Consider the following 53,988-nt stretch of genomic DNA (forward strand, 5'->3'; position numbering starts at 1 on the left):
GACGACCGCGGACTCGCCCTGCTCGGTCCAGCGCGTGTCGGAGATCTTCGATCGGGCGGATTCGACGGCCTCGGTCACGTCGCTGGCGTAGGGGCCGCGCTGGGCTTCGAGGTCGTCGCGGAGGTCCGAGACGCGGGATTCGAGGTCCGCGCGCGGATCCTCGTCGTCCTCGTCGTCCTCGTCAGGCTCGGGCAGGTCCGCCGACTCCAGGTCGGCCTCGACCGCGTCGAGATCGGCCTCGACCGCGTCGAGGTCCGCCTCCGTCTCGGCGGCCTCCAGCGCGTCGGCGACCTCGTCGAGGCGCTCGCTGAGGGTCTCGGGCGTCGCGTCTGTCGACTCGTCCGACGCCGCCGCGTCCGAATCGGCGGTCGTCTCCTCGTCCCCGTCACTCATATGGCGGAATATCCGTCCGTACCCGAAAAGAGCGTTTCCCTTCTGTCGCGGTCGGCTCGCTCCCCTCTTCCGCTCCGAAGCGATTTATCCCGCTCCGCCGCGAACCCCCGCCGATGACTGCGCCGAGCGACGAAAGCGGCAGCGCGAACGCCGACCGCGACGACTGGGACTCCGAGACCTACGACGGCTCGCACTCGTTCGTCTACGAGTACGGCGCCGACGTCGTCGACCTCCTCGACCCCGAGCCCGGCGAACGAATTCTCGATCTCGGCTGCGGCACCGGCCACCTCACCGATCGGATCGCCGACGCGGGCGCGGACGTCGTCGGCGTCGACCAGTCTGAGGAGATGATCGAGACCGCGCGCGAGACGTACGAGCACCGCTTCGTACAGGCGGACGCCCGCGATTTCGGTCGCGCCGATCTCGGAATTGACGCCGGCCCCGCCGACCCGTTCGACGCCGTGTTCTCGAACGCCGCGCTCCACTGGATCGACGATCAGGACGCCGTGCTGGACTCGGTCGTTGACGTGCTCGCCCCGGGCGGTCGGTTCGTCGCGGAGCTCGGCGGCCACGGCAACGTCTCGGCGATCGTCGCAGCCGTCGCGGCCGAACTCGAAGAGCGGGGCTACGAGCCGCCGATCGACCCCTGGTACTTCCCGACCGTCGGCGAGCACGCGACGACGCTCGAAGCCCACGGTTTCGAGGTGCGGTACGCGCGGCTGTTCGATCGGCCGACCGAACTGGACGAGGGCGACGACGGGCTGGCCGCGTGGCTCGGGATGTTCGGCGACCGGCTGTTCGGATCGGTCCCGGAAGCGGAGCGTCCGGACGTCGTCGCGGGCGTCGAAGACCGGCTCCGGGACGAACTCTACGACGCGGACGCGAACGCCTGGACCGCCGACTACCGCCGCCTCCGGTTCGTGGCGGTGCTGGAGTAGCCGCCCGTCGGCCGTTCAGACGGTATCGAGGTACGTCTCCGCGAGCGCGTCCAGCGCCTCGTGGTGCTCGGTCGTGTGGGGCGCGGTCAGCGGCGACACCGACACCTTGCCGTCGACGACCGCGCGGCGGTCGGTCCCCTCGGGGTCGGGGATGTCGTCGGCGCGCATCCGGTCCCAGACGCGGTCGTGGAGCGTGATCGTGCCGTTTCCGTCGTGCTCGGCGGTCATCTCGTACAGCGTCGAGGGTCGGGTGATCTCGATCGGTGCCGGACCGTCACCCTCGGCCATCGGCGCGTTGACGTTCAGGTACTCGGCCTGCTCGAAGACGCCCGCGCCGAGGGCGTGCTCGACGAGGAATTTCGTCGCCGCCGTCGCGTTCCGGAAGTCCTCGGGGTCGGACGCCTGCTCCTGCCAGGGCGTGTCGCCGCCGCCGGGGACGTACAGCGACACGGCGATGGCCGGCACGTCGAAGAACGCCGACTCGACGGCCGCGCTGACCGTTCCCGAGCGGCCGAGGACGTAGGCGCCGAGGTTCGCCCCCTTGTTGCAGCCCGCGACGACCGCGTCGACGTCGGGACGGAGCGCTTCGAGGCCGGCGACGACGCAGTCGGCGGGCGTCCCCTCGATGGCGTAGCCCAGGTCGTGCTCGCGCACCGAGACGTCGTTCGAGAGCTTGCGGCCGACGGCGCTCTGGTCGTCCGCCGGCGCGACGGCGGTCACGTCGGCGACCTCCGAGAGCGTCTCGTAGAGCGCCCGGAACCCGACCGCGTCGATCCCGTCGTCGTTGGTGAGTAAAAGCGAGAGCGAATCGCTCATACCGCTTCCTTCGGCGGGCGGGGGAAATGTGTACCGCCCGCCGGTGCCTACGCGACGAACTCGACGAACGTGCCGTCGTCGACGACGAGGTTGTACGCGCCCTCGTCGTCGTTCCACAGACAGAGGACGTTCTCGAACGCGAGCACGTCGCCGTAGTCGGCGGCCAGCAGATCCTCGTTCAGCGGATCGGTCGCCGTCGCGACCGCGTAGTGTTCGGTCGACTCGCTCCCGTCGCCGACCTTGAACAGCGGATTGGTCCCGTCGTCGCCGTCGTCGGTCAGGTCCCGGCTCAGTTTCACCGCGAGGAGGTCGATCCGGTTCGTGACGTGCCGCTCCATCTCGGCCATCTTGGCGTGCCGGTCGGGATCCGCGCGGACCTCGGTCCGGCGCGCGCCGTCCGGCCGGAGCACCGCGTAGGAGAACTGGACCGTCTCGTTGCGGAAGGTGCCGTCGCCGGGCGTCCGCCGGCTCGCGGGGCCGTCGGCGCCGTCGGGTTCTTCCGGATCCGCCTCTCCGGCCTCGTCGAGTCGGCGCTGGAACGGCGGCGCCTCGATCTCCGGGCGGCGGTCGAACGACCAGCCGCGGTCCGAGGGCGCCTCCCCGGGCCACAGCCGGAGCGTCGGCGCGTAGACGGCGACGTCGCCGCCGGCGGGCGCCAGCGCGCGCTCGACTTCCCGGAGCCCGACGCTGGTGTTGCGGTCGGCGGGCGCCAGCGCGACGAACGAGCCGTCGGCGGCGACCGCATCGAGGTAGCGCGCCGCGACCGACGCCGGCTCGTCGAGTTCGCTCAGGACGTTCGCGAACAGGACGAGGTCGAAGCCCGACTCGGCGCCGGTCACCGATTCGGGGTCGAACGCCTCGGCGGTCTCGCGGTGGATCGTCGGCCGGAAGTTCCGGCCGGTCTCGGCGAGCAGTCGGTCGAGGACGTCCGCCGACGCCGAGGGCTCGACCGCGTGGTAATCGACGGCGGCGTCGTCGGGCAGGTAGTCGTGGAGGCCGAGCGCCGGCCCGCCGGTCCCCGCGCCGACGTCGAGGACGCGGAGCGTCCGCGGGAGCCGCTCGCGCTCGGCCAGATCGTCGAGGACGTAGCCGATCGCGGCGTAGTAGTCGGGGAGGTGGTAGATCGCATAGGCCAGCGCGGCCACGTCGTCGTACTCCACGGGGTGCTGCCGGTAGTAGTCCTCCTTCAGCCGCCTGATCGTCGCGCGCAGTTCGGCGCCGCTCTCGCCGCGGTGCCAGTTCGCGCCGTAGCGCTCGACGAGCAGGTCTTCGAGCGCGAAGGCGTAGTCCTCGGGGAAGGACTCGGGCCGCCATCCGGACTGTGGCGCGGGCTCGTCGCTGACGGGGACGAACGTCCCGTCGTCGCGCTCTCTCAGTCCGAGGTCGAAGGCCTCCTCGCGGAGCGCCTCGCGGACGACCGCGGGGTGGGGCGTCCCCTCGATGTACTCGCAGATCTCCTCGGGGTCGATGGGTCGGACGTGCTTCAGGTACTTCGCGTTCGCGCGGACGGCCTCGCGGTCGATCACGCGTCGTCGCCCCGCTCGCGGCGCTCGTCCGGCTCCCGGTCCGACTCCCCTGTCCCGCGCCACGCCCCCGCTTCGGCGTACAGTTCCTCGAACGCCTCGCCGTCGGCGTCGGCGATCCGGCGGGCCGCGGCCGCGACGTCGTCGGCGCCGTCGAAGGATTCCTGGATCTCGCGGTAGACCTGCGGCGTGCCGCCGGTCACGGTCTCGACCAGGTCCGAAAGCGCCTCCGAGACCGGCGTCGCGAACTCCTCGCGGACGTCCTCCGCGGCCAGCGCGTACGCGAGCACGGCCGTGTGGGCGCCGGCCTGGACCGTCTCCATCGCCGCGTCGTGTTCGGCGGGATCGGTCTCGAAGACGTCGTTGCCGGCGGCCTCGATCGCTCCGATCGCCCGCTCGGTCACCGGCCCCGAGGCGTCGACGACGGCCGCGACGTTCCCCGGCGCGTTCTCGGGCGCGAAGAGTGGATGCAGACTCACCCGTTCGCGGTCCGGCAGCCGCTCGCGCATCGCCGTCACCGGCTCGGCCATCACGCCGGTCACGTCGAGCATCGCCCGCGACGCGCGGTCGGCGTGGGCCTCGATCGCCTCGTCGGCGGCGCTGATCGGCACGGCCAGACAGACCGCTGCGAACGTCTCTCCGGTGTCGAGAGCGACGGCGCGGGCGTCGGCGTCGATCGCCTCGGCCGCCGCCCTCGCGACGGCGGGGTCGCGGTCGGCGAACGCGACGCTGAACGCCGACCCGAGCGTTCGGCCGGCCCAGCGGCCCATTCCGCCGGCTCCGACGACGAGTACCTCCATCGCCGCCGACTACGCGCCGCGGTCGTCAAAAGGGGTTCGGTGCCGTCGCCGCCGAGCCTCTGCTAATGTCTATTGTCAGTCGTTGCCGCTGGTTCGCCGAAACGGGGTGACGAACCAGCGGTAAACAGTGACAGTAGACATTATGGATCGGCCACCCTCAGTATTCCACACCAGGTTATCAGAACTGATACTCTAGTCCGTACGTTTATTGCGATCGTCGGAAGATACGTATCGGGGGAAACGGACCTGCACCGTCGCCAGACCGACCGGTCGATCGCATCGAGCCGCACCCACATACACGCGTGTGACGGCCGTACGCCGCCGGAGCCGACCTCGATCGGCTCCGAACCGGACATCCGTGCGGCCACCTTCAACGAATGAAATTCCCAACGACCTCGGGCACCGACACGCACGGCCGCCGCGTGACGCTGCCCGACGACCTCGACGGCGACCAGACGCTGCTCGTCGTCAGTTTTCACCTCCGACAGCGGTCGCTCGTCGCCCCGTGGCGGGAGTTCGCGACGGAACTCCGCGAGGAGTTCGATCACTTCGCGTACTACGAACTCGTCGTCGGAAGCAACGGCGGGATGCTCCCGCCGACCTCCAAGGGCGGCCTCTCGCCGACGAACGCGCGACACCGCCTCCACGAGGACACGATCTTCCTCTCGGTGAACAAGCGCGCCTTCCGCCGCCGCCTCGGGATCCTCGGCGAACAGACGATCTACGCGTTCCTCGTCGAAGACGACTACGTCGTCCGACAGGCCGCGGGCGTCCTCACGCCGAACACCGCCGACGCGCTGGAGTCGCTGCTCCGGGAGTACCGCGACCAACAGAACCGCTCTTCGAACGGCGCGGGGAGCGCGGGCGAGTCGTCGTCCTGATCGGCGACCCCCCGTCGACCCGCTTCAGACCCGCAGTTCGATCGGATGCTCGGTCAGGTTCTCGTGACCGTCCTCGGTGACGACCACCAGGTCTTCGAGCCGCATCCCGCCGATCTCGGGGTCGTACAGCCCCGGCTCGACGGTGATCACGTGGCCCGGTTCGAGCTCGCCGCCGTCGGGCGAGACCCGCGGGAGTTCGTGGACGTCCAGGCCGACGCCGTGGCCGGTCGAGTGGATGAACCCCGTCTCGGTCGTGGGGTCAGAGCGGAGCGTCGGCAGCCCGGCGTCCTCGTAGACGTCGCAGACGGCGTCGTGGACGGCCTCGCCCGTCACCCCGGGCTCGATGGCATCGAAGGCGGCGTCCATCGCCTCCCGCGTGAGGTCGAACCACTCTCGGATCTCCGCGCCGGGGTCGCCCTTCACGAAGGTCCGGGTCATATCGGCGTGGTACTTCGTCGCCTTCGACTGCGGGAAGATGTCGACGATGATCGGCTCGTGGGGCCGGAGCGGGCCGCTGCCCCTGTCGTGGGGATCGGCGGCGTCGGCGCCGCAGGCGACGATGGTCTCGTCGAGGGCACAGCCCCGTTCGAGGAGCGTCGTCTCGATCTCCCGCTTGACGCGCTCGCTCGTCAGGACCTCGCCCTCGTAGCGGAGCACGTCGCCGTCGCCGTCGTCGCCGATCGTGGCCGCGTCGAGCAGGTCGTTCGTCGCCCGCATCGCGGCCTCGTTCGCGCGTTGCGCCTCGCGGATCCACTCGATCTCCTCGTCGGTCTTGCGCGCGCGGATCTCGGTCACGACGTCCTCGGTCTCGGCTTCGACGGCGATGCCGCGCTCGCGGAGCCGGTCGGCGGGCCCGAGCGGGAAGCGGTCGGGCGCCGCGATCGAGCCGACGGCGTGGTCTTCGAGCCAGGCCGCGACGACACGCGCTCGTGCCTCGTCGGTGCCGTGCTCGGCGGCCAGCGAGCGGTATTCGTAGTCCGCCAGCCGCGAGACGTCGTCGGCGCGGCTCTCCTTCTTCGCGCGGCCGAACTCCAGCGAGGAGACGAGGATCGCAGTCGTCTCGGGCGTGAACAGCGTCACGAACGGGTCGGGCGCGTCGAAGCCCGAGAGGTACCGCTGGGTCGAGTTCGACCCGTCGGCATCGACGAGGTAGCCGTCGAGCCCCGCCGACGCGAGGTAGTCCTCCAGCTGCGAGAGGTCGGGTTCCATACCCGGACTGGGTGACGCTGTCGGATAAAGGCCACCGCTCGCGGGACCGGCCTCCCCGCCCTGCGAGTCCCCGTGGCTCGCTCCCGACGCGGACCACAACCGTATTACGGGCGCGTCGCGGTCGTTGGACTATGGCTGTGGAGAACGTCATCTGGCCGCGCTACCTCGACGCCTCGGTCTCCCGGGACGACGGCCGGCGCGTCCCCCTCGACGACGCGATCGAGGACCCGACGGTCGACGAGATCGCGAAGGCCGTCCAGCAGATCGGCTACGACGCCGTCATCGAGCGCGACGTGACGCACCCCCGCGAGTGGGACGCCCGCGGGCGCGTCCTCGTGAAGGGCGCCGAGGACTCGACGAAGAACGACCTCGTCCAGGCGGTCGCCGCCTACGTCGGCATCCTGCGGGACTGATATGCAGCGGCTCGGCACCGTCTCCCGGACGGCCCAGAATCTCCTCGTTGTCCGCTGCGACGACGCCGACCACCCCGGAATCGGCACCGAGGCCGTCGACGAGTCGCTCTCGACGGTCGGCCGCGTCGTCGACGTCTTCGGTCCGGTGGACCGCCCATACGTCGCCGTCGCGCCCGAGTCGAGCGTCCGCCCGGCATCGGTCGTCGGCCAGCGGCTCTACGCGCGCTGAGTCGGCCTGCGGCTCTCCCGCCGCCGCCGAAGCGCAATCCCCATAGTGGGCCGCCCGCAACCGTGGCCGTATGCGAAGACGCGTCGCCGCCGCGGTCGGATTCGCCGCCCTCCTGTTCTTGCTCGTGCAGCTCGGCGCGCTGGCGCTCGTGCCGACCTTCTACGAGGCGGGCTACCAGACCGTCGAGGACCCGAGCGACCCGACCAACAGCCTGGTGTACATCGGCGCGATCCTCGTCGCGACGGCGCTGATGCTCGCGGCGTTCAAGTTCGACCTCGACTGGGTCGTCCAGGGATTCGTCGTCCTCGCGGCCGGGTCGCTGGCGTGGTACGTCTTTTCGGTCTTCCTCGCGCCGATCCCCGCGCTGGTCGCGTCGGCGGCGATCGCGGTCCTCCTCTTCGTCCACCCGGAGTGGTACGTCATCGACGCCGCCGGGGTGCTGATGGGCGCCGGCGCCGCGGGGCTGTTCGGTATCAGTTTCGGCCTCCTGCCCGCGATCGTCCTCCTCGCGGTGCTGGCCATCTACGACGCGATCAGCGTCTACGGCACCGAACATATGCTCGATCTGGCCTCGGGCGTGATGGACCTGAATCTCCCGGTCGTGCTCGTCGTTCCGACGACGCTCTCGTACTCGCTCCGGGACTCGACGCCCGACGCGGTCGAGCGGGATGGCGACGAGGAAAGTGACGCTGACGCCGATGCCGACGACGATGACGACGTCCGCGACGCGTTCTTCATCGGCCTCGGCGACGCCGTGATGCCGACGGTGATGATCGCCAGCGCGGCGTTCTTCGTCCCGACGTCGCTCGCGCCGCCGCTCGGCGTCCCCGGCCTGCCGGCATTGAACCTCCCCGCGCTGACCGCGATGGTCGGCACCTTCGCGGGCCTGTTCGCGCTGCTGTGGATGGTGCTGAAGGGTCGCGCCCACGCCGGACTGCCGCTGCTCAACGGCGGCGCCATCGGCGGCTATCTGGTCGGCGCGCTCGTCTCGGGCGTGCCGATCCTGACGGCGCTCGGGCTCTGAGACCGAACCGACGACCTACTCCTCGTCGCCTTCGCCGCCGGCGCCCTCGCGGATGCTGACAGCCATCCCCGTCTCGAAGTCGCCCATCGCGTCCGCGGAGAGCTCCGCGCGTCCCACCCCGAGGACGGTGTCGTCGTCGAGGACGACGGCGACCTCGTCGCCCGGCCGGACCGCCGGGTCGACCTCGCGGACGAACTTCGCGAAGGCGTTCTTCCCGTCCCTGACGAACGGCGCGCTCTCGTCGCCGACGACGACCCGCGCCTTCGGCCGCTCCAGCCCCGCGACGAGGCGCCGACCGCCGACGACGCCTAGGGTGAATCGGCCGTCGGTCCCGTAGGAGACGACGCGGCCCTCGGTCGCGACGACCTGCCGCGGGCGACCGCTCGTCGATCGATGGATCGTCAGGCGCTCGGTCTCGGGTTCGTCGCCACCGGCCCGGGGGAACAGCGCCGCGCCGGCGCCGGCGCCGAACTGGTAGTCCGCGATCGTCCGGAGTTCGGCGAGGTCCTCGCCGCTCGCGTCGCTCATACGCGCCGTACCGTCCGGAGCGTCAAGACACCCCCGGTCCGGCGCGGGGAGTGCTAGTCCGTCTCACGCCGCGACGACTCGAAAATTCATATATACCGCCGCGGATTCGGGAGCGTATATGATCGTCAACGCGCGCCTCGTCGCGCTCGGTGTCTTCCTCCTCGCTCTCAGCAGCGGCCTCTTCTTCGAGACGGGCGTCAGCGACGCCCTCGCCCTGTCCGTCGCCGGCGTCGCCATCGCCGGCACGGCGCTCGCGGCGCTCGTCGCAGTTCGGACCGACGCGGGCGAGTCACGCCCGGCCTGAAGTCCGACCTGAATCGGCCCCGGCCTCCCCGGCACTCTGTCCTTACAGCAGGAACGTCTCCTGGCGCTCCGAGAGGTCGAGGAACGTGTCTGCGGCGTCGATCAGTTCCTCGGCGGTCGACTCCTCGAAGGCCATCACTTCGACGCGGACCCCCTCGTGGCGGAGGTGCGAGCACAGCCTGGAAAAGTCGCCGTCGCCGGTGCAGAGCACGACCGTGTCGACGTGGTTCGCGAGCGTGACCGCGTCGAGGCTCATCCCGACGTCCCAGTCGGCCTTCTTCGAGCCGTCGCCGAAGGTCTTGATCTCCTTGATCTTCGGCTCGAAGCCGATGTCGACCAGGGCGTCGAAGAACGATTCCTCCTCGGGGCTGTCCGCGCGGACGACGTACGCGATCGCCCGCGTGAGGCTCCGTCCCGAGACGCCCTTCTCCAGGAGCGCGGAGTAGTCGATGTTCCTGGAATAGAGGCTCTGGGCCGTGTGATAGAGGTTCTGGGCGTCGGCGAGCATCGCCACCCGCTGATCCGGGTGAATTTCGGTCATACAGTACCTGGGGGCGGCTTGGTACATGAATGTCCGGTCCCGTCGGAACGATTTTACGTACATCCAACGGATGTACGCACGTATGTCGGAAGCCGACTCGAACGGATCGGACCCCGAGATCGACCGGATCAATCTCCGGATCTCCCGATCGTTCCTGGAAGTCGTCGACGAGACGTGGCGCGAACGCGGCTTCAACAGCCGGAGCGAGTTCATCCGGTACGCCCTCCGCGACTCGGTGAACCACCCGGAGGGAGCGGGCCTCTGGAAGGACATCGCGATCAGCGAGGCGCAATTCGGCGAGACGGACGGCGTTCCCAGCGACGAGATCAGGGACGAATACGGCACGAATGGGGAGTGACGACGAGTGGGAGTGGGTGTTTTCGCCGCGAGCGGAGTCCCAACTCTCGCAGATCGACGCCGAGTCACAGCAGCGCATCATCGACAAACTGGACGAGGCGGTCACCTCTCCGTGGCGGTCCTCCGCGTCGAGGGTGTCCGAAAGCGCGACGGGGCATACAAGGGCGACGACTGACCGTTCCGCTCGCTCCGCGCCACTGCGAAACGTATATAATTTTGGAGGATCATCTCTCGGGTGTGACACACGCCACGCCGTCCGCGACGGACTCGCCCCGTCGGCCAGCGGCGGGTGGCGCTCTTTTCCGCGGGAAAAAACGCGCGGCGTAAACGCTCTGGGCGGGAGTGGCGACCCCGTCCTTGGCGACCCCCGGACCGCGCGTACCGGATGACGACAGAGACAAACCCCACCCGACAGTACACACCCCAACGATGACAGATATCGACTTCACCGGCGTGTTCCCCGCGATGACCACGCCGTTCGACGCGGACGAGGAGATCGACCACGAACAGCTCGCCGAGGACGCCCAGCGGCTCGAAGCCGCCGGCGTCGCGGGCCTCGTGCCCGCCGGCTCGACCGGCGAGAGCGCGACGCTGACCCACGACGAACACATCGAGGTCGTCGAGACGGTCGTCGAGGCCGTCGACGACGTGCCCGTGATCGCGGGCTCGGGCTCGAACTCGACCCACGAGGCGCTGGACCTCTCCCAGCGCGCGGCCGACGCCGGCGCCGACGGCCTCCTCCTGATCTCGCCGTACTACAACAAGCCCGAACAGGCGGGCCTCCGCCAGCACTTCGAGGCCATCGCCGACGCGGTCGACCTCCCGCAGATCGTCTACAACGTCCCGAGCCGAACGGGTCGTAACATCGAGCCCGAGACGGTCGGCGAACTGGCCGCTCACGAGAACATCCGGGCGTACAAGGCCGCCAGCGGCGACATCGCACAGATCTCGGAAGTGATCGAGTACACCCGCGGCGAGGATCTTTCGGTTCTGTCCGGCGACGACGCGCTGACGCTCCCGATCTGCTCGCTCGGCGGTCGCGGCGTCATCTCCGTCGCGGGCAACGTCGAGCCCGAGCGGATGGTCGAGCTCGTCGACGCCGCCGTCGGCGACGACCTCGAACGGGCCCGCGAGCTCCACTACGAGCTGTCGCCGCTGTTCCGGCACCTGTTCGTCGAGACGAACCCGATCCCGGTCAAGGCCGCGATGGAGATCCGCGGCTACGGCCCCGCCCGGCTCCGCTCGCCGCTTACGGACCTCGAAGACGACAACCACGCCGAGATGGAGCGGATCCTCGCGGAACTGGAGACGGAACGAGAGGCGACGGAGGCCGTCTGATGGGCGGGCTCCGCGTCGCGATCACGGGCGCAAGCGGTCGGATGGGCGGCGAACTCCTCACGGCCGCCGCCGACCACGACGACGTCGACTACGTCCTCGCGGCGACCCGGACGCCCGAGGCGGTCCCGAGCGGCGACGCGCCGGACGCACCCGACGCGGTCGTCGCCGACAGCGACCTCGGCGACGCGCTCGAATCCCACGATATCGACGTCCTCGTGGACTTCACCGTCCCCGAGGCGAGCGTCGACTACCTCCGGGCCGCCGCCGACAGCGGCGTCGCCGCCGTCGTCGGGACGACCGGCTACGACGACGACCACCTGGAGACCCTCGATTCGGTCGCCGAGTCGGTCCCGTTCCTGCGCGCCTCGAACTTCTCCCGCGGCGTCGCGGCGCTCCGCCGGGCGGTCGAGGCCGCCGCCGGGGCGCTCTCGGGCTACGACGTCGAAGTGACCGAGACCCACCACAACGGCAAGCGCGACGCCCCCTCGGGGACGGCGCTCACGATCCTCGACGACATCGACGAGGCCCGCGGCGAAGCGGCAGAGCGCGTCCACGGGCGCGAGGGCGACCAGCCTCGCGAAGGGACTGAGATCGGCGTCCACGCGCGCCGCGCGGGCGACGTCACGGGCGAGCACGAGGTCCTCTTCGCCGGCAACGAGGAGGTCGTCGAACTGACTCACCGCGCCGGCTCCCGCGGCATCTTCGCGGTCGGCGCGCTCGACGCCGCGGCCTGGCTCGCCGGCCGCTCTCCCGGACGGTACGATTTCGGTGAAGTCTTGGACGCCGGCGGCGAGAACGAAGACGACGGAGCTTCCCGATCCCAATGAGCCTCGAATCCGACATCGACGACCTGTGGCAGCGCTACCAGGACGACGACCTCTCCGCGGAGACCGCCGGCTCCGGCGTGGAGTCGACGCTCAATGCCTTCCTCGAAGCCCTGGAGACCGGCGAGGTGCGGGCGGCCGAGCAAGTGGGCGACAGCGGCCCGGACGGCTGGGTCGTCAACGAGTGGGTAAAGCGCGGCATCCTGCTCAACTTCGGCCTGCGCGAGACGCTCCCCCGCGAGTACGGCGACGTCACCTACTACGACGTCCTGCCGCTCCGTTCGACGACCGACCTCGGCGGGCGCGGCACCCGCAACACCCCCGACGGGACCGCGATCCGCCGCGGCGCCTACCTCGGCTCGGACTGCATTATGATGTCGCCGTCGTTCGTCAACATCGGCGCCCACGTCGGCGACGGGACCCTCGTCGACTCGTGTGACACCGTCGGCTCCTGCGCCCAGTTAGGAGAGAACGTCAAGCTCGGCGCCAACACGCTGATCGGCGGCGTCCTCGAACCCGTCGAGGACGCGCCGGTGATCATCGAAGACGGCGTCTCGCTCGGCGCGGGCTGTCGAGTCACCTCCGGCTTCCACGTCGGCGAGAACACGGTCGTCGGCGAGAACACCCTTCTGAGCCCCCGGATTCCAGTCTACGACCTCGTCGAGGAGGAGGTCATCTACGGGCACCTGCCGTCCGAGCGCCGCGCGTTCACGCGGTACGTCGAGTCCTCGCTCGGCGACCACGACCTCTTCGAGTCCGGCGCGTACAAGCCCGCGGTCGTCGCGCTCGACATCGAAGACGACACCCTCGACAAGACCCGTCGCGAGGAGGCGCTCCGGGAATGAGCCACTCCGGCGGCGGAGGGCCGGCGGTCAGGCGCCTCGCCGACTGGGACGGCGAGGCCCTCCTCGCGCTCGCCGGGGAGCACGAGACGCCGCTCTACGTCGTCGACCTCGATCGGGTGGAGGAGAACTGCGCACGACTCCAGTCAGCGTTCCCCGACGCCGACGTCCGCTACGCGATGAAAGCCCACTCGGGCGCCCAGGTCCTGCGGACCGTCCGCGAGGCGGGGCTGGACGCCGAGTGCGCCTCCGCGGGCGAGGTGATGCGCGCGCTCGACGCCGGCTTCCCGGGCGACCGGGTCCAGTACACGGCGGTCAATCCACCCGCCCGCGACCTCGACTACGTCGTCGAGCGCTGGCGCGAGCACCCCGGCCTCACGGTCACGGTCGGCGCGGCCGACACGGTCGACCGCCTGCGGGACCGCGGCTTCGACGGTCGGCTCTGCATCCGCGCGAATCCGGGCGTCGGCGCCGGCCACCACGAGAAGGTCCAGACGGGCGCGAACGCGAAGTTCGGCATCCCGATCGAGCGCGTGCCCGACCTCGCCGAGCAGTGGGCCGCCGAGTTCGACCTCGTCGGCGTCCACGCCCACGCGGGCAGCGGCATCTCGGGCGAGGACCTCTCGGCCCACCGCGAACTGGTCAGTCGGATGGGCGACCTCGCGCGCGAGGTCGAATCCGCGGTCGTCTCCCTGGAGTTCGTCGACGTCGGCGGCGGCTTCGGCGTCCCCTACGAGGAGGACGAGCCGCCGCTGGACCTCGACGCCGTCGCCGAGGCGACGCGCGAGGCGCTGGGCGAGGTCGACGCGACGCTCGCGGTCGAGCCCGGACGGTACGTCGTCGCCGACGCCGGCGTGCTCCTCACGACCGTGAACACGGTCAAGCAGGCCCGCGACGCCACCGTCGTGGGCGTCGACGCCGGGATGACGACGCTCCTCCGGCCGGCGATGTACGACGCCTACCACGCGATCCGGAATCTCTCGGCGCCCGACGCCGAATCGACCCCCGTCACGGTAGCGGGACCTATATGTGAGTCGGCGGACGTACTGTGTGAGCACAGGTCGCTCTCGCGGCCCCGACGCGGGCACGTCCTCGCCATTGGGAACGCGGGCGCGTACGGATACGAGATGTCGAGCACCTACAACTCCCGACCGCGGCCGGCCGAAGTCGTCCTCTCGGAGGCGACGGTCCGTCCGTCCCGTCGGCGCGAGACCCTGACTGACCTCACCACCCTAGACCAATGAGCGTACAGCACGACAGAGTACCAGTCGAGAAGTACCACGGCACCGGCAACGACTTCATCGTCGTCGACGCCGTCGAATCGATCCCCGACCGCCCCGCGTTCGCGACCGCCCACTGCGACCGCGAGACCGGCGTCGAACACGACGCCTCGCCGCGCACCGGCGCCGACGGCGTCCTCTTCTTGCATCTGGAAGAGCGCTACTCGCCGCCGCGCGTCGTGATGACGCTCGTCCAGCCGGACGGGTCGGTCGCCGCGATGTGCGGCAACGGCGCGCGCGTCGCCGCCGCCTGGGCCGCAGAGCGTACGGGATCGGACGAACTGATGATCGACACGCCCGCGGGCACGCGCCACGCGGTCGTCGAGGGCGACGAGGTGACGATCGAGATGGGCGAACCGAGCTTCCGTCCGCGCGACGTCCCGCTGGCCCGCGAGGCCGAACGCAGTGAGGCCTCGGAAGAGCGAGCGGGAGCGGAGCGACACGCGAGCCGCGAAGCCGAACTCATCGAAGAGGACGTCGAGGGACTCACCGTCACCGCAGTCAACACGGGCGTCCCTCACGCCGTCGCGGTCGTCGACGACGTCGACGCGGTCGACCTCGAATCGGTCGCGCCCGCGGTCCGCTACGCCGACGTCTTCCCCGAGGGCGCGAACGTCACGCTCGCCTCGCGGGACGGCGAGGACCGCGAGGGCAACCCCCAGTTCCGCCAGCGCACCTACGAGCGCGGCGTCGAGGGCGAGACCCGCTCGTGCGGGACCGGTGCGGTCGCGGTCGCCGCGGTCGCCAAGCGGCTCGGCCTCGTCGACGGCTCCGACTCGATGACGGTCAGCCCGCCCGGGGGCGACCTCCGGATCACGGTGCCCGACGACGGGCCCGCGACGCTCGCCGGCCCCGCCGAACGCGAGTTCGCGGGCGAACTCGACGTCGTGGTGCGATCGACGTAGATGGCGGGCGCGGATTCCGACGCTGACCCCGACGCGGATTCGCATCAGGGATTCGACCCCGTCTCCTTCCTCGAATCCGCGGTCCCGATCACCTCGAACGAGAACGTCGATGAGATGCGGGAGTTCCTCGTGGAGACGGTCGAGTCTCGGGGCATCGACGTCCGCGTCGACGACGCGGGCAACATCATCGCGACGAAAGCCGGCGCGGACGCCGGCGACGACCCCGAGACGCACCTCGTCTTCAACACCCACATCGACACCGTCTCGCCGCACGTCGCCTTCGAGCGCGAGCAGGTCGACGGGGAACTCGTCCGGATCCACGGCCGCGGCGCCTGCGACGCCAAGGGCCCGCTCGCGGCGATCCTCTCGGCGTTCTTCGCCGTCGAGCCCCGAGCGGACGCCCGCGTGACGCTCGCGGTGACGCCCGACGAGGAGGCGCTGTCGACCGGCGCGGCGGCGCTCGACCTCGACGGCGATTGCTACGTCGTGGGCGAGCCTACCGATCTGGACGTCTGCACCGCCGCGAAGGGCCGCTTCCAGGGCACGCTCACGCTCTCGGGCGTCGCGGCCCACGCCGCCGAGCCCGACTCCGGCGCGAACGCCATCGCGGGCCTGGAGGGCGCGCTCGGAGCGATCCGGACCTTCGACGAGGGGCGGGCGGCTCACCCGCAGCTCGGCCGCGCGACGCTGACGCCGACGACCGTGGTCGGCGGCGACGCGACCAATCAGGTGCCCGCCAACTGCGAGCTCGTCCTCGACCGGAGGAGCGTCCCGCCGGAGACGGCAGAAGGTTTCCGGTCCGAGCTCGAAACCGCGGTCCGCGAGGCCGTCCCCGACGACGTCGGCGTCGACTTCGCGCTCACGGACCGGCCGACGCCGTTCCTGGAGGCGTTCGCGACCGACGCGGACCACGACCTCGTGCGGACGCTCGCCGCCGCGAGCGAGCGCGCGGGCGGCTCCGGCGCGGTGCGGCCCTTCACCGCCGCGACGGAGGCGTCGTACTTCTCGCCCGCGCCGGTGGTCGTCTTCGGTCCGGGGGTCCTCGCCGACGACCGGGGTGCCGTGGCCCACGCCGAGCGCGAGTACGTCGACGTCGCGGACGTGCGCCGCGCCGCCGAGGCGCTGACCGACGCCGCGCGACGGCTGGTCGGCTGACTCCCCGCTCGGCCGCCCGTCGCCCGACCGCAACTCCCATACTCGCCCGCCCTGTCTCCTCCCGTATGTACGAGGCGGTCCACGCCCACCCCGACGGCGAGAGCACGGCCTCGCGCCTCGCGCTGACGGCCGAGCGCCACGGCTACGCGGGCGTGGTCGTCCGCGCCGACGACGCCGATCCCGACTACGAGACGCTCCGGGAGGCCGCGAACGTCGACGTCGCCGACGGCGTCGAGATCGTCGCCCCCGATCCCCAGCACGCCAGCGGCGCGGTCGGGAACGCCCGGCCGAAACACGAGGTGGTGATCGTCGCCGGCGGGACCGACGGGCTGAACCGCTTCGCGGTCGAGCAGGCCCGCGTCGACGTGCTCGCGCGGCCGTTCGAGGGCACCCGGGACGACGATGGAACCGACGGGATCGGCGGCGACGGCGACGTCAACCACGTGCTCGCGAAGGCCGCCCGCGACAACGACGTCCGGATCGAGGTGAACCTCGCGCCCGTCCTCCGGGACCGCGGCGGCGGCCGCGTCCGCCACCTCGACAAGCTCCGTCGCCTGAAGCGCCTCCTCGATCACTACGACGCGCCGTACGTCGTCAGCGCCAACGCCGAATCGCACCTCCAGGTCCGCGCGCCGCGCGAGCTGGCCGCCCTCGGGGAGGAGATCGGCCTCGGCGCCGAGTGGACTCGCGACGGACTCACGGAGTGGGAGCGGCTCGTCGAGCACAATCGGACGCGGCTGTCCGAGTCGTTCATCACCCCGGGCGTCGAACGTGGCCGGTATGAAGAAGACGATTGAGGAACACGCCGAGCGCTTCTCGGAGGCGGCGGCGTCCTACGACGACGACCAGGACAGCGCGGAGTACCTCGCCTGTGCGGATCTCGTCGTCGAACACGCCGACCCCGGTCCCGACGACGTCGTCCTCGATCTGGGGACCGGCACGGGCGCCATCGCGCTCGCGCTGGCACCGGCCGCAAAGCGCGTCGTCGGCCGCGACATCAGCGAGGGGATGCTCGATCAGGCGCACGAGAAAGCGGCCGAAATGGGCATCGAGAACGTCGAGTTCGGCGAGGGGCGCTTCCGCGCGCCGAACTATGACGGGCCCGTCGATGTCGTCACCTCGAACTTCGCGATGCATCACCTCTCCGACGACGAAAAGCGCGAGGCGATCGGAGTGATCGCGGACCTGGACCCGAAGCGGTTCGTCCTCGGCGACGTGATGTTCTTCGGCACGCCCGATCCCGACGAACCGTTCTACAGCCCGGAGGTCGACGACCCCGCGACGGTGGGCACGCTCGTCGACGCGCTGACCGACGAGGGGTTCGTCCTCACCGCGGTCGAGCGCGTCCACGACCAGGTCGGCGTCCTCGTCGCCGAGCGCTTCGGCGAGTCGAGCGAGCGCGTCGCGGTCGACGGCGACCCGAACGAAGCCGGCGCAGGCGAGGAGTAGCCCGATGAAACACCTCCCGAAGCACCTCCAGCCGCGCTGGCGCTACCTCGCGGTCGGGATCGAGACCTGGCCCGACGCGGACTTCTCGCGGGGGGCCTTCCAGCGGGACCTCTGGTACGCCGCCCAGAACCTCTACGGCGACGTCGGCAGCGCCGAGACCGACCTGACGGTGCTCGGTTTCGCGCTCTCGGACGGGGACGGCGAGACGATCGTCCGCGCCCACCGAGGCACAGAGGACCGCGCGCGGGCCGCCCTGGCGACGCTCGACCGCGTCGACGGCCACGAGGTCGGCCTCCGCGTCCGGGGGATCTCGGGGACCGTTCGTGCCTGTGAGGAAAGGTATTTGAACGGCCGGACCGGACGTGGCAAACAGAGAGACGTCGTGTTCGAGAACGAGCCTCACGCCGCCGTCGTCCGCGACAGTCGCGTCGACGTCGAGCGGGCGGAGGGGTTCGCGGGCGCGACGCGGCTCGATTTCGAGTGATACTATGCAGGGACAAGCCCAACAGCAGGCATACGACCGTGGGATCACGATCTTCTCGCCCGACGGTCGTCTCTATCAGGTAGAGTACGCGCGCGAGGCCGTAAAGCGAGGGACCGCGAGCGTCGGCGTCCGCACGGCGGAGGGCGTCGTGCTGGCGGCCGACAAGCGTTCGCGCTCCCCGCTGATGGAGCCGACGAGCGTCGAGAAGATCCACAAGGCCGACGACCACGCCGGCATCGCCTCGGCGGGGCACGTCGCCGACGCCCGCCAGCTGATCGACTTCGCGCGGCGTCAGGCCCAGGTCAACCGCCTCCGCTACGGCGAGGCCGTCGGGATCGAGACGCTCACGAAGAACGTCACAGACCACATCCAGCAGTACACCCAGGTCGGCGGCGCGCGCCCCTTCGGGGTGGCGCTGCTCATCGGCGGCATCGAGAACGGCGAGCCCCGACTCTACGAGACGGACCCCTCGGGGACGCCCTACGAGTGGAAGGCCGTCTCGATCGGCGCCGACCGCAGCGACATCCAGGAGCACCTCGAAGAGAACTACGCCGAAGGCCTCTCCCTCGACGAGGGCGTCGGCCTCGCGCTGCGGGCGATCGCCTCGGCCAACGAGGACGAACTCGAAGCCGACGGCGTCGACGTCGCGACGGTCTCGACCGACACCGAGGCGTTCGTCGAACTCTCGAACGACGAGATCGCCGAGTACATCGCCGACAACGACCTCGAACCGGCCGACGACGAGGAAGACGAAGAGTAGCCCGCGGGCCGCTGCTGCCCGGCCTTCTCGCTGCGAGCCGTTCGCGACGCGTCGCCGTTCGGACCGCCGATCGCGTACCGAATCCCGCTACGGCCGACGCTCGCGCCGAGTGTAAATCACGCGGAGCCTAACAGCCGAAACCGCGACGTCGAGGCTCAGTACTCCTCGTAGGCGAGGTTCATCAGCCACTGCGAGAAGGCGTCGCTGTTGTGGTTCACCTCTTCCTCGCCGATGAACGGCGAGAGCATGTCGCCCGCCATAAGCAGCGAGAAGTCGAGATCGCGCGCGGCGGGTTCGAGGTGGTAGGTGTTGTGGCCGTCGTAGACGGTGTCCTCGCGCTCGATGAGCCCCTGGGACGCGAGGCTCTCGGCGATCCGGCTACCCTTCCGCGAGGAGATATCGAGTTCCTTCCAGAAGTCGCTCTGGTGGATCCCACCGGTCTCTCGGATGAGTTCCAGCCCGCGACGTTCGTCCTCCGAGAGGTCGGCTTCGGGGTCGCCTGCGCTCATAGGGGGTTCGACGCCCGCGACTCGTTTAAACCTGACTTTCGACCCGTTCGAACGACGTCTCACAGGGCGGCCCGTCCGCGAAGCGGAACCCGACGTCGCCGTCGGCCGAGAACGTGAGGACCGACGACGAGCGCGTCCCGAAGTCGCGGTCGGGTTCGTGGATACAGACGCCGTACTCGTGGTCTCCGAGGATCTCCATCGCGCGGTCCCGCCAGGCGACCGGGCCGTCGAAGTCGGTGGGGTCGAGCGCCGCGAGAATCCGCTCTGCGTTGTGTGCCTGCTCGATCCCGCGTTCGGGGTCGCCGTCGAGGTCGAAGCGCTCGCCGTCGATCCCGACGTTGACGACGACGTGGACGCCGGGATCCAGTCGTCGCACCCGCAGGTCGCCGTCCCACTCGAAGAGGTAGGCCGCGGGCTCGCCGTCGCGTCCCCGACCGCGGCCGTCGGCGACGACGAGGTTGAAGCCGTTGTACGTGTCTGATTCGACCGCGGGTTCGACGACCGCCCGAGCGCCGTCGGCGCTCTCGGTCCGGAGGACGTCGCGGACGAGCTGGCCCCGGGAGCGCTCGCCGCCGTCCTCGATACGGACCCAGCGGTTCGTCAGGCCCGCGAAGACGCCGCGCTCGTTGTAGCCGATCCAGGTCCCGCCGGCGACGGCGTCACGCGGGGCGAGAAACGCCGGGTCGCCCTCGGCGACGGCCGGCGGCTCGGATGCCCGATCCAGCCGTTCGTCGCGGTTCGCGGCCACGACGAGCGGCGCGTCGGCGAACGCGCGCCAGGCGAAGGTCAGCGTACACACACCCGCGATACGTGCGGCGGACCAATAGGTGTGCTGTTCGAGTCGGGCGGGAATCGGGGGACCGTTCAAGGCCCCGCCGGCCGAAGACGAACCCGAGATGTACGACCGCATCCTCGTTCCCACCGACGGAAGCGACGGCACGCTCCAGGCGCTCGAACACGCACTCGACATCGCGGCCACGCGCGAGGCGACGGTCCACGCGCTGTCCGTGGTCGACCGACGCCTCTATTTAGCTGCCGGCGAGGAACAGAAGCCCGAACTCAAGGCGTCGCTGGAGGACGACGCCCGCGGGGCCGTCGACCGAGTCGCCGACGCCGCGGCCGACGCCGGCGTCGACTGCGAGACGACCGTCCGCGACGGGATTCCCTACCGGGCGATCCTCGACTACGCCGAGGACTCGGACGTCGATCTGATCGTGATGGGCACCCACGGGCGGTCGGGGCGGGACAAGCTCGCGAACCTCGGCAGCGTCACCGAACGCGTCGTCGAGAACACCGACAAGCCCATCCTGGTCGTGCGGATGATCGACGACGAGTAGGGTCGGCCGCCGCCAGCCGGGTCCGCGCGATCGGCGATTCCGGCGGGGATTTATATACGATCGCGGGGCCAGACGCCCCGTGACGTAGAATTCACCCCGCGTCGGGTCGCGGTTGCTCGGCACGTCGACGCGGGCGCAGCCGTGCCGACTGTTCGCCTTTTCGCCGCAGCGCTCTCTGTCGGCTACTCGGCCTCTACTTCCGGCGCTCCTTCGCCCCGCTCAGTCGTGTCTAAAGCACCGCCGCCCGGTGAACACCATCGGCACGTCGTGGGCGTCGCAGGCGGCGATGACATCCTCGTCGTTGACCGAGCCGCCGGGCTGGATCACCGCCTCGACGCCGGCGTCGATCGCCTCCTCGACGCCGTCGGGGAACGGGAAGAAGGCGTCGGAGGCCATCACCGCGCCCTCGGGGCTCTTGCCCTCGGCGTGTTCGTCGGCCTTCATCGCCGCGAGCCGGACGGCGTCGACCCGCGAGACCTGGCCCATTCCGACGCCGACGGTCTCGGTCCCGTCGGCGAAGACGATGCCGTTGGACTTCACGTGCTTGAGCACCTTCCAGGCGAACAGCATCGTCTCCAGCTGCTCGTCGGTCGGCTGGGTGTCGGTGGCGATCTCGACGTCCTCGCGGTCGGGCGCCCAGCGGTCGCGCTCCTGGACGAGTCGGCCGCCGACGAGCCGCTTCTCGGTGAGCGCGTCGGTCCGCTCGCCGAGCGACCCGACGTCGAGGACGCGGAGGTCGTCCTTCGCACGGAGGACGTCGAGCGCCGCGTCCGTGTAGCCCGGCGCGACCACGACCTCCTTGAACGAGTCGACGATCTCCTCGGCGGTCGCCGCGTCGCACTCGCGGTTCAGCGCGACAATTCCTCCAAAGGCGCTCATCGGGTCCGTCGCGAGCGCGTCGGCGTAGGCGTCCGCGAGCGTGTCGGCCGTCGCACAGCCCGCGGGGTTGGTGTGTTTGATCACCGCCGCCGCCGGCTCGTCGTCGGCGAACTCCTTGATCAGGTTCAGGGCCGCGTCGGCGTCGTTGTAGTTGTTGTACGAGAGGCCCTTCGCGCCCTCGTTCAGCTGCGGCGCGCCGACGACGCTCGCTTCCGTGTCGGCGGCGTCGGCGTAGACCGCGGCGTCCTGGTGGGGGTTCTCGCCGTAGCGCAGTTCGGCCACGCGGTCGTTCGAGACGACGCGTCGCTCGGGGAAGTCGCCGCCGTCGTCGCCCTCGACCGAGACGGTGAGCTCGCCGTCCCGCTCCGAGACGTCGAGACGCCCTTGGGCGAACCACCGCACGGCGCGCGGGTACGCCGTGAACTCGGCGTCGTAGAGGACGCGCGACTTCAGCGACTCAGCGTTGTCGTCGCCGTAGACCGGCACCGACTCCTGGGTGACGACCGGCCCGGCGTCGACCTCCTCGGTGACGACGTGGACGGTGCAGCCGGTCACGCTGACGCCGGCGTCGAGCACCTGCTCGTGGGCGTCGTCGCCGGGGAACGACGGCAGCAGCGACGGGTGAACGTTGAGGACCGTCGGCGTCGCTTCCAGGAACGTGTCGGTGAGGATCCGCATATAGCCGTCCAGACAGATCAGGTCGAAGTCGTAGCTCGACAGCGCATCGAGGATCCGCCGCTCGTGGTCCGCGCGCGACTCGTCCTCGCCGCGCTCGACGACTTCCGTGGGAATGCCGCGCTCGGCGGCGGCGTCGAGGACGGGCGCGCCCTCGTGGTTCGCGAGGACGACGCCAAGCTCGGCGCCGCCGGGCGCTCGCTCGTCGATGTGCAGGAGGTTTCGGCCGCGGTTGCTCGCTAGGCCGGCGATCGTGGTCATACCTGAGCCCCCTCGCGCGGGTAGTAAGTCAGTTGCGGTCTCCCCGAGGTGAGTATGCACGGACGCGGATAGCGTACTCGGAAAACGGGCTGAAACACACCGGATCTATGCACGGGAATGGGATACCCACCGCCACCGCTTCGACACGCTTTTTTAGCGGACGGCGGAGTCTCTCCGTATGCAGGACCTCTCCCGTTCCGACCCGCTCGCGGCCGTGTCGCCGCTCGACGGACGGTACGCGGGCCGCACCGAACCGCTCGTCCCGTACGCCAGCGAGGCGGCGCTGATGCGGGCCCGACTCCGTGTCGAAGTCGAGTACCTGATCGCGCTCGCGGACCTCGATGCGACGCCCCTGTCGCTTTCGGACGCCGAGCGCGCGGACCTCCGCGCCGTCGTCGACGGCTTCGACGGCGAGGACGCGCGGCTGATCAAGCGGCTGGAGACCGAGGGCGCCGAGGGGTACAGCGCGACCAACCACGACGTGAAGGCCGTCGAGTACTTCCTGCGGACCCGAGTCGAGGAGGCGGTCCACCCGTGGATCCACTTCGGGCTCACCTCCGAGGACGTCAACAACCTCGCGCACCGACTGCTCGCCAAGCCGGCCGTCGAGGAGGTGCTCTTGCCCGCGCTCGCGTCCGTCCGCGACGAACTGGAGTCGCTGGCGCGCGAGTACCGCGACACGCCGATGCTCGCGCGGACGCACGGCCAGCCCGCGACGCCGACCACCTTCGGCAAGGAGATGGCCGTCTACGCCGCCCGGCTCGGACGGGCGATGGGCCGCGTCGCCGACGCCGCGTCCGGCCTCTCGGGCAAGCTCGCCGGCGCCTCGGGGACGTACGCGGCCCACGTCGCCGCCTACCCGGACGTCGACTGGCGCGCGTTCTCCCGCGATTTCGTGACCGGGCTGGGGCTGGAACACACCGCTCTCTCGACGCAGGTGAACCCCTGCGACGACCTCGCGGCGCTGTTCGACGCGCTCCGCGGCGTCAACAACGTCCTCCTGGACCTCGACCGCGACGTCTGGCTCTACGTCTCCGACCGGTACCTCGGCCAGGAGGCCGAGGAGGGCGAGACCGGCTCGTCGACGATGCCGCACAAGGTGAACCCGATCGACTTCGAGAATTCGGAGGGAAACCTCTCGAAGGCGAATTCGGACCTCCAGTTCCTCGCGGACTACGTCACCACCTCGCGGCTCCAGCGCGACCTCTCCGACTCGACGGTGAAGCGCAACGTCGGCGCGGCGTTCGCCCACTGCCTGATCGGCTACGGAAAGACAGAGACCGGGTTAGGAAAGGTCGTCCCCAACGAGCGGGTGATGCGCGAGGACCTCGACGCCCACCCGGAACTCATCGGCGAGGCGGTCCAGACCATCCTCCGGCGCGAGGGCGACACCGAGGCCTACGAGCGCGTCAAGGAACTCACCCGCGGCCGCGAGGTGACCCTGGCGGACTTCCGCGACCTCTTCGAGGACCTCGACGTCGACGAGTCGGTCCGGGAGGAACTCCGCGCGCTCTCGCCGGCCGAGTACGTCGGCGTCGCCGACGCGCTCGTCGACGAACTCGACTGATGCCGGGCTCTTGCGATCGCCCCTTTATCTTAACTCGAAAAGGAATAAATCTTTTATCGGCTCGGGAGAGAGGAGCCTGTATGAACGCGATCGCGGTCGAACGCGGGGGGGAGAGACCGGTCGTCGTCGACACCGCACGGCCGACGCCCGCGCCCGGCGAGGCGCTCGTCCGGACGCTCCGGGTCGGGGTCGACGGGACCGACCAGGAGGTCATCGCCGGCGGCCACGGCGGCTTCCCGGCGGACGCCGACCACCTGATTCTGGGTCACGAGGCCGTCGGCGTCGTCGAGGACGCCGGCGACACGCGGTTTTCCCCCGGTGACGTCGTGGTGCCGACCGTCCGGCGGCCGCCAGGCGAGTCCAACGAGTACTTCGACCGCGGCGAGCCCGATATGGCGCCCTCGGGCGAGTACTACGAGCGCGGGATCGAGGGCGCACACGGATTTATGTCCGAGTACTTCACGAGCCCCGGCGAGTACCTGGTGTCGCTGCCGCGCGAGCTCGCCGACGTCGGGTTTCTCGTCGAACCGCTCTCGGTCGCGGAGAAGGCGATCGAGCTCGCCGCCGCCGCCCGCTCGTCGTTCGATTGGGCGCCCGAGTCCGCGCTCGTCCTGGGCAACGGGAGCCTCGGGCTCCTCACGCTGGCGCTCCTCCGGGACCGCCACGACTACGAGCGGCTCTACTGCCTCGGTCGCCGCGACCGCCCCGATCCCACGATCGACATCATCGAGGAACTGGGCGCGACCTACGTCGACTCCCGGGAGACGCCGGTGGAGGCGGTTGCCGACGCCCACGAGCCGATGGACCTCGTCTACGAGGCCACCGGGTACGCGAAACACGCCTTCGCGACGGTCGAGGCGCTCGCGCCGAACGGGGTCGGCGCGCTCCTCGGCGTCCCCGAGCCTTGGGAGTTCGAGATCGACGGCGGCCGCCTCCACCGCGAGATGGTCCTGGAGAACAAGGCGCTCGTCGGGAGCGTCAACTCGAACGTGCGGCACTTCGAGGCGGCCGTCGAGGCGCTCGGGACGCTCCCGGAGTGGTTCTGCGACGCGCTCGTCACCGGCGTCTACGGTCTCGGGGACTTCGAGTCGGCGTTCGTCGACGACGACACCACTATAAAAACCGCCGTCCAATTCAGCGCGTATGAAGAACGTTGACGATCTCATCGCCAGCGCGGCCGAACTCGCCGAGCGTGGGCTCTCGAAGGGCGAGATCGCGGACGAACTGAACGTCTCCAGGGAGACCGCGAGCTGGCTCGTCGAGCGGAGCGGCTCGACGGGATACGAAGAGCCGGACCAGCCCGACGCGGAGACGACCGGCGCGAGCGGGCCGCACGACATCCACGTCGACTGGAGCGCCGTCGGCCGGGACTCGACCCGCCTCACCCAGATCGGGCGCGCGATGGCCGACCTCCTGTTGAAGGAGGGCGAGGAGGTCGATCTCACCATCGGCATCGAGAAGGCGGGCGCGCCGCTGGCGACGGTCGTCGCGAGCGAACTCGATACGGATCTCGGCTCCTACGCGCCGGCGAAACACCAGTGGGAGGAAGGCGATATCGAGGAGCTCGGCGGGTCGTTCTCCCGGAACTTCGCGCAGATCCGCGACCGCGAGTGCTACGTCGTCGACGACACGATCACCTCCGGGACGACGATGCGCGAGACGGTCGAGTCGATCCGCGAGGAGGGTGGCGACCCGGTCGCCTGCGTCGTGATCGTCGACAAGCAGGGCATCGACGAGATCGAGGGGGTCCCCGTCTACTCGCTCATCGACGTCGTGCGCGTCGGCGAGGAGTGACCCGCCTTCCCCGGCCTCCCCGTCCCCGACGGTCGCCGACGCAACCCATTTGACTGCGGACCGCCTACGGGTCGGTATGACGTTCCAGCCCGATTCGGACCTGTCCGACGACGAAGTGCAGTCCCGGGTCGACGAGGCCATCGAGTCCAACGACGTGGTCCTGTTTATGAAGGGGAACCGACTGATGCCCCAGTGCGGCTACTCCCAGCGCGCGGTGAACCTCATCTCCCAGTACGAAGAGGAGTTCGAGACGATCGACGTCCTCCCCGCGCTCGATCAGTACCGGGCGGCGCTCGAATCCCACAGCGGCTGGGAGACGATCCCGCAGACGTACGTCGACGGGGAGTTCATCGGCGGCAGCGACATCCTCGCGGAACTCGACGAGCGCGGCGAGCTCGAAGCGACGCTCCAGGCGTAGGGGAGGCGTCCGACCGGAGCGGTCCGTCCCGCCCAGTTACCAGATAGCAGAGACCCTATAAGCCCCCGGCCCGTACCATCACGCAGGTACCGACGTCGCGTCGCGTCCGTCTCGTACGGGTACCATCCAACCACCATAACTATGTCAGGCCGCGTATTCCGACTTCACTCGACACTTGAACTGCCCCTCGAAGAGGTCGAAGAGTACCTGAACGGTGACCCGGACCTGCCCCCCGAGGTCGACGACGTCGAGGTGACCCGTCGCAACAACACGCTCATTCTCAAGGCCGTCGCCGCCGAGGACGACCTGAGCAAGTACACGCCGACGGCACAGCTGAAAGCCAGCATCACGGAAAACCGCGTCTACGAGGAGGAGCCGCCGCGCGCCGGCGCGCCCCGCTGGGAGGAAGAAGAAGAGGAGATCCCCTCAGAGCTCGTCGAGTTCGCCTGCTTCAAGGGCGACCGCGAGACCGTCCTCCAGAACACCGCCCTCCAGTATCCGATGTTCCTCGTCCTCCGCGAGATCGCGCTCCTCGCCGAGAAGGGGACGCTCACGGCGATCACTGAGGTCGACGACGAACTCGAAGCCCACCGGATCGTCGAGGGCGAAGAGCGCCCGGCGAGCATCGAAGTCGTCGAGAATCCGTCCCAGAGCGAGGGCGGCTCGAACGGCGTGAACTGGCGCGACAACAAATTCATCTCGGACTGATTCTGCGGCGACTCGACGCCCCGTTCGCGCGAGCGACGTGCGGAACGCGAGCGCAGAACCGCAGAGCCGCAGGACCCTTCAGCGCCGATCGGCCTTGTACGGGGCCTTCGCGACGGTCGCGGAGATCTCCGTTTCGACGTGGCGCTCGACGCTCTTGTTCCCGGAGCCGTCGGCCTCGCCCCAGGTGAGCGTGACCTCAGTACCGGGTTCGGCGTACTCGGTGTCGAGGAGGGCCAGCGAGAGCATCTCCCGGTGGTTGTAGATGTAGCTCATCCACTTCGAGACGCCGACGTGCTCGCCGTCCTTCGTCACTTCGTCGTAGTGGCACGCCGACGAGCGCGGCGCCGGCATATCCATAAATTTGTGCGTCTCGCCCTCGCGGAAGAGCGACGCGAAGACGTCGACGACGTCGTCGTCGTCCCACACCAGCGTGACCTTCTTCCGGTCGGGATCGTCGATCTCCTCTTCGAGGGCCGCCTTGCCGACGAAGTCGTGGTCGAAGTCGACGATGTGGTCGTAGCCGACCTCGATCGGCGTGACGTAGTAGTCCTCGATGTCCTCGGAGTCGAAGCTCCCGCCGATGGAGATGAGCCCGCGCCGGAGGTCGAGCCACTCGCGGAAGTCCCGCATCTCCTCGCCGGTGTAGATCGCCGGCACCGGCAGCGGGAGCCACCCCAGGACGGTGTTGGCGCTCTGGTAGCTCTTCGAGCCGAGCCGGCGGATTCCGTACTCCTCGCCGGCGTCGAGGATCGTTTCCCGGACCGCGTCGCCGTCGTCGTAGTCGCCCCAGAACTCGAAGCCGGCCTCGCCGGCCATCCCGTGGCGGAGGAGGTAGGCGTCGACGCCGTCGATCGAGACCTCCGCGAAGCGGAAGAAGCCGAGGTCGGGGATGTCGCCGTCGAGCGCTTCCTCCATCACGGCGACCGCGTCGGGGCCCTGGACCTGGAACCGGAAGTTCTCGGGGTCGTCGCCGGTCGCGACCGGCCGCGGCTGCATCTCGACGTCGACGTCGTAGTCGCCTGTTTCTGCCTGGTAGTCGAGCCAGTTGTGAGCGGCTGCGGCGCCGACGCTGAGGAAGCGGTCTTCGGCCTCGCGGAAGAGGATGGCGTCGCCGATGAGGTAGCCGTCGGGGTTGGGGACGACGAGCTGTTTCGCCTGCCCGACGTCGAACTGACTGAAGTCGTTGACGGCGTATTCGGCGTAGAGGTCGACGGCCTCGCGGCCCTGGATCCGCAGGTCCGTCATGTGGTACGACTGGTCGGCGAACGCGACGCTCTCCTGCCAGGCGCGCTGTTCTTCGATCCAGTGGGTGAACTCGTCCGGGAGGTCTGTGAACTGCGCCAGTCCGAGGTCCCGGAGGAGACTCACGGGGCTCTCTGCGGACTGGATCGCGTCCTCTAGCGTGCGGTCTGACATCGGAACTCACGCGGTACTCGGTAGATATTCACATAATAGTTTACGATACTGGTGCGAGAGTCCCGAAGGCGTCGGATATCCGTGGCTTCGTTTACTCGCGGCCGAATACGGACGGCGGCAGTATACTTATTTCGACCCCACGGTTTGATTGGGACTGCCAATGACTCGCACGACGGGGTGGGACGCCGATGAGTGACGCACAGTCGGACATCCGGGCGTACACCCTCAGACTGGAGCTGATCGACGAGCCGGGCGAACTCCTCCGGTCGCTCCGGCCGATCGCGGACAACGGCGGGAACCTCCTGTCGATCTTCCACGAGCGGGGCAACGTCACCCCGCGCGGGCACATCCCCGTCGAGGTCGACGTCGAGGCGACGCCGGACCGCTTCGAGAAGATCATCGACGACCTCCGCGACGCCGGGATCAACGTGATCCAGGCCGGCACCGAGCGGTACAGCGAGGGCCTCACGGTGATCCTCTCGGGGCACGTCATCGACACCGACCTCTCGGACACGCTCTCGCGCATCCAGGAGTCGGCGAACGCGTCGGTGACGGATCTCTCGATCTCCGCGCCCGAAGGCACGAGCGACGTCTCCAGCGCCCGCATTCGCATCGGCGCCGAGCGCGGCGCGACCGAGGACGTCCTCACCAAGATCCGCCGGATCGCCGACGAGAAGGACCTCCGGCTGGTAGAGCCGCTCAAAACAGTGTAACAGCGCAAAAAGCGAAAATCGACGACTGACGCCGTCGCGGCCGCCTTCTCAGTTCGGGAGCGTCAGCTCGGAGGGAACGGTGACGTCGTCCTCGACGGCCTCGATCCGTTCGAGGTTCGTCCCGGCGATCCGCGTCGACTCGACGAGCGCCCGGAGCTTGCCCAGCGGGATCTGTCCCGGGGCGTACTCGCTGTCGTCGTCGAGGAGCGGCGCGTAGCCGAGCTTAGAGCCGTAGACGTGTCCGATGGCGCGGGTGTGGCTGCCGATCTCGCCCATCGCGATGCCGGCGGCGTCGATACCCGCCTCGGTGGCCTCCCGGAGCACGTCAAGCAGCGTCAGCGTGTCCGAGAGGTCCTTCGGGTAGACCGCGACCTTCGCGATGTCGCCGTAGCCCGCGCACTGGTCGATGATCGCGGTGAGGACGTCCTCGTCCGGCGTCGTCTCGAAGTCGTGGTGTGAGATGATCAGGCGGACGTCGTTCTCGCGGAACTCCTCGAGGATCCACTCCTTCGCCCGCGCGGTTTCGAGCTCGATGTCGACGTACGCGACGTCGTCGAACCGAGAAGCCGCGAAAAGCGTGTCCAATCGCCCTTGGTCCCGCGCCTTGCCGCCGAACCACTGATTGCGGTTCGTCGCGATGATCGGAAGCTCGCCGTCGTAGGATTCCAGTTGTTCGATCGGATTTTCCGCCTTGTCCATACGAAATTCGACGATGTCTGCTTTCCCTCGGGCGTCTTTCTCCCGTGTGAGGTCGTTTGTTGTGGCCGCGAGGGCGAAGCCGTCGATCTTCATTGTCACGCCGTAGCATCCAGGTGCATATAAATTTGGCCATCAGGCCGTTCACGGCACGTTCTGGCGAATTCGACGCGGCCGCTATGCTGACAAAATACCAGAATTAAATTTGTAACAGATAAGAAACCTAAAAATAGTTTGAAAAGATAGAAAGGGCTTAATAGAGTACTAAATGCAGTAGAAACTAAAATAGAATACTCAGATTACTGTTTTGTACACTAAAATACTGTTTAAATTACTGAAACGGGTGCCGCCTCACTTCGTCGTCATACAGCCACGGCCCGGCCGGCTCACGAGTAGGTGAGCGACCACTCGCGATTGAGCAGCCAGTCGTCGAGCTTTCCGAGCGGGTCGTCGTAGACGTGGCTCCCGTGACTCACGAGGACGGTCTCGATGTCGTACTCGAACAAGCGGCCCAGATTCCGTTCGGCGGCCGCGTGGCCAGCGTCGGCGAACTCCGCGGCCGGGGGGACGAGATACCCCGCGGGGAGTCCGCGCCGATCGGACCCCTCCAGGACGTCGCCGGCGATCAGAACCCCCTCGTCTTCGAGGAGGAAACTGCTGTTCGCGGCGGTGTGTCCCGGGACCTGGATCACGCGAACTCCGCCGTCGAGGCGCTCGTCGTGGCTGAAGTGGTGGTCGGCGTCGTAGTCGAGCGCGTCGTAGAATCCCTTGCAGCCGCCCGGCACGAGGAGTTCGGGATCGAACGCCTCCATCAGCGCGGGCACGCCGCCGAAGTGTCCCTCGTCGCCGTGGGAGACGATCAGCCGATCGACCCCGCCGTACTCGGATTCGAGGGTGGAGACGACGTCCTCGCCGTCGTCGGGGAATCCGGCGTCGATGACGGTGACGTCGCCGGCGGGCCGGTCTTCGAGCACGAACACGCGGACGTGATCTAACTGCACGACACCCACGCCGTCTGCTGGACTCTCGACTGACATACACCGTTCCGTCGTCGGCTTGTATATATAAACCCACCCTCCGGTTTTCATCTGCTGGTAGTGACGTGGGAAGACGGCGCTCCAGCGTTTCAACATCGTTGAATCTGAGATCGCACAGTCCTTGCTTTGAATAACATACGTACATATGTTATTGAATCCGAGACGCCCGCCTGTTCGCCGACAGTATTTCGACATTGTTGAAACACGCATCAAAACCCCCGGAATTCGGATCTCGACAGCGTGGGGCGCGACGGGACGGCGAACGAACGATCGGTCTCCGTCAAAATTATGTAGTAGATCGACCCAGTTTCAGGCGAGATGACCGTCAGCAACGTCGTCGAGGACATCGACCAGATTCAGTTCGAACACGTCCGCGTGTTCGTCCTGCAGAACCAACCCGAGGACGGCCAAGTCACGCTCGTCGACACCGCGTTCGAGGAGAACGGGGCCGAACTCGTCGAGACGCTCGAATCCGAGTACGGCCGCGTCGACCGCGTCATCCTCACCCACGGCGACCACGGACACCACGGGGGGCTGGAGCACGTCGTCGAGGCGTTCGACCCCGAGATCGCGATGCCCGCGGACGAGACGAAGCTCTACGAGCACTTCGACGAACTCGGCATCGAGATCGAGCCCGACGTCGCCTACGAGGACGGCGACCTCCTCGATGGCAACATCCGCGTGATTCAGGTGCCCGGCCACACCGAGGCGACCTCCGCGCTCCTCTTAGAGGACCGTAACATCCTGATCTCGGGCGACGTGCTCGACGGCGCCGACCGCGGCGGGCTCCCGGCGGGCTACCTCCTGCCGCCGCCGGCGCTGTTCAACGCGAACCACGAGGACGCCGAGCTGAACCTCTATAACCTCCTGCAGTACGACTTCGAGACGCTGCTCGTCTTCCACGGCTCGCACGTCTTCGAGGACCCGAAGGGCAAGCTCGACGACTTCCTCGTCGAGCGCGAGTGGAACGAGTGGGACCCGCGGACCGACTGAAGCGGCCTCTCGGACAACCGAAGTCGGGCCGAGAATACGATCGAGCGTTCGGTGGGCCTGCGGAACTGCTGCGGGCTCGATGCCGCCTTATTCTTCGCGCAGTACGGAGACGTCGAAGACGGGCTTGCACGTCTCGCCCGCCAGGAACGACTCGAAGGCGGACTCGGCGTCGAGGAGGTCGAACCGGTCGTCGAGGAAGGTCTCGTGGTCCACGTCGCCGGAGGCGCTCAGGCGGAACGCCCGCTCGAAGTCCTCGTAGAGCGCGCTGTAAGAACACTGGAGGTCGACCTCGGCGCGGACGAGCGGCGTGTAGGAGATCGTCGCCTCGCCGGGCTGGCCGACCAACACGATCTGGCCGCCCTTCCTGACCTCGTCGGCGGCCAACTGGAGCCCCGACGGGTGGCCGGTCGTGTCGAAGACGACGTCGTAGCCGATGCCGTCGGTGAACTCTTCGCGATAGGTCTCAAGGTCCGTCTCTTCGATGTTGACGGCCTCGAAGCCCAGTTTCTCCGCGAGCGGGAGTCGGTACTCGGTGTCCGAACTCACGCCCGCGACGGTGACGACGGCACCCTGGGCGCGCGCGACCTGCGCGGTGAGCAGTCCGATCGGGCCCGGTCCCGCGACGAGGACCCGATCGCCGGCGCCGACCCGGGAGTTCTCGATGACGGCGCGCGTGCTCACGGCGGTCGGCTCCGCCAGCGCGGCGTGCCGCGGATCGACGTCGTCGGGGACCGACTGGAGAGTGTCGGCGGGCGCGACGATGTACTCGGCGTACGCGCCGTCGTGGTCGATCCCGGTCAGTTCGATGTCCTGACAGAGGTTCTCCAGGCCGGTCTGACACTGGTAACACTCGCCACAGCCTCTGATCGGCCGTTCGACCACGCGCTCGCCGACGGAAAACGACGTGACGTCCGCGCCGAGTTCGACGATCCGCCCCGTGTACTCGTGGCCGATCACCGTCGGCGGATCCATCCGCTCGAACGCCGGCTTGAACGCGTAGATCCCCGCGTCGCTCCCGCAGAGTCCCGCGTAGTCGACCTCGATGAGCACCTCGTCCGCGGACGGGGCGGGTCGATCGAGGTCGAGGAGTTCCATCCCGCCGAACTCTCGGGTGGTCTTCGCTAATCCGCGCATACGTGAGGGTGACGATTATCGTATTATAATCTTTTGGAACGAAACTGATCGATAGCGACGGCGACGCATCGGGGGCGGTCGCCGGGCGCCGTTCCGCGGTGATGGCTCCTCCGCGGCGAGGTCGACAGTGGCGCTCTGCGGTCGGGGACATCGAGACGCGATCCGGGGCGCTAGCCGCTCTCGCCAGAGATCCCAGAGTTTATAATCATTGGTAAACGTCCACGATAGTATGGGAACAGACTGGTTCGATAGGATCACCGTCGCGATCGGCGTACTACTGTTGCACGTGATGTTGGTGGTGGGCGTCGTTCAGGTTCTCAGCCGGTACGTGTCGTTTCCGATCGACCTGTACTGGACCTACGAAGTCGCCAGGACGACCCTCGCGCTCTTGTCGATCCTCGCGATTCCGTATCTCTTCAAGAACAACGCGGACATCTCCTTCCTGCCGGTCCTCCGGCGGATCACCGATCGAACGGACCAGCTCTTGCTCGTCCGCAACGTCCTGATGGGGGGGCTGTCGGTCGTCCTCGTCTGGTCGGCCTACGTCGCCGCACAGACCGCCGGCGACACGGGGCTACCCCTCATCAGTTGGTTCAAGGTGGGGTGGGGCTACCTGTTCTTCGGCGTCAGCGCGGCGGTCCTCTTGGTGGCCGTCCTCGACGACACGCGGCGTCGGCTCGGTGAGATCCGGGAGGGGATCTGATGTCCGAAGTCGTCCTCGCCGCGTTCATCGGCATCCTGATGCTCCTGTACGGGATCGGCGTCCCCGCGGCCTACTCGCTGGGCCTCACCGTGGTGGCGATTATGATGCTCCCGATCGGGCCCGAACTGAACTACATCGTCATCACCCAGCGGTTCTGGGCCGGGATGAACTCCTGGGTCCTGCTGGCGGTGCCGTTCTTCCTGATGGCCGGGCGGATTATGAACATCACCGGGATCACCGACGATATGTTCAACTTTGCCACCGAACTCGTCGGCCCCGTCCGCGGCGGGCTCGCGCAGGTGAACGTCGTCGTGAGCCTGATCTTCTCGGGGATGAGCGGCTCCGCGGTCGCCGACGCGGCCGGCATCGGCAGCGTCGAGTACGAGGCGATGACCTCGAACGGCTACGCCGGCGACGACGCCGTCGGGATCACGGGCGCCTCCTCGATCATCGGGCCGATCATCCCGCCGAGCATCCCGATCGTCGTCTACGCCGTCCTCGCCCAGGAGTCGATCGGGACGCTGTTCATCGCCGGCGTCGTCCCCGGGGTCCTGATGGCGCTCGCGATGGCGGCGACCGTCTACTACCTGGCCCGCACCGGCGACTGGCCCCAGGAGGGCTCCTACGACCTCTCGGCGCTCCTGGAGTCGTTCGTCAAGGCCGTGCCGGGGCTCATCACGCCGCTCATCATCGTCGGTGGCATCCTCGCCGGCATCTTCACCGCGACGGAGGCCGCGCTGGTCGCCGTCGTGTACGCGATCTTCCTGGGCTTCGTCTACTACCGGTCGATCACGCTCTCGGACCTCTTCGAGGTGAGCAAGGACACCTTTGAGGACACCGCGAGCATCGTGGTCATCTTCGGGTTCGCGAACCTCTATGCCTACTGGCTGACGCTCGCCGGCATCCCGGATCTCATCGGGGGCATCATCACCGGGATCGGCGCGGGGCCGACCGTGACGATGCTGCTCTTGGCGCTCGTCCTCCTGGTCCTCGGGACGTTTATGGAGGGGACGGCGGTGCTCCTGATTATGGTCCCGATGCTGGTCCCGCTGTACCCCGAACTCGGGATCGACCCGATCCACTTCGGGATCGTGATGGTGGTCACGCTGATGTACGGGCTCATCACGCCGCCGTTCGGCCTCATCCTGTTCGTCCTCGAACGGGTGACAGACGAGTCCCTCGACGAGGTGATGCGGTCGATGCTCCCGTACTACCTCCCGCTTGCCTTCGTGCTTCTCCTCCTCATCCTCCTGCCGGAGCTCGCGCTCGCGCTCCCGCGGGCGTTCGGCCTGCTCTGATCGGTCGCTGATCGATCGCCCTTTCGGATTCACCCCTGCCGCGGACGCGTCGACGTCGCCCTCGCGTCGCGTTTTCTTCCCTCGGCTTCAGATCACGATCCCGGATTTCAACAGCGCGATGACGACCGTCACGATCGGAATCGACGCCAGCGTCGTCACGAAGACGCTCGCCGAGACGAACTCCGGCAGCCGCACGCCGCCGACCGTCGTGTCGCCGGCGAACTCCACGACGAAGATGACCGGCGCGACCGCGACCGGCATCGCCGTCAGCAGGACGAACACCTCCGCGACCACCGCGTTCTGAAATCCGAGCGCGACGGCGACGACGAGGCCGACGAGCGGGGAGACGCCGAAGCGGAACAGCGTGGGCGTCACCGTCATCGAGAGCGCGCCCCGGTACTCCGTCTCCGAGAGTTGGATGCCCAAGATCAGGAGCATCACCGGAATCGACGCCTCGCCGACGAGGCCGAGGGTCTCCATCAGCGCCGAATCGGCCGGCGGGACCACGCCGGCGGCCCGCGCTACGATCGCCAGCCCCACGGCGTAGACGAGCGGATAGCGGAGCACTCGCTTGAGGACGGTGGCGCCGGCCTCGTCGTCCGAGTTCAGCGCGATGAACAGCCCGAGGGTGAACACCAGCGCGCCGTGGACGGCGGCGAAGAGGACCGCCGTCTGTCGGCCGAGATCGCCGTACGCGAAGTCGGCCAGGGGAATCCCGAGCGCGCCGGTGTTGCCGAAGACGGCGACGAGCAGGAAGGTGTTCAACACCGCGTCCTCCTTGCCCGTCGCCCGCCCGTAGAGCCAACTCACCGCGAGGAGTCCGAAGATGAACGCGCCGACGCCCGCGGTGATCCGCAGCAGCGTGCCGGCACCCAGATCGGTGAGGGTGATGCTGTGGATCACGAGCGCCGGCGTCAGGACGAACAGCGAGAGCGTGTTCAGCGGCCCGGGATCGATGTCCTGGGCCCGGTCGAGCGCGAATCCGGCGGCGAGAATCAGCAGGATCGGGACGATAGCGGAGACGATGATGCCGAGCGGCGATGCCATCACACGCGGGTCGACCACCGACGATAAAAGGCCTGTCCCTCGCGGCGCCCGGCGGGTATCTCACGATAAAAATATAAGAAGGATGGGGTCGAACGGCGAATATGGTTATCGTAGCCGCAGTCGACAGCGGTGGTCAAGCACAGGCCGTCCTCAGCGAGGCCGACACGCTGGCCCGGCAGTTCGACGAGCCCATCCACGTGCTCCACGTGATGACGCGCTCGGAGGCGATCCAGGAGGAAGAAGACAGCTACACCCACACCGACGAGGCCGTCTCGGTCGACACCCTGCGGGACCGAGCGGCGAGCGTCGCGTCGGACCTGATCGAGGAACACGCCCCGAGCGCCGAGACGGAAGCCATCGGACGGATCGGTGACCCGGCAGACGAGATCGTCGCCTACGCCGACGACGTCGAGGCGCGGTACATCGTCGTCAGCCCCCAACAGCGGAGTCAGACCGGCAAGATCCTCTTCGGCAGCGTGGCCCAGTCGGTCCTGCTGAACGCCGGCTGTCCCGTCGTCTCGCTCCGCTCGGAGTCGGTGTAGTCCCGGCGGACCGTCTCGTTTTTTGGACCAGCCTCCCGCTGGCGGCGACACGCCCGACCGTCGATTTCCTTCCGTCGACCGTTTCGGGAGCGCAGACGCGACTCCTCCGATAGAAGCGACTGCGGGATCGTCGGAGCAAAAAAGACGCGTCGAACGGAGAGACGGACTCAGCCCGCGATCAGGCCAGGTCCTGGACGTCGCTGATGCTCACGGCCCAGCGGGACTCCGAGAGCTCTTCGAGCGCGGGCTGGCCGGCCTCGACGAAGGCGTCGCGGTCGACGTCCTCGGCGGGGACGACCGTGGTGCCTTCCTCTTCGGCCTGGGCGTACAGCTCCTCCTCGCGGGACTTGATGTCGCTCGTCATCCCCTCGACGGCGTCGGCGGCGGTCGAGGTGATGAGCTCCTGGTCGTCGTCGCTCAGGCCCTGGAAGAACTCCTCGTTGTAGAGGAAGTGCTTCGTGTCGAGCAGGTGGTTGGTGACGCTGAAGTGGGACTGGACCTCATAGAGGCTGACGGCCAGGAACTGCGAGATCGGCCCCTCGGAGGCGTCGACGACGCCGGTCTGGAGGGCGGAGTAGAGCTCGTCGTAGGCGACCGGCGTGACGTCGGCGCCGATCTCGTCCCAGACGGTCGTCCAGGTCTCGTACTGGGGCAGTCGGAGCTTCATTCCCTGGACGTCCTCGGGGCTCGTGACCGGCGAGTTGCTGGTGTAACAGCGGTTCCCGACGTAGAAGGCGTCGCCGAGTCGAATGCCGTTGTCCAGGAGGATGCCGTTCAGGCCGTCCTCGGGCTTGAGGAACTCCTCGGTCACGGCGTGGTAGTGCTCCATGTCCTCGATGACGAACGGGTCGCCCGCGAAGGAGTACTCCGTGGCGAACCGCTGGGAGAGCGCCGTCGGGCTCTCGTGGAGGATGTCGACGGTGCCCGCTTCGAGCGCGTCGAGGTTGTCCTCGGTCCCGCCGAGCGTCGCCGCCTGGAGGTCGACCGTGATGCGACCGTCGGTCTCTTCTTCGATGACGTCGATGAAGTGCTCCTGGGCCGCCTGGACGGAGACGTTCTCCGGCGGCTGGGTGGTCGCGAAGGTGATCTCGAACTCCTCGGCGCTGCTCCCGCTCGTCGTCGTGGCGCCGCCGGTGTCGCCGCCGTCGGTAGTCTCGTCACCGCCGTCGTCACCGCCGCCGCTGTTGCCCCCGCTGGAACAGCCGGCGAGTCCGACGCCGACGCTCAGCGCGATCCCGCCGTTTTTCAGTACACTCCGCCGTGTGGTTGGCTTCGACTCTCGAGCCATACACGAACGCAACCGACTAACACCTAATAAAGATTGTGTTAATTATCCGTTCGGCTCCGGTTCGGTACGGTGAGTAACCATCTCATACGGACCCCGTTCGGCCGGCTCGCGGCGGCGACCCCCACACCGACAGCGTTTATGTGGATCTCGCTCCGAACGCCGGTATGACCGACGCACGCGACCGGGACGGGGCGACGCCCGCCGAGACGGCACGCGAGGCCGTCCGCGCCGGTATCGCCGCGGCGCGCCCCGAGACGGTACTGGGCGAGGCCGTCGACGTGACCGACGGGCGGCTCCGAGTCGCCGACGAGACGTACGACCTCGACGACTACGAGGAACTGTTCGTCCTCGGGGGCGGCAACGCCGCCGGACGGGCCGCGAGCCACCTCGCCGAATCCCTCGGCGAGGCGCTGGACGGCGGTATCGTCGTCACCGACGACCCCGCGCCGGCCGGGCCGATCGACGTCGTCGCGGGGACGCATCCGGTCCCCGACGAAGCCAACGTCGCTGGCGCGCGCCGGATCCTCGACGCCGCGGCTGACGCCGACGAGGACACGCTCGTTCTGGCGCCGATCACCGGCGGGGGCAGCGCGCTCCTGGCGGCGCCCGTCGACGGCGTCTCGCTCGCCGAACTCCGCGCGCTCACCGAGGCGCTGGTCCGCTCGGGCGCGCCGATCGACCGGATCAACGCCGTCCGCAAGCACGTCTCCGAGGTCAAAGGCGGACGTTTGGCACGCGCGCTCGCGCCGGCGACGACGGTCGGCCTCGTGTTCAGCGACGTCACCTCCGGCGACCCATCGGTCGTCGCCAGCGGGCCGCTCTCGCCCGATCAGACGACTTACGCGGATGCGCTCGCGACGCTCTCGGAGTTCGGCGTCGACGCGCCCGACGCGGTCCTGGCGCATCTCCGCGCCGGCGCCGCCGGCGAGATCGACGAGACGCCCGGCGCCGACGACCCGGCGTTCGATCACGCCTCGGTCCACGTCCTCGCCGACAACTTCACCGCGCTCGCGGCCGCCCGCGACGCCTGCCGCAAGGCGGGGTACGGGACGCTCGTGCTCTCGTCGTCCGTGCGCGGCGAGGCGCGCGAGGCCGCGAAGACCCACGCCGCGATCGCCGAGGAGGTCCGGCGGACCGGCAATCCGGCCGAGCCCCCGCTGGCGGTCCTCTCCGGCGGGGAGGCGACGGTGACCGTCCGGGGCGACGGACGGGGCGGGCCGAACCAGGAGTTCGCGCTCGCCGCCGCGATCGAGTTCGCCGCTGGAGACGCGGGCGAGGCGGTCCTCTGTGCGGTCGACACCGACGGGATCGACGGCCCGACCGACGCGGCCGGCGCCCTCGTCTCCCGCGAGACCGTCGACGACGTCCGGCGCGCCCGCTCGCTGCTCGCCGACAACGACGTCGCCGAGTACCTCGACGAGCGGGACGCGCTCGTCCGGACGGGCCCGACGGGCACCAACGTCAACGACCTGCGCGTGCTGTTGCTTCCGGAATGAGGTAGCGGCACTTCCGAGGGCTATTCGAGGCCCGCGTCCGACAGCGCCGAGTTCGGGAGCGGTTCGCCCTCGATGCCCGCCTCGACGTTCGCGGCGGCCATCTCGGCCATCCGGCCCCGCGTCGCGACGCTCGAACTCCCGATGTGCGGCGTCACGACGAGCTTCTCGGGCGCGTGTCGCAGCAGCCGGTGGTCGGCCGGGAGCGGCTCGGGGTCGGTGACGTCCAGTCCGGCCCGGCCGATCTCCCCCGCGTCGAGCGCGGCGTCGAGGGCGTCGGTGTCGACGACCTCGCCGCGGGCGGTGTTGACCAGGACGGCGTCTTCGGCCATCGTTTCCAGCTCGGCCTCGCCGATGAGGCCCTCGGTCTCCTCGGTCAGGGGGACGTGAAGCGAGACGAAGTCGCTCTCCGTCAGGAGGTCCTCGAGATCGACGTACGTCGCGTCGACGCCGTGCTCGACGAGCTCCGTCTCGCGGTCGGGCTTGCGGCTCCGCCCGGTGTACAGGACGTCCATATCGAAGCCCGCGGCGCGCCGCGCCGTGGCGGCGCCGATGTCCCCGAGGCCGACGATCCCGAGGGTGGCGCCGTGGACGTCCGCGCCCATCAGGAGCGTCGGCACCCAGGCCTCCCACTCGTCGGCCGCGACGTAGTCGTGGCCCTCGACGGTCCGCCGAGCGCAGGCCATCAGGAGCGACCACGCGAGGTCGGCCGTCGTCTCGGTCAGGACGCCCGGCGTGTGGCCGACGGCGATGTCCCGCTCGGCGGCGGCCGCGAGGTCGACGTGGTCGTAGCCGACCGAGTACGTGCTGACGACCGCCAGATCGGGCGAGGCGTTCAACACGTCGTCGTCGATCTCGTCGGAGAGCAGACAGAGCAGCCCCTCCGCGTCGTGCTCGCGGAGTTGGGACTCGATGTGGGACTTCCCTGGCGGGAGCTTCTCCTCCCAGACGACGACCTCGTACCGCTCGCGGAGTCGGTCGAGCCCCGCGTCCGGGATCGCCCGCGTCACGTACACCGTCGGTCTGTCTGTCATATCTCCCCCTCCGACCCGGACCGTCAAAGTATCTTGGAGTCGCGGCGACGCGCGCCCGGTGAACGGTCGCCGCGACGCCTCCGATGGTTTGATATGCCGTATCCGTCTCTTCGCGCGTATGCACACGATCGAACACGACATCGAGCGACCCGACCGCGACGTCGTCGCGGCCTTCGAGGAGATCCCGAGCACCATCGTCTCCGACGTCACCGGGAACGTCGGCATCACGATGGATCCCGGGATCCGCCCCGCCTCCGACGGCATCGAGATGGCGGGGACCGCGATCACCGTCAAGGCCGCTCCGGGCGACAATCTGATCATTCACAAGGCGATCACGATGGCCGAGCCGGGCGACGTCCTCGTGATCGACTGCGACGGCTACGTCGGCACCGGCCACGTGGGCGAACTGATGTGTACCTCCTGCAAGGCGAACGACCTGGCGGGGCTCGTCATCGACGGCGGCTACCGGGACAGCCGCGAGATCGCCGAGATGGCGTTCCCCGTCTACGGCCGCGGCGTGAACCCCCAGGGGCCGCTGAAGCAGGACCCCGGCTCGGTCAACGTCACGGTCTCCTGCGGCGGCGTCAGCGTCGATCCGGGCGACATCGTCGTCGGCGACGACGACGGGCTGGCCGTCATCCCCGGCGACGGCGCCGAGCGCGTCCTCGAACTCGCCCGCGAGAAGCTCGACGCCGAAGACACGACCCGCGAAGAGATCGAAGACGGCACGTACCTCTTCGACCTGAAGGGCTACGACGAGCTGTTCGAGGAACTGGAAGTCGTCGGGCCCGAGGACTCGATCCAGTAGGCGCGACTGATCGCTCCCCGTTCGCAGTTCGCAGTTCGCAGTTCGCTGTCCGCGGTTCGCAATTCTTCATCCGTGGCCCTCCCATCGCCGTCGAGCGCCCACCCCGCTTCATCTCTCCGAACTTCAACATCGTTGGAATCTCTCACAGCGCTTAAGACCCCGGAGATTCACGGATCGAGTATGACTGACCCGGACGAATCGGACGCACGCGGACTGAAGAGCGTCGAGCGGGCTTTCGACGTGATTGAATTTCTCCGGGACTCCGGCGGGGCGACGCTCTCGGAGACGGCCGACGCGCTCGACCTGGCGGTGAGCACGGCCCACATCCACCTCTCGACGCTCGTCGACACGGGCTATCTCGTCCGCGACGGCGACGAGTATCGCTGTAGCTTCGAGTTCCTGCGGACCGGCGGCGACCGGCGGGACGGGATGGCGCTCTACCGGGCGGCGAAGCCCGAACTCGACGAACTCCGCGACGAGACCGGCGAGCACACGAACGTGATGGTCGAAGAGCGGGGCTACTCGGTGCAGCTCTACAAGTCCGAGAGCCCGGAATCCATCGACGACGATGCCTCGCTCGGCGACCACTTCTATCTCCACCTGACCGCCACCGGGAAAGCGATCCTCGCGGAGTTCGACGACGAGCGGGTCTCCGAAGTGCTCGACCGGCGCGGGATGCCGGCCAACACGGAGGATACGATCACCGACGAGGCGGTCCTCCGGGAGGAACTGGAGACGATCCGCGAGCGGGGCTACTCGATCAACCGCGGCGAGCACTTCCCCGGCGTCTGTGCCATCGGGACGGCGATCGTCTCCGAGCCCGACGGCGCCATCGGCGCCATCAGCATCAGCGGCCCGCGGAGTCGGCTCACGAGCGAACGGATCGAGACGGAGCTCGCGCCGGCGCTCCTCAACAAGAAGAACATCATCGAGCTGAAAATCCGTCAGTACGAGTAGCGGACCCTCGGACGCTCAGGCTACGCCGCGGGGATTCGTGCCGGTCGGGTCACTCCGGCGGGCTGTCCCACTCGCCGCCGTTGTCCTTCGGCTCGTAGCCGAGGACGGCCTGGGCGTGCTCGATGTCGAACCACCGCGCGTCGTTGCCGCTGACCGCGTAGAACGCGTCGTAGGTGACGTCGTCGTCTTCGAGACAGCACTCCAGCAGGTGCGCGAAGTCCCGCTGGGAGGTCCAGGAGGCCTTAAGCCGCTTTACCATCTCCTCGTACTCCTCGCTGCCGCGCTCCCACGAGCCGGTCTGGGACTGGTCCCACACCTCGTCCTCGTCGACCTTGTGCTCGTCGCCGCGGTCGACCCCGCGCTCGGCGTCGCCGTAGGGGTGGTCGTACTCGGCGGTCCGCACGCTCGAAATCCGCAGCGAGTAGACCTGCTCGGGGGCGCCGTCGCGGCGCGCGTGCGTCCGGCAGATGTGCTCGCCGAACATCTTGGAGGCGCCGTAGTAGCCGTCGGGCTTCGGCAGCGACTCGTGTGTGAGACGGAACGGATCGTGCTCGCTCGGGTAGTCCTCGTCGTAGAGGTCGGGAGCGTGGTCCTCCTCGTAGAGGCCCATCACACGCTGTGAGGACGCGTAGATGAGCTTCGGGACGTCGGCGTCCTTCATCGCCTGGAGGACGTTGTAGGTCCCCACGATGTTCGGCTCGATGATGTCCTCGAAGTCGGCACCCGCGTCGGACTGCGCGGCGAGGTGGATCACCGCGTCCTGTCCGTCGAACGCCGGCCGGATCGCCTCGTAGTCGGCGATGTCCGCGACGTGCGTCTCGTAGTCGGGGTGGTCGCTCCGGTTCAGGTAGGTGAAGTCGTACTGTTCCTTCTCGGCCAGGTGATTGAGGATGGCCTCTCCCGCCTCGCCGAACGGACCCGTCACAAGGACGTTCTGGGCTTCCATCACTGGAGCAATCTTCCCAGCCAACCGTATTTAAAATTATGCATCCGAGGACGATCGCGGCCGGGATTCGACCCCCTCAGCCGTTCGAGGGTGTTTCAACAATATTGAAATAAGATCGTATGGAAGTCCATCGATTCTCACGCCTGTACGAGTGTTATTTTCGACCTCGGCCGGAGCGTCTCGACCGGAACCGACCGCGAACAGGCGGTTCAAAATAATGGAAAATAATGGGTGACTCCCGCGTTCGGTTCCGGGTCGGTGCCGGATCGCGTCGGGATCTCTGATGCACTTCGCCTACGCCGTCGCGATCGGCGCCCCGTGTTCTGGACCGGGACCCCGACGTCCCTGATCGCGAGGCGGGCGACCGTCTCGGATAGCGGAGATCCATCGGAAATCGAAATATGTCTTCTAAATAAAAAGACAGCAAACAATGAAATACTGTTATCCATAAATTAGATAATAGTAATTCAAAAGCTTATCAGATGGTAATTCACACTGAATCCTAAAAATATAGAATTATATAACATTTGAAAATACATAACAGAAATACTATGAAAATCTCTTTCTTCCGCGTCGAGAGCACTCACGTCGAAGCCTCATCGAATCCCAAAAGGCATTTATCGGACTGTAATTAGATGTAATTACGAGATGTCAGACGAGTTCCCCGATTACCTCGACGTCGACTACACGGACGGCGAAGGCGAGACGCCCGAGGATTACCCGACGATCCAGGACAAGATCGAGAAGGCGATCGAGGTCACGAAGCGCGGCCTCGAAGAGTACCGCAACCCCGCGGTGATGTGGACCGGTGGGAAAGACTCGACGCTCACGCTGTACTTCATCAAGGAGGTCGCCGAGAAGTACGACCTGGAGACCCCGCCCGCGGTCTTCATCGACCACTACCAGCACTTCGACGAGATCCACGACTTCGTCGACCACTGGGCCGAGGAGTGGGATCTCGACGTCGTCTACGCCCGCAACGAGGACGTCGGCGCCTACGTCGACGAACACGACCTCGAACCCGGCGACGACATCCCCGTCTCGGAGCTCTCCGAGCACAATCAACACCACGTACGGAACCTCCTCGAATACGAGGAGGATACCTTCCCGTTCCTGCTGGACACCTACGTCGGCAACCACCTGCTGAAGACGGTCGCGCTGAACGACGTCCTCGAATCCGAGGACATCGACGGCGTCATCTCCGGCGTCCGCTGGGACGAACAGGAGGCCCGCGCCGACGAGACGTTCTTCTCGCCGCGGCACGACCCCGACATCTACCCGCCGCACGACCGCATCCAGCCCATCCTCCAGTTCGACGAGGCGTCGGTCTGGGAGGCCTTCTGGCACTTCGTGGTCCCGGACACCGTCGAGGACTACCCCGACGACGGCTACGTCCCGCAGGGCGCCGACGACCTGCCGAACGGGCTCGCGATGGACGACATCCCCGTCTCGCCGAAGTACTTCGCCGGCTTCCGCTCGCTCGGAAGCGAGGTCTCGACCGACAAGACCACAGAAGAGCCGGCGTGGCTGCAGGATATGGAGAACACGACCGAGCGCGCGGGCCGCGCCCAGGACAAGGAGGACCTGATGGAGCGCCTGCGCGACCTCGGCTACATGTAAGCTCGGTCCGAAAACAGCCTACTGCGCGGGCGCGTCGGACTCGACGTCGACGCGCTCGTGGATCGGCCCCTCGCGTTCTTTGAGGTGCCGCGGCTCCCGCCCGTTCGAGACCGCCAGCGCCTCGCCCACGATGCTGTGGGCGATCTGGTAGGGCGACCCGCCGCCGAGGTCGAGTCCGACCGGCGTGTACAGCGACGCCAGTTGGGACTCCGTGTAGGTCTCGTCGAAGGCCTCGCGCATCTCCTCGAAGCGCTCGCGCGGCCCCATCAGGCCGACGTACGGCACGCCGGCGTCGAGCAACGACTCGACCGTGAGTTGATCGTCGACGAAGTTGTGCGTCATCACGACCGCGTAGGTCCGGTCGTCGAGGTCGAGGTCGTCCGGGACGGTCGCGGGCGAGGTGGTGACGATCCGGTCCGCCGCGGGGAAGCGCTCGTCGAGGTCGACCGCGCCGCGGAAGCCGACGACCGTGACCCGGAAGTCGTTCTTCGCGGCGAACTCCGTGACGGGGCCGACGTCGTGGCCGGTCCCGAACACGACCAGGTCGGCCGGCGCGGCCAGCCCGTCGATGAAGACCTCGATTTCCGTCCCGTCGTGATCGACGGTGACGGTGTCGGCCTTTCCGTCCGCGGCCAGTTCGCCGGCCGGCCCCGCGAGCCCCGCCGGCCAGTCCGCCGCGTCGTCGCCGTCGGGCGTCCGCAGGGCGTCGCGCTCGGGGTGGTAGTACGCGCGGTCGCCCTGCTCGAACGCCGAGTCGCCGCCGTCGAGGACGGTGAGCACGCCGACGTCTCTCCCCTCCGAGAACGCCTCGACGGCCGGGCGGTAGGTCTCCGAGAGGGGTTCGAGGAGGACCTCGATGACGCCGTTACAGCCGACGCCGAGTCCCCAGACGTCCTCGTCGTCGTCCTCCATCAGGTCGTAGGTGACGAGCTCGGGCCGACCGCGCTCGCGGACCCGGGCGCCGACTTTCACGAGTTCGTCTTCGAGACAGCCGGCGGTGATGCTGCCGACGCCCGCGCCCCCCTCGTCGAGGAGCATCTTCGCGCCGGGCCGCCGGTAGGCGTTGCCGTCGACGTCGACGATGGTCGCCAGGACGTCGGTGCCGCCGGCGTCGAGTCGGTCGCGGATGCGCTGTACTACCTCCGTCTCGGGAACGCTCCAGTTTCGCTGTGTCATGGATTCGTGGATTCGTCGTGGCTCTCGGTCGTCTCCGGCTGTGCTCGCTCGCCGCCCCTCCCGTCCGCCCGTTCGCCGAGCGCGACGCCCGCGGGGCGTGCCCCGGCGACGTACACCTTCTCGACGCCGGCGTCGTGGAGGTCGGTGCCGCACGCCCCCGCCGCGACAGCCTCGCGAGCCCGCGAGCGGTCCGTGACCGACGCGCCGGCGACGACGTCGACGCCCGCCTCGAACAGCGGCCCGGGGAGGAACGACGCGGTCGCCCCGATCACGATCACCGTCGCCTCGGCGGGCGCCGCCGCGAGGTACCGGTCGATGCCGCCGTAGATGAGCGCCGATCCGGTGACGAAGACGACCGCCGCGTCCGAGAGCGCCGCGTCGGCCCCGGCGGGCGTGTGGGTCCGCACCGCGATGCCGTCGGGGTCGGGCACGTCGTCGATCGGCTCGCGCTCGATCACCCTGACCTCGACGCCGTCGAACTTCCGGAACGCGGGGCCGAACAGTCCGACCGTCGCGATGCGCTCGACGTCGGCGTCGAGCAGCGCCATCGGATCCCCCGTCTGCCAGTCGACGAGCGGCGCCGAGAGCGCGTTCGCGGTCGCGATCCCGAGCGCCCGCTCGGCTCGTGTCGCGTCGTCGCACGCCCCGTCCAGCAGCGCTTCGACGTCGCGTTCGGCGGTCGCAGCCCCGCCGTCGACCCACTCGGACGGCCGGTGTGCCAGCCCGGCGTCGACCGCGCCCGTGTTCGTCTCCCGTATCTCGACGAGGACGACCCGCTCGCCGACCGTGATCCGCTCGATTTCGGTACTCCCGACGTCCCGCGCCTCGCGGATTCGATCGACCACGGCCCGAAGGATCCCGCTCATCCGTCACTCCCCGCGTCGGCCGCGCGTTCGGTCCTGCGTCGGGCGTCGAACTCGTAGCCGACGCGCCGACCGAGCCCGCGCTGTTCGATCTGCCTCGCGGCTTCGGCGAGGTCCGCCGGCTCCGCGAAGCCGAAGAGGGCGTCGAGGTACGGCTCGACGGTCGCCATCCCCCGCGCCCGCGGCTCGTACTCGGGCGAGACGGCCAGGGGATTCAGCCAGATCACCGCGCCCGCGCGCTTCGCGAGCCAGGTGATCCCCCGCGCCAACACGTCGGGATCGCCCACGTCGAGGCCGTCGCTCACGACGACTACTACGGTACGCCGGTCGACGGCGTAGGGATGTTGCCGCCGGAGCGTCTCGAACGCGGCGCCGATCTGCGTCCCGCCGCCCCACTCGACTTCGGCCTCGCGGAGCGCCCGCGCGGGGTCGCCGCCGGCCCGCTCGAACTGCGGCGTGACGTCGACCAGGTCGGTGTCGAACAGGAAGACGTCCGCCGAGCGCGCGCTCGCGTGCAGCCGCTCGGCGACGGCGAGCAGGACGCTCCGATCGATCGTGTCGAGGACCGAGCCGCTCACGTCCACGAGCAGACAGCACCGCAGTTCGCTCGGGACCGGCTCCAGGCTCGGCAGGTCGATCGGCGCGCCGCCGGTGGCGAGGCTCGCCCGGAGCGCCCGCCGCGCCGCGACCTGCTCGCCCGCCGCGGCGTGGCGTCGGCGCCGCCCGGGCACCGTCGAGAGGGCGTCGACGAAGCGCTCGATGGCGCCGACCTCCGCGCTCGTCAACTGCGCGGGGTCGACGTCGACGCGCTCGCGCCCGCCGACCGCGCTGTACCGCCGGGCGTCGCCCTCGCCCGTCGTCGCCGGGCGCTCGCCGGTCGCGTGCCGCCGCTCTGTGGGGATCCGGACGTCGGCGTCGCCCTCTCCTTCCCCGCTCATCTCCGGCGGCTCGGCGTCTTCGAGGATCCCTGCTTCGTCGCTCGCGGCCGACGCCGACTCGGGCGTGGGTACCGATCGGTCGTCGCCGCCGTCGCCGTCGTCGCCGGCGGTCGGGCCGTCGTGGTCGGTCCCGATGGCGCTCAGTCCCGAGCGGAGCCGGTGCCAGAACGTCTCGAAGGCGGACTCGAAGGCTTCGGTGTCGGTGGCCTCGGAGAGCATCGTCGCCCGCAGCGCGTGCTCCGCGCGAGTCTGGTCGTCCAAGCCGACGATCGCGAGCGCCCGCGCCGACTCCATCGTCGCGCTCGGCGGGACCGCCACGCCCTCGCTTCGGAGCCGCGCCGCGAGGCGGAGCAGCTCGATCAGGACGTGGCGCCGCGCCGCCCGGAAGTCGGGGACGCCGTCGTCGCTCTCGCCGACGCCCGGGCTCCCGCCGTCCGTCCGTCCGTCGCCGTCACCATCGTTGTCGCCGGGACCGGGCGGGCGTTCGGATGCGCGCTCGGCGTCGGCCTCCCTCTCGGTCATCTTCTGGATCAGGCTTCGAGGCGTTCGTCGGCGGCCGCCGCGGCCGCCTGCAACTGTTCCAGCAGTTCGGTGTCCACGCGGTCGAGGTCCTCGGCCTCCTTGAGCAGACAGCCGAGCGTCCGCTCGATCTCGTCGGTCGAGAGCGGGCCGTCGTCCTCGTCGTGGCGGAGCTGCGCCACCGCCCGCGCCCAGTCCAGCGTCTCGGCGACGCCGGGCTGCTTGAGGAACGCCTCCTCCCGGAGCCGGTCGACGACGGCGCACACCTCGGCGGCGATCGCGACGTCGAGTTCGGGCACCTTCCGGCGCACGATCTCGTACTCGTCCTCGAAGGACGGCGGCTCGACGTGGAGGTACAGACACCGACGCTTGAGCGCATCAGAGAGCCCGCGCGTGCGGTTCGAGGTCAGCACGACCACGGGCGGCTGGTCGGCGGAGACGGTGCCGAACTCCGGGATCGACACCTGGAAGTCCGACAGCAGCTCCAGGAGGAACGCCTCGAACTCCTCGTCGGCGCGGTCGATCTCGTCGACGAGCAGGACGGGCGGCACCTCGCCGTCGGCGGTCAGCGCGCGCAGGAGCGGCCGTTCGAGGAGGTACTCCTCGTCGAATACCGAGCGGTCCCGCCGCGGGTCCCCGTCCCGTTGGCCCTCCGCCGGCGCGTCGCCCACGACGGACCCCTCGTTGGCCTGCACGGCCAGCAGCTGCTTCGTGTAGTTCCACTCGTAGAGCGCGTTCTCGGCGGTGAGCCCCTCGTAGCACTGGAGCCGGATGAGGTCTGTGTCGAACGCGCTCGCGAGTACCTTCCCGAGCTCTGTCTTGCCGCTCCCGGGCGGCCCCTCGACGAGCAGCGGCCGGCCCATCGTGAGTGCGAGATAGACCGACGTCACGGTGCGGTCGTCGGCGACGTACTCCGCGTCGTCGAAGCGCCGTCGCAGGTCCGCCTCCGTCACGGACTCGAACGCGCGCCGGCTCATGCTGAGGCGGTCTCCTCTCCGTCCAGGTACGACTCGGGATCGTCGCGGAACGAGCCCGCACAGCCCTCACAGCAGAAGTAGTACGTCTCGCCGTCGTGTTCGACCGACGGGGCCGTCTCGGGGTCGGCGTCCATCCCGCAGACCGGGTCGGTCGCGAGCTCCGGGGGGTCGTCGGCGTCGGCATCGGCGTCGTCGTCCACGTCCGCGTTCGCGTCCGCATCACCCCCGACTTCGACCTCGCCGGCCCCGACGAGTCCCGCCTTCGACCGCGCTTCGACGACCTCGGCGAGGATGCTGACGGCGATCTCGGCGGGCGTCCGCGCGCCGACGTCGATGCCGGCCGGGCTCGTCACCGCGTCGGCGACCGACTCGGGGTCGGTCTCCGAGAGCGCCGCGGCGCGCTCGATGACCTCCTCGCCCCGCTTCTCGCTGGCGACGAGACCGACGTAGGGGGCTCCGGTACGCACGCCGGCGGCGACGCCGCGGGCGTCGAACTGCCCCATCGACGCGACCACGACGAGGGGCGCGGGGCCGACGGCGTCGGCGATCGCCGCGGGGTCGGTCGTCGCGAGCGTCGTCGCGTCGCCGTGGTCGCCGCCCTCGGGGTCGACGACCGTCACGTCGACGGCGAGCTCGCGGGCCAGTCGGGCGACCGAGCGGGCGATCGGTGAGTCGCCGACCACGAGCAGCGTCGGGCGCGGATTCACGGGCTCGACGAACAGTTCGAGGACGCCCTCGCTGTGGCAGTGCATCGGGAACGCCTCCAGCCCGGGGCGGTCCACGTCGTCGGGGTCGGGCGCGATTCCGACGAGTCGCGGCTCGCCGGCTTCGAGCGCTGCCTGCGCCTCGCTCGTCGCCGTCGTCTGCGCGCAGGCCGCGCCGCCGATCCACCCGTGGAGGTCGCCGTCGGCGGTCACGACCGCCCGGTCGCCGACGTTCGCCGACACCGGCGGTTCCCGGCGGACGACCGTCACCCTGGCGTACGGTTCGCCTCGCTCTTCGAGCGTTCGTTCCAGCGCCGCGACGTCGCCGTCGGTCGCGTCGGCGTCCGCCGGCGGCGTCTCTCCGTCTCCGCTCCCGTCTGTCTCGTGTCCTGTCATCTATCGTTGAGGACGGCGGCTGCGGCCGGGTGGCCGCCCGCCGAATCGCCTGTCGTACGGTCCGCTCGGAATTGTGCTTTCCGCTCGTTCCGCTCGTTCGCCCCGTTCGCTGCCGCGGGGGGCCGGCGTCACCGCTCCCGCGCGGCCGACTACGGGCGCTCAGTCGTCTGCCGGTTCCTCGCTCGCGCCGTCGTCGAACTCGAAGTGGACGTGCTGGCTCGGGCTGATCGCCAGCCCCGCCTCGTCGAGCGTCTCCCAGACGCGGTCGGGCGTCATCGGCATCTCGACGTGGCTCACGCCGGCGTGGGACATCGCGTCGACCACCGCGTTGACGATGGCTGGCGGCGATCCGACCGTCGGCGACTCGCCGACGCCCTTCGCCCCGATCGGGTGGTGCGGCGAGGGCGTGACGGTGTGGCCCGTCTCGAAGTTCGGGATCTCGTTCGCGGTCGGCAGCAGATAGTTCATGAAGTCGCCGCCGGTGACGTTGCCGTTGTCGTCGTAGGTGACCTCTTCGAGCATCGCGGTGCCGATCCCCTGGGCGAGGCCGCCGTGGATCTGGCCCTCGATGACCATCGGATTGATGCGGTTGCCGCAGTCGTCTACCGCGACGAACTTCTCGAAGTCGACCTCGCCCGTCTCGCGGTCGACCTCGACGATCACGATGTACGAGCCGAACGGGTAGGTCATCTCCGGCGGGTCGTAGTAGTTCACGGCCTCCAGGCCGGGCTCCTCGTCGCCGGGGTGATTCATATACGCGCCCGCCGCGATCTCGGTGATCGTGATCGAGCGGTCGGGCGCGCCCGCGACCCGGAACTCCCCGGACTCGCGGTCCCACTCGATGTCCTCCTCGGCGGCTTCGAGCTCGTTGGCGGCGATCGACTTGGCCTTCTCGCGCACCTTTCGCGCGGCGACGGCGGTGGCCGCGCCCGCGACGGGCGTCGACCGCGACCCGTACGTCCCGAGCCCGTAGGGTTCGGTGTCGGTGTCGCCGTGCTCGACGGTGATGTTGTCGACGTCCATTCCCAACTCTTCGGCGACGATCTGGGCGAAGGTGGTCTCGTGGCCCTGGCCCTGCGTCTGGACGCCGATCCGCAGGACGGCGTTCCCGGTGGGATTCACCCGGATGTCCGCGGAGTCGAACATCTCGATCCCGGCGATGTCGCACTGCTTGCCGGGCCCGGCGCCGACGACCTCGGTGAACGAGGAGATGCCGATGCCGAGGAGCTTGTCGGCGTCCTCTTCGATCCGGCGCTGTTGCTCCTCGCGGTAGTGCTCGTAGTCGGCCATCTCTAGGGCCTTGTCGAGCGCCTTCTCGTAGTCGCCGGAGTCGTAGTTCCACCCGGTCGCGCTCTCGTAGGGGAACGCGTCCGAGGGGATGAAGTTCCGGCGGCGGATCTCCGCGGGGTCGACGTCGAGTTCGTCGGCGAGCACCTTCACCATCCGCTCGATGAGGTAGACCGCCTCCGTGACGCGGAACGAACACCGGTAGGCGACGCCGCCCGGCGCCGTGTTGGTGAAGACGCCCGTCAGCGACCCGTAGGCCGCGTCGACGTCGTAGGAGCCGGTGAAGATGTTGAAGAACCCGGCCGGGAACTTCGAGGGCTGGGCCGCGGCGTTGTACGCGCCGTGGTTCGCCAGCACGTCCACCTTCACGCCCTCGATGACGCCGTCCTCGGTGGCGGCGATCTCGCCCGTCATGTCGTAGTCGCGGGCGAAGCCGGTCGTCTGGATGTTCTCCGAGCGCTCTTCGATCCACTTCACGGGCCGCTCCAAGACGTAGGAGGCCGCCGCGGCGACGACGTAGCCCGGATAGATCGGGACCTTGTTCCCGAAGCCGCCGCCGACGTCGGGGCTCACGATCCGGACCTTGTGCTCGGGGATGCCCGAGACCTGCGAGAACAGCGTCCGGTGGGCGTGAGGCGCCTGCGACGTCATGTGGACCGTCATCTTGTCCTTGCCGGGGTCCCAGTCGGCGACCGCGCCGCAGGTCTCGATCGGCGCGGGGTGGAGCCGCTGGTACTCCATCTGCTGTTCGACGGTGACGTCGGCCTCCTCGAAGACCCGCTCTGTGGCCTCCTTGTCGCCGGTGTCCCAGTCGAAGATGTGGTTGTCCTCCTGGTCTTCGAGTTCGTCGCGGATGAGCGGCGCGTCCTCCTTCAAGGCCTCCTCGGCGTCGACGACCGGATCGAGGACATCGTACTCGACTTCGACCTTCTCGGCGCCGTCCTTGGCGGTGTAGCGGTCCTCGGCGATGACGGCCGCGACCTCCTGGGACTGGAACTTCACCTTGTCGTTGACGAGCACGTCCTGGGTGTCGTCCATCAGCGTCGGCATCGTCGCCAGATCGTGTTCCAGGAGGTCATCGGCGGTCAACACCGCGACGACGCCGTCGAGCGCCATCGCGCGCGAGCCATCGATGTCCTCGATGCGGGCGTGGGCGTGGGGGCTCCGGACGATCTCGCAGTGGAGCATCCCCGGCTTCTTGATGTCGTCGACGTAGTTGCCGCGGCCGGTGATGAACCGCTTGTCCTCCTTTCTCGTCACCGATTCGCCCATCCCGCCGCGGCCGTGGCCGCAGTGCTTCTCGGGCTGTGGGCCGCCGTCGTCGGCGTGCTGGTGCTCCTCGGGTTCGGCCGTGAAGTCGGATTCGCTACTCATCTGTCTCCTCCGTGGTGTCGCGGTCGAGTTCTCCGTTCAGGTCGTCGAATCGGTCGTCTGGGCCCTCGATGTGCTCGTACGTCGAGTCCGCGGCCGGCCCGCCACAGCAGTTCTCGACGCCGCAGTCGAACGCGGCCGCCGAATCGCGCGCCGCGTCCGTGTTCGCGTCCGTGTCGGGCTCGGCTCCGGTGTCGCTCTCGCCGCTCTCGGCGACGACGCCGCCGTCTGCGGCCGCCTTCTCGTCGAGCTTGTCGGCCGCGTACTCGATCGAGCTGACGATGTTCTGGTAGCCGGTGCAGCGACAGAGGTTGCCGCTGATCCCCTCGCGGATCTCCGCCTCGTCGGGGTCGGGATTCTCGTCTAGGATCGCCTTCCCGGACATCAGCATACCGGGGGTGCAGTACCCGCACTGGAGGCCGTGCTCCTCGCGGAAGCCCTCCTGGAGCGGGTGGAGGTCGCCGCCGGCCTCGGGGAGGTCTTCCATCCCCTCGACGGTGAGGATCTCGCTCCCGTCGGCCTGGGTGGCGAACATCATACAGGACTTGATCGGCTCGCCGTCCCGCAGGACGGTACAGGCGCCGCAGTTGCCCGTGTCGCAGCCGATGTGGGTGCCCGTCAGGTCCAGGTCCTCGCGGATCGCGTGGACCAGCAGGCGTCGCGGTTCCACCTCGATGGTGTGTTCGGTGCCGTTTACCGTCAGCGTGATCTCGCGTTCGTCTGTCACGGTGTGACCCTCCGTTTCACCACGCCGGCGCGCTCGGCGGCGTCGCCGAGCGCCCGCTGGGTGAGTACGTCGACCATTCGTTCCTTGTACGAGGCGTCGCCGTGCTCGTCGGACTCGGGGTTCGACTGCTCGGCGGCGAGTTCGCCCGCGTCCTCGAACAGCTCG

At 68.9% G+C, this 53,988-nt stretch carries 58 protein-coding genes (2 of these 58 running past the window's edge); 32 read left to right on the plus strand and 26 right to left on the minus strand.

Annotation, left to right across the window (positions count from 1 at the left end):
- Positions 1-393 carry the 5' end (the start) of a HEAT repeat domain-containing protein gene (locus tag OS889_RS06340; protein ID WP_372388299.1) on the minus strand. It extends 936 nt beyond the left edge of the window, so the window shows 393 of its 1,329 coding nt (coding positions 1-393); its start codon is at positions 391-393; the stop codon falls past the left edge of the window.
- A gap of 113 nt (positions 394-506) precedes the next feature.
- Here OS889_RS06340 and OS889_RS06345 point away from each other — a divergent pair, with 113 nt between their 5' ends.
- A complete protein-coding gene (locus OS889_RS06345; protein ID WP_372388300.1) occupies positions 507-1,331 on the plus strand; it encodes a class I SAM-dependent methyltransferase in 825 nt (274 codons plus the stop codon).
- 15 nt (positions 1,332-1,346) lie between these two features.
- On the opposite strand, the gene surE is transcribed toward OS889_RS06345, so the two are convergent.
- Genes surE through OS889_RS06360 form a run of 3 tightly spaced genes read right to left on the minus strand, consistent with a single transcriptional unit; the run spans position 1,347 to position 4,470 of the window.
- Positions 1,347-2,147 (minus strand): 5'/3'-nucleotidase SurE, encoded by an 801-nt coding sequence (gene surE, locus OS889_RS06350; protein ID WP_372388302.1) that lies wholly within the window; start codon positions 2,145-2,147, stop codon positions 1,347-1,349.
- Positions 2,148-2,194: 47 nt separating this feature from the next.
- On the minus strand, positions 2,195-3,673 hold the full coding sequence (locus tag OS889_RS06355; protein ID WP_372388304.1) for a small ribosomal subunit Rsm22 family protein: 1,479 nt from the start codon (positions 3,671-3,673) through the stop codon (positions 2,195-2,197).
- Entirely contained in the window at positions 3,670-4,470 is an 801-nt protein-coding gene (locus OS889_RS06360) for a prephenate dehydrogenase/arogenate dehydrogenase family protein (protein WP_372388305.1), read from the minus strand. Before OS889_RS06360 ends, OS889_RS06355 begins: the two co-directional genes overlap by 4 nt.
- 377 nt (positions 4,471-4,847) lie before the next feature.
- Between OS889_RS06360 and OS889_RS06365 the strand changes: the two genes are divergently transcribed.
- The gene (locus tag OS889_RS06365; RefSeq protein WP_372388307.1) at positions 4,848-5,351 is read left to right on the plus strand and encodes a hypothetical protein; all 504 of its coding nucleotides are present in this window, start codon (positions 4,848-4,850) and stop codon (positions 5,349-5,351) included.
- Between the two features lie 24 nt (positions 5,352-5,375).
- Here the strand turns inward: OS889_RS06365 and OS889_RS06370 are convergent, their stop codons facing one another.
- Positions 5,376-6,560 (minus strand): M24 family metallopeptidase, encoded by a 1,185-nt coding sequence (locus tag OS889_RS06370; protein WP_372388309.1) that lies wholly within the window; start codon positions 6,558-6,560, stop codon positions 5,376-5,378.
- 131 nt (positions 6,561-6,691) lie between these two features.
- On the opposite strand from OS889_RS06370, the gene srp19 reads away from it, so the two are divergent.
- The 3 genes from srp19 to OS889_RS06385 all read left to right on the plus strand — a co-directional run bounded on the left by srp19 (position 6,692) and on the right by OS889_RS06385 (position 8,226).
- Positions 6,692-6,973 (plus strand): signal recognition particle subunit SRP19, encoded by a 282-nt coding sequence (gene srp19 / locus OS889_RS06375; RefSeq protein WP_372388311.1) that lies wholly within the window; start codon positions 6,692-6,694, stop codon positions 6,971-6,973.
- 1 nt (position 6,974) lies between these two features.
- Complete coding sequence (locus OS889_RS06380) at positions 6,975-7,202, plus strand: H/ACA ribonucleoprotein complex subunit GAR1 (protein WP_372388313.1); 228 nt, start codon at positions 6,975-6,977, stop codon at positions 7,200-7,202.
- A gap of 70 nt (positions 7,203-7,272) precedes the next feature.
- Positions 7,273-8,226 (plus strand): presenilin family intramembrane aspartyl protease PSH, encoded by a 954-nt coding sequence (locus OS889_RS06385; protein ID WP_372388315.1) that lies wholly within the window; start codon positions 7,273-7,275, stop codon positions 8,224-8,226.
- A gap of 15 nt (positions 8,227-8,241) precedes the next feature.
- Here the strand turns inward: OS889_RS06385 and OS889_RS06390 are convergent, their stop codons facing one another.
- Positions 8,242-8,754: a PUA domain-containing protein gene (locus OS889_RS06390; RefSeq protein WP_372388316.1), complete on the minus strand. Its 513-nt coding sequence runs from the start codon at positions 8,752-8,754 to the stop codon at positions 8,242-8,244.
- A 118-nt stretch (positions 8,755-8,872) separates the two neighbouring features.
- Here OS889_RS06390 and OS889_RS06395 point away from each other — a divergent pair, with 118 nt between their 5' ends.
- On the plus strand, positions 8,873-9,058 hold the full coding sequence (locus OS889_RS06395) for a hypothetical protein (RefSeq protein ID WP_372388317.1): 186 nt from the start codon (positions 8,873-8,875) through the stop codon (positions 9,056-9,058).
- A gap of 42 nt (positions 9,059-9,100) precedes the next feature.
- Here the strand turns inward: OS889_RS06395 and OS889_RS06400 are convergent, their stop codons facing one another.
- Positions 9,101-9,598: a LabA-like NYN domain-containing protein gene (locus tag OS889_RS06400; RefSeq protein ID WP_372388319.1), complete on the minus strand. Its 498-nt coding sequence runs from the start codon at positions 9,596-9,598 to the stop codon at positions 9,101-9,103.
- An 82-nt stretch (positions 9,599-9,680) separates the two neighbouring features.
- Between OS889_RS06400 and OS889_RS06405 the strand changes: the two genes are divergently transcribed.
- The 11 genes from OS889_RS06405 (at position 9,681) to psmA (ending at position 18,992) form a co-directional block, all read left to right on the plus strand.
- On the plus strand, positions 9,681-9,956 hold the full coding sequence (locus tag OS889_RS06405) for a ribbon-helix-helix domain-containing protein (protein WP_372388321.1): 276 nt from the start codon (positions 9,681-9,683) through the stop codon (positions 9,954-9,956).
- A gap of 428 nt (positions 9,957-10,384) precedes the next feature.
- Positions 10,385-11,293: a 4-hydroxy-tetrahydrodipicolinate synthase gene (gene dapA, locus OS889_RS06410; RefSeq protein ID WP_372388322.1), complete on the plus strand. Its 909-nt coding sequence runs from the start codon at positions 10,385-10,387 to the stop codon at positions 11,291-11,293.
- Entirely contained in the window at positions 11,293-12,120 is an 828-nt protein-coding gene (dapB, locus tag OS889_RS06415) for a 4-hydroxy-tetrahydrodipicolinate reductase (protein WP_372388323.1), read from the plus strand. The genes dapA and dapB overlap by 1 nt, the downstream gene beginning before the upstream one ends.
- Entirely contained in the window at positions 12,117-12,962 is an 846-nt protein-coding gene (locus OS889_RS06420) for a 2,3,4,5-tetrahydropyridine-2,6-dicarboxylate N-succinyltransferase (RefSeq protein ID WP_372388324.1), read from the plus strand. Before dapB ends, OS889_RS06420 begins: the two co-directional genes overlap by 4 nt.
- Positions 12,959-14,203 (plus strand): diaminopimelate decarboxylase, encoded by a 1,245-nt coding sequence (lysA, locus tag OS889_RS06425; protein WP_372388326.1) that lies wholly within the window; start codon positions 12,959-12,961, stop codon positions 14,201-14,203. Before OS889_RS06420 ends, lysA begins: the two co-directional genes overlap by 4 nt.
- Positions 14,200-15,144: a diaminopimelate epimerase gene (dapF, locus tag OS889_RS06430; protein WP_372388328.1), complete on the plus strand. Its 945-nt coding sequence runs from the start codon at positions 14,200-14,202 to the stop codon at positions 15,142-15,144. The genes lysA and dapF overlap by 4 nt, the downstream gene beginning before the upstream one ends.
- A complete protein-coding gene (locus OS889_RS06435; RefSeq protein WP_372388330.1) occupies positions 15,145-16,299 on the plus strand; it encodes a M20 family metallopeptidase in 1,155 nt (384 codons plus the stop codon). It begins immediately after the preceding gene.
- Positions 16,300-16,364: 65 nt separating this feature from the next.
- Positions 16,365-17,096, plus strand: a complete 732-nt coding sequence (locus OS889_RS06440) for an RNase P subunit p30 family protein (protein WP_372388331.1) — start codon at positions 16,365-16,367, stop codon at positions 17,094-17,096.
- The gene (locus OS889_RS06445; protein WP_372388332.1) at positions 17,080-17,748 is read left to right on the plus strand and encodes a class I SAM-dependent methyltransferase; all 669 of its coding nucleotides are present in this window, start codon (positions 17,080-17,082) and stop codon (positions 17,746-17,748) included. Before OS889_RS06440 ends, OS889_RS06445 begins: the two co-directional genes overlap by 17 nt.
- Before the next feature lie 4 nt (positions 17,749-17,752).
- The gene (locus OS889_RS06450) at positions 17,753-18,232 is read left to right on the plus strand and encodes an Rpp14/Pop5 family protein (RefSeq protein WP_372388333.1); all 480 of its coding nucleotides are present in this window, start codon (positions 17,753-17,755) and stop codon (positions 18,230-18,232) included.
- A 4-nt stretch (positions 18,233-18,236) separates the two neighbouring features.
- Positions 18,237-18,992 (plus strand): archaeal proteasome endopeptidase complex subunit alpha, encoded by a 756-nt coding sequence (psmA, locus tag OS889_RS06455; protein ID WP_372388334.1) that lies wholly within the window; start codon positions 18,237-18,239, stop codon positions 18,990-18,992.
- Positions 18,993-19,147: 155 nt separating this feature from the next.
- On the opposite strand, the gene OS889_RS06460 is transcribed toward psmA, so the two are convergent.
- Both OS889_RS06460 and OS889_RS06465 read right to left on the minus strand, forming a co-directional pair.
- Positions 19,148-19,501, minus strand: coding sequence for a helix-turn-helix transcriptional regulator (locus OS889_RS06460; protein ID WP_372388335.1), 354 nt, complete (start codon positions 19,499-19,501; stop codon positions 19,148-19,150).
- A gap of 25 nt (positions 19,502-19,526) precedes the next feature.
- The gene (locus OS889_RS06465) at positions 19,527-20,300 is read right to left on the minus strand and encodes an NRDE family protein (protein ID WP_372388336.1); all 774 of its coding nucleotides are present in this window, start codon (positions 20,298-20,300) and stop codon (positions 19,527-19,529) included.
- A gap of 97 nt (positions 20,301-20,397) precedes the next feature.
- On the opposite strand from OS889_RS06465, the gene OS889_RS06470 reads away from it, so the two are divergent.
- Positions 20,398-20,838 carry a universal stress protein gene (locus tag OS889_RS06470; RefSeq protein ID WP_372388337.1) on the plus strand — a complete coding sequence of 147 codons (441 nt, stop codon included), beginning with the start codon at positions 20,398-20,400 and terminating at the stop codon, positions 20,836-20,838.
- Positions 20,839-21,057: 219 nt separating this feature from the next.
- On the opposite strand, the gene purH is transcribed toward OS889_RS06470, so the two are convergent.
- Positions 21,058-22,653 (minus strand): bifunctional phosphoribosylaminoimidazolecarboxamide formyltransferase/IMP cyclohydrolase, encoded by a 1,596-nt coding sequence (purH, locus tag OS889_RS06475; RefSeq protein WP_372388338.1) that lies wholly within the window; start codon positions 22,651-22,653, stop codon positions 21,058-21,060.
- 178 nt (positions 22,654-22,831) lie between these two features.
- Between purH and purB the strand changes: the two genes are divergently transcribed.
- The 5 genes from purB to OS889_RS06500 all read left to right on the plus strand — a co-directional run bounded on the left by purB (position 22,832) and on the right by OS889_RS06500 (position 27,140).
- Positions 22,832-24,220, plus strand: coding sequence for an adenylosuccinate lyase (gene purB, locus OS889_RS06480; protein ID WP_372388339.1), 1,389 nt, complete (start codon positions 22,832-22,834; stop codon positions 24,218-24,220).
- 80 nt (positions 24,221-24,300) lie between these two features.
- The gene (locus OS889_RS06485; RefSeq protein ID WP_372388340.1) at positions 24,301-25,377 is read left to right on the plus strand and encodes a glucose 1-dehydrogenase; all 1,077 of its coding nucleotides are present in this window, start codon (positions 24,301-24,303) and stop codon (positions 25,375-25,377) included.
- Positions 25,364-26,014 (plus strand): transcriptional regulator GfcR, encoded by a 651-nt coding sequence (gene gfcR / locus OS889_RS06490; protein WP_372388342.1) that lies wholly within the window; start codon positions 25,364-25,366, stop codon positions 26,012-26,014. The genes OS889_RS06485 and gfcR overlap by 14 nt, the downstream gene beginning before the upstream one ends.
- A gap of 76 nt (positions 26,015-26,090) precedes the next feature.
- The gene (locus OS889_RS06495) at positions 26,091-26,432 is read left to right on the plus strand and encodes a glutaredoxin family protein (protein WP_372388343.1); all 342 of its coding nucleotides are present in this window, start codon (positions 26,091-26,093) and stop codon (positions 26,430-26,432) included.
- A gap of 141 nt (positions 26,433-26,573) precedes the next feature.
- A complete protein-coding gene (locus OS889_RS06500) occupies positions 26,574-27,140 on the plus strand; it encodes a DUF7110 family protein (protein WP_372388345.1) in 567 nt (188 codons plus the stop codon).
- Positions 27,141-27,218: 78 nt separating this feature from the next.
- Here the strand turns inward: OS889_RS06500 and OS889_RS06505 are convergent, their stop codons facing one another.
- On the minus strand, positions 27,219-28,556 hold the full coding sequence (locus tag OS889_RS06505; protein ID WP_372388347.1) for an aminomethyl transferase family protein: 1,338 nt from the start codon (positions 28,554-28,556) through the stop codon (positions 27,219-27,221).
- A 188-nt stretch (positions 28,557-28,744) separates the two neighbouring features.
- On the opposite strand from OS889_RS06505, the gene OS889_RS06510 reads away from it, so the two are divergent.
- Entirely contained in the window at positions 28,745-29,269 is a 525-nt protein-coding gene (locus tag OS889_RS06510) for an amino acid-binding protein (protein WP_372388349.1), read from the plus strand.
- A gap of 48 nt (positions 29,270-29,317) precedes the next feature.
- Here the strand turns inward: OS889_RS06510 and OS889_RS06515 are convergent, their stop codons facing one another.
- Positions 29,318-29,968 (minus strand): type I 3-dehydroquinate dehydratase, encoded by a 651-nt coding sequence (locus OS889_RS06515; RefSeq protein WP_372391574.1) that lies wholly within the window; start codon positions 29,966-29,968, stop codon positions 29,318-29,320.
- Between the two features lie 383 nt (positions 29,969-30,351).
- Positions 30,352-31,002, minus strand: a complete 651-nt coding sequence (locus tag OS889_RS06520) for an MBL fold metallo-hydrolase (RefSeq protein ID WP_372388351.1) — start codon at positions 31,000-31,002, stop codon at positions 30,352-30,354.
- Between the two features lie 318 nt (positions 31,003-31,320).
- On the opposite strand from OS889_RS06520, the gene OS889_RS06525 reads away from it, so the two are divergent.
- Positions 31,321-31,995, plus strand: a complete 675-nt coding sequence (locus OS889_RS06525; protein ID WP_372388352.1) for an MBL fold metallo-hydrolase — start codon at positions 31,321-31,323, stop codon at positions 31,993-31,995.
- Between the two features lie 87 nt (positions 31,996-32,082).
- Here the strand turns inward: OS889_RS06525 and OS889_RS06530 are convergent, their stop codons facing one another.
- A complete protein-coding gene (locus OS889_RS06530) occupies positions 32,083-33,129 on the minus strand; it encodes a zinc-dependent alcohol dehydrogenase (protein WP_372388353.1) in 1,047 nt (348 codons plus the stop codon).
- Between the two features lie 229 nt (positions 33,130-33,358).
- On the opposite strand from OS889_RS06530, the gene OS889_RS06535 reads away from it, so the two are divergent.
- Together OS889_RS06535 and OS889_RS06540 are read left to right on the plus strand one after the other, a co-directional pair.
- Entirely contained in the window at positions 33,359-33,832 is a 474-nt protein-coding gene (locus OS889_RS06535) for a TRAP transporter small permease subunit (protein ID WP_372388355.1), read from the plus strand.
- Positions 33,832-35,130, plus strand: a complete 1,299-nt coding sequence (locus OS889_RS06540) for a TRAP transporter large permease (protein ID WP_372388357.1) — start codon at positions 33,832-33,834, stop codon at positions 35,128-35,130. Before OS889_RS06535 ends, OS889_RS06540 begins: the two co-directional genes overlap by 1 nt.
- A gap of 87 nt (positions 35,131-35,217) precedes the next feature.
- Here the strand turns inward: OS889_RS06540 and OS889_RS06545 are convergent, their stop codons facing one another.
- The gene (locus tag OS889_RS06545) at positions 35,218-36,177 is read right to left on the minus strand and encodes an AEC family transporter (RefSeq protein WP_372388358.1); all 960 of its coding nucleotides are present in this window, start codon (positions 36,175-36,177) and stop codon (positions 35,218-35,220) included.
- A gap of 101 nt (positions 36,178-36,278) precedes the next feature.
- Between OS889_RS06545 and OS889_RS06550 the strand changes: the two genes are divergently transcribed.
- A complete protein-coding gene (locus OS889_RS06550; RefSeq protein WP_372388360.1) occupies positions 36,279-36,719 on the plus strand; it encodes a universal stress protein in 441 nt (146 codons plus the stop codon).
- A gap of 178 nt (positions 36,720-36,897) precedes the next feature.
- On the opposite strand, the gene OS889_RS06555 is transcribed toward OS889_RS06550, so the two are convergent.
- Positions 36,898-38,007, minus strand: a complete 1,110-nt coding sequence (locus OS889_RS06555; protein WP_372388362.1) for a TRAP transporter substrate-binding protein — start codon at positions 38,005-38,007, stop codon at positions 36,898-36,900.
- A gap of 164 nt (positions 38,008-38,171) precedes the next feature.
- Here OS889_RS06555 and OS889_RS06560 point away from each other — a divergent pair, with 164 nt between their 5' ends.
- Positions 38,172-39,503, plus strand: a complete 1,332-nt coding sequence (locus tag OS889_RS06560; protein WP_372388364.1) for a glycerate kinase type-2 family protein — start codon at positions 38,172-38,174, stop codon at positions 39,501-39,503.
- Positions 39,504-39,523: 20 nt separating this feature from the next.
- Here the strand turns inward: OS889_RS06560 and OS889_RS06565 are convergent, their stop codons facing one another.
- On the minus strand, positions 39,524-40,534 hold the full coding sequence (locus tag OS889_RS06565; protein WP_372388366.1) for a 2-hydroxyacid dehydrogenase: 1,011 nt from the start codon (positions 40,532-40,534) through the stop codon (positions 39,524-39,526).
- 118 nt (positions 40,535-40,652) lie between these two features.
- On the opposite strand from OS889_RS06565, the gene OS889_RS06570 reads away from it, so the two are divergent.
- The gene (locus OS889_RS06570) at positions 40,653-41,342 is read left to right on the plus strand and encodes a 4-carboxy-4-hydroxy-2-oxoadipate aldolase/oxaloacetate decarboxylase (RefSeq protein ID WP_372388368.1); all 690 of its coding nucleotides are present in this window, start codon (positions 40,653-40,655) and stop codon (positions 41,340-41,342) included.
- A 180-nt stretch (positions 41,343-41,522) separates the two neighbouring features.
- Positions 41,523-42,299, plus strand: coding sequence for an IclR family transcriptional regulator (locus OS889_RS06575; protein WP_372388370.1), 777 nt, complete (start codon positions 41,523-41,525; stop codon positions 42,297-42,299).
- A 49-nt stretch (positions 42,300-42,348) separates the two neighbouring features.
- Here the strand turns inward: OS889_RS06575 and OS889_RS06580 are convergent, their stop codons facing one another.
- Positions 42,349-43,245 (minus strand): NAD-dependent epimerase/dehydratase family protein, encoded by an 897-nt coding sequence (locus OS889_RS06580; RefSeq protein ID WP_372388372.1) that lies wholly within the window; start codon positions 43,243-43,245, stop codon positions 42,349-42,351.
- A gap of 648 nt (positions 43,246-43,893) precedes the next feature.
- Between OS889_RS06580 and OS889_RS06585 the strand changes: the two genes are divergently transcribed.
- Positions 43,894-44,865 (plus strand): phosphoadenosine phosphosulfate reductase family protein, encoded by a 972-nt coding sequence (locus tag OS889_RS06585; RefSeq protein ID WP_372388374.1) that lies wholly within the window; start codon positions 43,894-43,896, stop codon positions 44,863-44,865.
- An 18-nt stretch (positions 44,866-44,883) separates the two neighbouring features.
- On the opposite strand, the gene OS889_RS06590 is transcribed toward OS889_RS06585, so the two are convergent.
- From OS889_RS06590 to OS889_RS06625, 8 genes are all read right to left on the minus strand, one after another.
- Positions 44,884-46,041: an XdhC family protein gene (locus tag OS889_RS06590; protein WP_372388376.1), complete on the minus strand. Its 1,158-nt coding sequence runs from the start codon at positions 46,039-46,041 to the stop codon at positions 44,884-44,886.
- On the minus strand, positions 46,038-46,907 hold the full coding sequence (locus tag OS889_RS06595; RefSeq protein ID WP_372388378.1) for a Rossmann-like domain-containing protein: 870 nt from the start codon (positions 46,905-46,907) through the stop codon (positions 46,038-46,040). Before OS889_RS06595 ends, OS889_RS06590 begins: the two co-directional genes overlap by 4 nt.
- Complete coding sequence (locus OS889_RS06600; protein ID WP_372388380.1) at positions 46,904-48,364, minus strand: VWA domain-containing protein; 1,461 nt, start codon at positions 48,362-48,364, stop codon at positions 46,904-46,906. The genes OS889_RS06595 and OS889_RS06600 overlap by 4 nt, the downstream gene beginning before the upstream one ends.
- A gap of 8 nt (positions 48,365-48,372) precedes the next feature.
- Entirely contained in the window at positions 48,373-49,338 is a 966-nt protein-coding gene (locus OS889_RS06605) for an AAA family ATPase (protein WP_372388381.1), read from the minus strand.
- Positions 49,335-50,438 carry an XdhC family protein gene (locus tag OS889_RS06610; RefSeq protein WP_372388383.1) on the minus strand — a complete coding sequence of 368 codons (1,104 nt, stop codon included), beginning with the start codon at positions 50,436-50,438 and terminating at the stop codon, positions 49,335-49,337. The genes OS889_RS06605 and OS889_RS06610 overlap by 4 nt, the downstream gene beginning before the upstream one ends.
- 159 nt (positions 50,439-50,597) lie before the next feature.
- Positions 50,598-53,099, minus strand: coding sequence for an aerobic carbon-monoxide dehydrogenase large subunit (locus OS889_RS06615; RefSeq protein ID WP_372388385.1), 2,502 nt, complete (start codon positions 53,097-53,099; stop codon positions 50,598-50,600).
- Positions 53,092-53,823, minus strand: a complete 732-nt coding sequence (locus OS889_RS06620; protein WP_372388387.1) for a (2Fe-2S)-binding protein — start codon at positions 53,821-53,823, stop codon at positions 53,092-53,094. Before OS889_RS06620 ends, OS889_RS06615 begins: the two co-directional genes overlap by 8 nt.
- Positions 53,820-53,988, minus strand: the 3' portion of a protein-coding gene (locus tag OS889_RS06625) for an FAD binding domain-containing protein (RefSeq protein ID WP_372388389.1). It continues 719 nt past the right edge of the window; only the last 169 of its 888 coding nucleotides appear in the window; its start codon lies beyond the right edge, outside the window; the stop codon is at positions 53,820-53,822. Before OS889_RS06625 ends, OS889_RS06620 begins: the two co-directional genes overlap by 4 nt.

The organism is Halobellus sp. MBLA0158, from assembly GCF_041477585.1.
GTDB classification, from domain to species: domain Archaea; phylum Halobacteriota; class Halobacteria; order Halobacteriales; family Haloferacaceae; genus Haloquadratum; species Haloquadratum rubicundus.

What these genes read in the sequence shown, in the direction of transcription:
- OS889_RS06505 (WP_372388347.1), bottom strand. Translation starts at nt 28,556, where the DNA reads ATGTCAGACCGCACGCTAGAGGACGCGATCCAGTCCGCAGAGAGCCCC.
- OS889_RS06510 (WP_372388349.1), top strand. Translation starts at nt 28,745, where the DNA reads ATGAGTGACGCACAGTCGGACATCCGGGCGTACACCCTCAGACTGGAG.
- OS889_RS06500 (WP_372388345.1), top strand. Translation starts at nt 26,574, where the DNA reads ATGTCAGGCCGCGTATTCCGACTTCACTCGACACTTGAACTGCCCCTC.
- OS889_RS06450 (WP_372388333.1), top strand. Translation starts at nt 17,753, where the DNA reads ATGAAACACCTCCCGAAGCACCTCCAGCCGCGCTGGCGCTACCTCGCG.
- purH (WP_372388338.1), bottom strand. Translation starts at nt 22,653, where the DNA reads ATGACCACGATCGCCGGCCTAGCGAGCAACCGCGGCCGAAACCTCCTG.
- OS889_RS06525 (WP_372388352.1), top strand. Translation starts at nt 31,321, where the DNA reads ATGACCGTCAGCAACGTCGTCGAGGACATCGACCAGATTCAGTTCGAA.
- lysA (WP_372388326.1), top strand. Translation starts at nt 12,959, where the DNA reads ATGAGCCACTCCGGCGGCGGAGGGCCGGCGGTCAGGCGCCTCGCCGAC.
- OS889_RS06600 (WP_372388380.1), bottom strand. Translation starts at nt 48,364, where the DNA reads ATGACCGAGAGGGAGGCCGACGCCGAGCGCGCATCCGAACGCCCGCCC.
- OS889_RS06380 (WP_372388313.1), top strand. Translation starts at nt 6,975, where the DNA reads ATGCAGCGGCTCGGCACCGTCTCCCGGACGGCCCAGAATCTCCTCGTT.
- OS889_RS06560 (WP_372388364.1), top strand. Translation starts at nt 38,172, where the DNA reads ATGACCGACGCACGCGACCGGGACGGGGCGACGCCCGCCGAGACGGCA.
- OS889_RS06515 (WP_372391574.1), bottom strand. Translation starts at nt 29,968, where the DNA reads ATGGACAAGGCGGAAAATCCGATCGAACAACTGGAATCCTACGACGGC.
- OS889_RS06395 (WP_372388317.1), top strand. Translation starts at nt 8,873, where the DNA reads ATGATCGTCAACGCGCGCCTCGTCGCGCTCGGTGTCTTCCTCCTCGCT.
- OS889_RS06570 (WP_372388368.1), top strand. Translation starts at nt 40,653, where the DNA reads ATGCACACGATCGAACACGACATCGAGCGACCCGACCGCGACGTCGTC.
- OS889_RS06545 (WP_372388358.1), bottom strand. Translation starts at nt 36,177, where the DNA reads ATGGCATCGCCGCTCGGCATCATCGTCTCCGCTATCGTCCCGATCCTG.
- purB (WP_372388339.1), top strand. Translation starts at nt 22,832, where the DNA reads ATGCAGGACCTCTCCCGTTCCGACCCGCTCGCGGCCGTGTCGCCGCTC.
- OS889_RS06385 (WP_372388315.1), top strand. Translation starts at nt 7,273, where the DNA reads ATGCGAAGACGCGTCGCCGCCGCGGTCGGATTCGCCGCCCTCCTGTTC.
- dapF (WP_372388328.1), top strand. Translation starts at nt 14,200, where the DNA reads ATGAGCGTACAGCACGACAGAGTACCAGTCGAGAAGTACCACGGCACC.
- OS889_RS06530 (WP_372388353.1), bottom strand. Translation starts at nt 33,129, where the DNA reads ATGCGCGGATTAGCGAAGACCACCCGAGAGTTCGGCGGGATGGAACTC.
- OS889_RS06495 (WP_372388343.1), top strand. Translation starts at nt 26,091, where the DNA reads ATGACGTTCCAGCCCGATTCGGACCTGTCCGACGACGAAGTGCAGTCC.
- OS889_RS06420 (WP_372388324.1), top strand. Translation starts at nt 12,117, where the DNA reads ATGAGCCTCGAATCCGACATCGACGACCTGTGGCAGCGCTACCAGGAC.
- OS889_RS06550 (WP_372388360.1), top strand. Translation starts at nt 36,279, where the DNA reads ATGGTTATCGTAGCCGCAGTCGACAGCGGTGGTCAAGCACAGGCCGTC.
- OS889_RS06575 (WP_372388370.1), top strand. Translation starts at nt 41,523, where the DNA reads ATGACTGACCCGGACGAATCGGACGCACGCGGACTGAAGAGCGTCGAG.
- OS889_RS06390 (WP_372388316.1), bottom strand. Translation starts at nt 8,754, where the DNA reads ATGAGCGACGCGAGCGGCGAGGACCTCGCCGAACTCCGGACGATCGCG.
- OS889_RS06610 (WP_372388383.1), bottom strand. Translation starts at nt 50,438, where the DNA reads ATGACAGGACACGAGACAGACGGGAGCGGAGACGGAGAGACGCCGCCG.
- psmA (WP_372388334.1), top strand. Translation starts at nt 18,237, where the DNA reads ATGCAGGGACAAGCCCAACAGCAGGCATACGACCGTGGGATCACGATC.
- OS889_RS06445 (WP_372388332.1), top strand. Translation starts at nt 17,080, where the DNA reads ATGAAGAAGACGATTGAGGAACACGCCGAGCGCTTCTCGGAGGCGGCG.
- dapB (WP_372388323.1), top strand. Translation starts at nt 11,293, where the DNA reads ATGGGCGGGCTCCGCGTCGCGATCACGGGCGCAAGCGGTCGGATGGGC.
- OS889_RS06360 (WP_372388305.1), bottom strand. Translation starts at nt 4,470, where the DNA reads ATGGAGGTACTCGTCGTCGGAGCCGGCGGAATGGGCCGCTGGGCCGGC.
- OS889_RS06590 (WP_372388376.1), bottom strand. Translation starts at nt 46,041, where the DNA reads ATGACACAGCGAAACTGGAGCGTTCCCGAGACGGAGGTAGTACAGCGC.
- OS889_RS06595 (WP_372388378.1), bottom strand. Translation starts at nt 46,907, where the DNA reads ATGAGCGGGATCCTTCGGGCCGTGGTCGATCGAATCCGCGAGGCGCGG.
- OS889_RS06615 (WP_372388385.1), bottom strand. Translation starts at nt 53,099, where the DNA reads ATGAGTAGCGAATCCGACTTCACGGCCGAACCCGAGGAGCACCAGCAC.
- OS889_RS06460 (WP_372388335.1), bottom strand. Translation starts at nt 19,501, where the DNA reads ATGAGCGCAGGCGACCCCGAAGCCGACCTCTCGGAGGACGAACGTCGC.
- srp19 (WP_372388311.1), top strand. Translation starts at nt 6,692, where the DNA reads ATGGCTGTGGAGAACGTCATCTGGCCGCGCTACCTCGACGCCTCGGTC.
- OS889_RS06435 (WP_372388330.1), top strand. Translation starts at nt 15,145, where the DNA reads ATGGCGGGCGCGGATTCCGACGCTGACCCCGACGCGGATTCGCATCAG.
- OS889_RS06485 (WP_372388340.1), top strand. Translation starts at nt 24,301, where the DNA reads ATGAACGCGATCGCGGTCGAACGCGGGGGGGAGAGACCGGTCGTCGTC.
- OS889_RS06520 (WP_372388351.1), bottom strand. Translation starts at nt 31,002, where the DNA reads ATGTCAGTCGAGAGTCCAGCAGACGGCGTGGGTGTCGTGCAGTTAGAT.
- OS889_RS06580 (WP_372388372.1), bottom strand. Translation starts at nt 43,245, where the DNA reads ATGGAAGCCCAGAACGTCCTTGTGACGGGTCCGTTCGGCGAGGCGGGA.
- OS889_RS06370 (WP_372388309.1), bottom strand. Translation starts at nt 6,560, where the DNA reads ATGGAACCCGACCTCTCGCAGCTGGAGGACTACCTCGCGTCGGCGGGG.
- OS889_RS06470 (WP_372388337.1), top strand. Translation starts at nt 20,398, where the DNA reads ATGTACGACCGCATCCTCGTTCCCACCGACGGAAGCGACGGCACGCTC.
- OS889_RS06365 (WP_372388307.1), top strand. Translation starts at nt 4,848, where the DNA reads ATGAAATTCCCAACGACCTCGGGCACCGACACGCACGGCCGCCGCGTG.
- gfcR (WP_372388342.1), top strand. Translation starts at nt 25,364, where the DNA reads ATGAAGAACGTTGACGATCTCATCGCCAGCGCGGCCGAACTCGCCGAG.
- OS889_RS06585 (WP_372388374.1), top strand. Translation starts at nt 43,894, where the DNA reads ATGTCAGACGAGTTCCCCGATTACCTCGACGTCGACTACACGGACGGC.
- OS889_RS06440 (WP_372388331.1), top strand. Translation starts at nt 16,365, where the DNA reads ATGTACGAGGCGGTCCACGCCCACCCCGACGGCGAGAGCACGGCCTCG.
- OS889_RS06345 (WP_372388300.1), top strand. Translation starts at nt 507, where the DNA reads ATGACTGCGCCGAGCGACGAAAGCGGCAGCGCGAACGCCGACCGCGAC.
- OS889_RS06565 (WP_372388366.1), bottom strand. Translation starts at nt 40,534, where the DNA reads ATGACAGACAGACCGACGGTGTACGTGACGCGGGCGATCCCGGACGCG.
- OS889_RS06540 (WP_372388357.1), top strand. Translation starts at nt 33,832, where the DNA reads ATGTCCGAAGTCGTCCTCGCCGCGTTCATCGGCATCCTGATGCTCCTG.
- OS889_RS06405 (WP_372388321.1), top strand. Translation starts at nt 9,681, where the DNA reads ATGTCGGAAGCCGACTCGAACGGATCGGACCCCGAGATCGACCGGATC.
- surE (WP_372388302.1), bottom strand. Translation starts at nt 2,147, where the DNA reads ATGAGCGATTCGCTCTCGCTTTTACTCACCAACGACGACGGGATCGAC.
- OS889_RS06400 (WP_372388319.1), bottom strand. Translation starts at nt 9,598, where the DNA reads ATGACCGAAATTCACCCGGATCAGCGGGTGGCGATGCTCGCCGACGCC.
- dapA (WP_372388322.1), top strand. Translation starts at nt 10,385, where the DNA reads ATGACAGATATCGACTTCACCGGCGTGTTCCCCGCGATGACCACGCCG.
- OS889_RS06535 (WP_372388355.1), top strand. Translation starts at nt 33,359, where the DNA reads ATGGGAACAGACTGGTTCGATAGGATCACCGTCGCGATCGGCGTACTA.
- OS889_RS06555 (WP_372388362.1), bottom strand. Translation starts at nt 38,007, where the DNA reads ATGGCTCGAGAGTCGAAGCCAACCACACGGCGGAGTGTACTGAAAAAC.
- OS889_RS06605 (WP_372388381.1), bottom strand. Translation starts at nt 49,338, where the DNA reads ATGAGCCGGCGCGCGTTCGAGTCCGTGACGGAGGCGGACCTGCGACGG.